General features: G+C 34.4%; 54 protein-coding genes and 4 tRNA genes (2 of these 58 cut by a window edge). 35 read left to right on the top strand and 23 right to left on the bottom strand.

Annotated features, from left to right (window positions below; all coding sequences use genetic code 11):
- Both H4V97_RS12630 and H4V97_RS12625 read right to left on the bottom strand, forming a co-directional pair.
- On the bottom strand, positions 1–20 hold the 5' end (the start) of the coding sequence (locus H4V97_RS12630) for a carboxypeptidase-like regulatory domain-containing protein (RefSeq protein ID WP_196849780.1). The gene continues 709 nt to the left of window position 1, outside the view; the window shows 20 of its 729 coding nt (coding positions 1–20); the start codon lies at positions 18–20; the stop codon falls past the left edge of the window.
- Positions 7–729 carry a carboxypeptidase-like regulatory domain-containing protein gene (locus H4V97_RS12625; RefSeq protein ID WP_231385424.1) on the bottom strand — a complete coding sequence of 241 codons (723 nt, stop codon included), beginning with the start codon at positions 727–729 and terminating at the stop codon, positions 7–9. Before H4V97_RS12625 ends, H4V97_RS12630 begins: the two co-directional genes overlap by 14 nt.
- 216 nt (positions 730–945) lie before the next feature.
- Between H4V97_RS12625 and pepE the strand changes: the two genes are divergently transcribed.
- Positions 946–1,653 carry a dipeptidase PepE gene (gene pepE / locus H4V97_RS12620; RefSeq protein ID WP_196849778.1) on the top strand — a complete coding sequence of 236 codons (708 nt, stop codon included), beginning with the start codon at positions 946–948 and terminating at the stop codon, positions 1,651–1,653.
- Between the two features lie 137 nt (positions 1,654–1,790).
- On the opposite strand, the gene H4V97_RS12615 is transcribed toward pepE, so the two are convergent.
- The 3 genes from H4V97_RS12615 to H4V97_RS12605 all read right to left on the bottom strand — a co-directional run bounded on the left by H4V97_RS12615 (position 1,791) and on the right by H4V97_RS12605 (position 3,251).
- Positions 1,791–1,866, bottom strand: a tRNA-Gly gene (locus tag H4V97_RS12615).
- 48 nt (positions 1,867–1,914) lie between these two features.
- Positions 1,915–1,987: transfer RNA gene (locus H4V97_RS12610), tRNA-Gly, on the bottom strand.
- Positions 1,988–2,528: 541 nt separating this feature from the next.
- Complete coding sequence (locus tag H4V97_RS12605; protein ID WP_196849777.1) at positions 2,529–3,251, bottom strand: murein L,D-transpeptidase catalytic domain family protein; 723 nt, start codon at positions 3,249–3,251, stop codon at positions 2,529–2,531.
- Positions 3,252–3,439: 188 nt separating this feature from the next.
- On the opposite strand from H4V97_RS12605, the gene H4V97_RS12600 reads away from it, so the two are divergent.
- The 10 genes from H4V97_RS12600 (at position 3,440) to H4V97_RS12555 (ending at position 17,598) form a co-directional block, all read left to right on the top strand.
- Positions 3,440–5,827 carry a DUF5916 domain-containing protein gene (locus tag H4V97_RS12600; RefSeq protein WP_209549883.1) on the top strand — a complete coding sequence of 796 codons (2,388 nt, stop codon included), beginning with the start codon at positions 3,440–3,442 and terminating at the stop codon, positions 5,825–5,827.
- 203 nt (positions 5,828–6,030) lie between these two features.
- The gene (locus H4V97_RS12595) at positions 6,031–8,448 is read left to right on the top strand and encodes a DUF5916 domain-containing protein (RefSeq protein WP_209550306.1); all 2,418 of its coding nucleotides are present in this window, start codon (positions 6,031–6,033) and stop codon (positions 8,446–8,448) included.
- A 141-nt stretch (positions 8,449–8,589) separates the two neighbouring features.
- On the top strand, positions 8,590–10,107 hold the full coding sequence (gpmI, locus tag H4V97_RS12590) for a 2,3-bisphosphoglycerate-independent phosphoglycerate mutase (RefSeq protein ID WP_196849775.1): 1,518 nt from the start codon (positions 8,590–8,592) through the stop codon (positions 10,105–10,107).
- Positions 10,108–10,242: 135 nt separating this feature from the next.
- Positions 10,243–10,914 (top strand): TetR/AcrR family transcriptional regulator, encoded by a 672-nt coding sequence (locus H4V97_RS12585; RefSeq protein WP_196849774.1) that lies wholly within the window; start codon positions 10,243–10,245, stop codon positions 10,912–10,914.
- A gap of 45 nt (positions 10,915–10,959) precedes the next feature.
- Positions 10,960–12,627 carry a peptidase domain-containing ABC transporter gene (locus H4V97_RS12580; protein ID WP_209549882.1) on the top strand — a complete coding sequence of 556 codons (1,668 nt, stop codon included), beginning with the start codon at positions 10,960–10,962 and terminating at the stop codon, positions 12,625–12,627.
- A 2-nt stretch (positions 12,628–12,629) separates the two neighbouring features.
- Positions 12,630–13,976, top strand: a complete 1,347-nt coding sequence (locus H4V97_RS12575) for an HlyD family secretion protein (protein ID WP_209549881.1) — start codon at positions 12,630–12,632, stop codon at positions 13,974–13,976.
- Entirely contained in the window at positions 13,976–15,364 is a 1,389-nt protein-coding gene (locus H4V97_RS12570) for a TolC family protein (protein ID WP_209549880.1), read from the top strand. The genes H4V97_RS12575 and H4V97_RS12570 overlap by 1 nt, the downstream gene beginning before the upstream one ends.
- 42 nt (positions 15,365–15,406) lie before the next feature.
- On the top strand, positions 15,407–16,225 hold the full coding sequence (map, locus tag H4V97_RS12565; RefSeq protein ID WP_209549879.1) for a type I methionyl aminopeptidase: 819 nt from the start codon (positions 15,407–15,409) through the stop codon (positions 16,223–16,225).
- 73 nt (positions 16,226–16,298) lie between these two features.
- The gene (locus tag H4V97_RS12560; protein ID WP_209549878.1) at positions 16,299–16,673 is read left to right on the top strand and encodes a GxxExxY protein; all 375 of its coding nucleotides are present in this window, start codon (positions 16,299–16,301) and stop codon (positions 16,671–16,673) included.
- Between the two features lie 91 nt (positions 16,674–16,764).
- Positions 16,765–17,598, top strand: coding sequence for a class I SAM-dependent methyltransferase (locus H4V97_RS12555; RefSeq protein ID WP_209549877.1), 834 nt, complete (start codon positions 16,765–16,767; stop codon positions 17,596–17,598).
- Between the two features lie 63 nt (positions 17,599–17,661).
- On the opposite strand, the gene H4V97_RS12550 is transcribed toward H4V97_RS12555, so the two are convergent.
- From H4V97_RS12550 to H4V97_RS12515, 8 genes are all read right to left on the bottom strand, one after another.
- Positions 17,662–20,460 (bottom strand): T9SS type A sorting domain-containing protein, encoded by a 2,799-nt coding sequence (locus tag H4V97_RS12550; protein ID WP_196849767.1) that lies wholly within the window; start codon positions 20,458–20,460, stop codon positions 17,662–17,664.
- A 180-nt stretch (positions 20,461–20,640) separates the two neighbouring features.
- Positions 20,641–20,868: a hypothetical protein gene (locus H4V97_RS12545; protein ID WP_196849766.1), complete on the bottom strand. Its 228-nt coding sequence runs from the start codon at positions 20,866–20,868 to the stop codon at positions 20,641–20,643.
- A gap of 95 nt (positions 20,869–20,963) precedes the next feature.
- Entirely contained in the window at positions 20,964–21,485 is a 522-nt protein-coding gene (locus H4V97_RS12540; RefSeq protein ID WP_091202687.1) for a DUF6252 family protein, read from the bottom strand.
- 169 nt (positions 21,486–21,654) lie between these two features.
- Positions 21,655–21,819: a hypothetical protein gene (locus tag H4V97_RS12535; protein WP_209549876.1), complete on the bottom strand. Its 165-nt coding sequence runs from the start codon at positions 21,817–21,819 to the stop codon at positions 21,655–21,657.
- A 181-nt stretch (positions 21,820–22,000) separates the two neighbouring features.
- Positions 22,001–23,086: a DDE-type integrase/transposase/recombinase gene (locus H4V97_RS12530; RefSeq protein WP_196851621.1), complete on the bottom strand. Its 1,086-nt coding sequence runs from the start codon at positions 23,084–23,086 to the stop codon at positions 22,001–22,003.
- Positions 23,083–23,397 carry a transposase gene (locus H4V97_RS12525; protein WP_196851622.1) on the bottom strand — a complete coding sequence of 105 codons (315 nt, stop codon included), beginning with the start codon at positions 23,395–23,397 and terminating at the stop codon, positions 23,083–23,085. The genes H4V97_RS12530 and H4V97_RS12525 overlap by 4 nt, the downstream gene beginning before the upstream one ends.
- Before the next feature lie 43 nt (positions 23,398–23,440).
- On the bottom strand, positions 23,441–23,620 hold the full coding sequence (locus tag H4V97_RS12520; RefSeq protein ID WP_209549875.1) for a hypothetical protein: 180 nt from the start codon (positions 23,618–23,620) through the stop codon (positions 23,441–23,443).
- A gap of 256 nt (positions 23,621–23,876) precedes the next feature.
- Positions 23,877–26,687, bottom strand: coding sequence for a M16 family metallopeptidase (locus H4V97_RS12515; protein ID WP_209549874.1), 2,811 nt, complete (start codon positions 26,685–26,687; stop codon positions 23,877–23,879).
- Positions 26,688–26,862: 175 nt separating this feature from the next.
- Between H4V97_RS12515 and H4V97_RS12510 the strand changes: the two genes are divergently transcribed.
- From H4V97_RS12510 to pruA, 3 genes are all read left to right on the top strand, one after another.
- The gene (locus tag H4V97_RS12510; RefSeq protein WP_209549873.1) at positions 26,863–28,122 is read left to right on the top strand and encodes a DUF5103 domain-containing protein; all 1,260 of its coding nucleotides are present in this window, start codon (positions 26,863–26,865) and stop codon (positions 28,120–28,122) included.
- A gap of 82 nt (positions 28,123–28,204) precedes the next feature.
- Positions 28,205–28,591: a Co2+/Mg2+ efflux protein ApaG gene (apaG, locus tag H4V97_RS12505; RefSeq protein ID WP_196849762.1), complete on the top strand. Its 387-nt coding sequence runs from the start codon at positions 28,205–28,207 to the stop codon at positions 28,589–28,591.
- A gap of 295 nt (positions 28,592–28,886) precedes the next feature.
- Complete coding sequence (pruA, locus tag H4V97_RS12500; RefSeq protein ID WP_209549872.1) at positions 28,887–30,515, top strand: L-glutamate gamma-semialdehyde dehydrogenase; 1,629 nt, start codon at positions 28,887–28,889, stop codon at positions 30,513–30,515.
- Positions 30,516–30,687: 172 nt separating this feature from the next.
- Here the strand turns inward: pruA and rsmG are convergent, their stop codons facing one another.
- Positions 30,688–31,317, bottom strand: a complete 630-nt coding sequence (gene rsmG, locus H4V97_RS12495) for a 16S rRNA (guanine(527)-N(7))-methyltransferase RsmG (protein WP_209549871.1) — start codon at positions 31,315–31,317, stop codon at positions 30,688–30,690.
- Positions 31,318–31,425: 108 nt separating this feature from the next.
- Between rsmG and H4V97_RS12490 the strand changes: the two genes are divergently transcribed.
- The 11 genes from H4V97_RS12490 to H4V97_RS12440 all read left to right on the top strand — a co-directional run bounded on the left by H4V97_RS12490 (position 31,426) and on the right by H4V97_RS12440 (position 39,478).
- Complete coding sequence (locus H4V97_RS12490) at positions 31,426–32,523, top strand: fatty acid desaturase family protein (RefSeq protein ID WP_196849759.1); 1,098 nt, start codon at positions 31,426–31,428, stop codon at positions 32,521–32,523.
- A 77-nt stretch (positions 32,524–32,600) separates the two neighbouring features.
- On the top strand, positions 32,601–33,785 hold the full coding sequence (locus H4V97_RS12485; protein ID WP_209549870.1) for a pyridoxal phosphate-dependent aminotransferase: 1,185 nt from the start codon (positions 32,601–32,603) through the stop codon (positions 33,783–33,785).
- A 276-nt stretch (positions 33,786–34,061) separates the two neighbouring features.
- Positions 34,062–35,222, top strand: coding sequence for a formate-dependent phosphoribosylglycinamide formyltransferase (gene purT, locus H4V97_RS12480; RefSeq protein WP_209549869.1), 1,161 nt, complete (start codon positions 34,062–34,064; stop codon positions 35,220–35,222).
- Between the two features lie 2 nt (positions 35,223–35,224).
- Positions 35,225–35,551 carry a DUF6370 family protein gene (locus H4V97_RS12475; protein WP_209549868.1) on the top strand — a complete coding sequence of 109 codons (327 nt, stop codon included), beginning with the start codon at positions 35,225–35,227 and terminating at the stop codon, positions 35,549–35,551.
- Between the two features lie 5 nt (positions 35,552–35,556).
- Positions 35,557–36,132 (top strand): Crp/Fnr family transcriptional regulator, encoded by a 576-nt coding sequence (locus H4V97_RS12470; protein WP_209549867.1) that lies wholly within the window; start codon positions 35,557–35,559, stop codon positions 36,130–36,132.
- A 175-nt stretch (positions 36,133–36,307) separates the two neighbouring features.
- A complete protein-coding gene (locus H4V97_RS12465) occupies positions 36,308–37,024 on the top strand; it encodes a pirin family protein (RefSeq protein WP_196849754.1) in 717 nt (238 codons plus the stop codon).
- A 21-nt stretch (positions 37,025–37,045) separates the two neighbouring features.
- The gene (locus H4V97_RS12460) at positions 37,046–37,321 is read left to right on the top strand and encodes a GNAT family N-acetyltransferase (protein WP_196849753.1); all 276 of its coding nucleotides are present in this window, start codon (positions 37,046–37,048) and stop codon (positions 37,319–37,321) included.
- 36 nt (positions 37,322–37,357) lie between these two features.
- The gene (locus H4V97_RS12455; RefSeq protein WP_196849752.1) at positions 37,358–37,765 is read left to right on the top strand and encodes an OsmC family protein; all 408 of its coding nucleotides are present in this window, start codon (positions 37,358–37,360) and stop codon (positions 37,763–37,765) included.
- A 2-nt stretch (positions 37,766–37,767) separates the two neighbouring features.
- Complete coding sequence (locus H4V97_RS12450; protein WP_196849751.1) at positions 37,768–37,995, top strand: (4Fe-4S)-binding protein; 228 nt, start codon at positions 37,768–37,770, stop codon at positions 37,993–37,995.
- Positions 37,996–38,238: 243 nt separating this feature from the next.
- Positions 38,239–39,111 (top strand): ACP S-malonyltransferase, encoded by an 873-nt coding sequence (fabD, locus tag H4V97_RS12445; RefSeq protein WP_209549866.1) that lies wholly within the window; start codon positions 38,239–38,241, stop codon positions 39,109–39,111.
- Positions 39,112–39,226: 115 nt separating this feature from the next.
- Positions 39,227–39,478, top strand: a complete 252-nt coding sequence (locus H4V97_RS12440) for a hypothetical protein (protein ID WP_196849749.1) — start codon at positions 39,227–39,229, stop codon at positions 39,476–39,478.
- 92 nt (positions 39,479–39,570) lie between these two features.
- On the opposite strand, the gene galE is transcribed toward H4V97_RS12440, so the two are convergent.
- Both galE and H4V97_RS12430 read right to left on the bottom strand, forming a co-directional pair.
- On the bottom strand, positions 39,571–40,584 hold the full coding sequence (gene galE, locus H4V97_RS12435) for a UDP-glucose 4-epimerase GalE (protein WP_209549865.1): 1,014 nt from the start codon (positions 40,582–40,584) through the stop codon (positions 39,571–39,573).
- A gap of 54 nt (positions 40,585–40,638) precedes the next feature.
- Positions 40,639–41,769: a DegT/DnrJ/EryC1/StrS family aminotransferase gene (locus H4V97_RS12430; RefSeq protein WP_209549864.1), complete on the bottom strand. Its 1,131-nt coding sequence runs from the start codon at positions 41,767–41,769 to the stop codon at positions 40,639–40,641.
- A gap of 177 nt (positions 41,770–41,946) precedes the next feature.
- Here H4V97_RS12430 and H4V97_RS12425 point away from each other — a divergent pair, with 177 nt between their 5' ends.
- Together H4V97_RS12425 and H4V97_RS12420 are read left to right on the top strand one after the other, a co-directional pair.
- Positions 41,947–43,188, top strand: a complete 1,242-nt coding sequence (locus H4V97_RS12425) for a 3-deoxy-D-manno-octulosonic acid transferase (RefSeq protein ID WP_209549863.1) — start codon at positions 41,947–41,949, stop codon at positions 43,186–43,188.
- 281 nt (positions 43,189–43,469) lie between these two features.
- Positions 43,470–43,712 carry a hypothetical protein gene (locus H4V97_RS12420; protein WP_196849745.1) on the top strand — a complete coding sequence of 81 codons (243 nt, stop codon included), beginning with the start codon at positions 43,470–43,472 and terminating at the stop codon, positions 43,710–43,712.
- A 163-nt stretch (positions 43,713–43,875) separates the two neighbouring features.
- On the opposite strand, the gene H4V97_RS12415 is transcribed toward H4V97_RS12420, so the two are convergent.
- From H4V97_RS12415 to mutS, 6 genes are all read right to left on the bottom strand, one after another.
- Complete coding sequence (locus H4V97_RS12415; protein WP_196849744.1) at positions 43,876–44,223, bottom strand: DUF1508 domain-containing protein; 348 nt, start codon at positions 44,221–44,223, stop codon at positions 43,876–43,878.
- Between the two features lie 210 nt (positions 44,224–44,433).
- A complete protein-coding gene (locus H4V97_RS12410; RefSeq protein ID WP_196849743.1) occupies positions 44,434–44,715 on the bottom strand; it encodes a GIY-YIG nuclease family protein in 282 nt (93 codons plus the stop codon).
- A 96-nt stretch (positions 44,716–44,811) separates the two neighbouring features.
- The gene (locus H4V97_RS12405) at positions 44,812–45,093 is read right to left on the bottom strand and encodes a GIY-YIG nuclease family protein (protein WP_209549862.1); all 282 of its coding nucleotides are present in this window, start codon (positions 45,091–45,093) and stop codon (positions 44,812–44,814) included.
- A 51-nt stretch (positions 45,094–45,144) separates the two neighbouring features.
- A tRNA-Leu gene (locus H4V97_RS12400) sits at positions 45,145–45,230 on the bottom strand.
- 11 nt (positions 45,231–45,241) lie between these two features.
- Positions 45,242–45,317 (bottom strand) — tRNA-Gly (locus H4V97_RS12395).
- Positions 45,318–45,466: 149 nt separating this feature from the next.
- Positions 45,467–48,073, bottom strand: coding sequence for a DNA mismatch repair protein MutS (gene mutS / locus H4V97_RS12390; protein WP_209549861.1), 2,607 nt, complete (start codon positions 48,071–48,073; stop codon positions 45,467–45,469).
- 161 nt (positions 48,074–48,234) lie between these two features.
- Here mutS and H4V97_RS12385 point away from each other — a divergent pair, with 161 nt between their 5' ends.
- The 6 genes from H4V97_RS12385 to H4V97_RS15980 all read left to right on the top strand — a co-directional run bounded on the left by H4V97_RS12385 (position 48,235) and on the right by H4V97_RS15980 (position 54,050).
- Positions 48,235–48,693: a DUF1573 domain-containing protein gene (locus tag H4V97_RS12385; protein ID WP_196849740.1), complete on the top strand. Its 459-nt coding sequence runs from the start codon at positions 48,235–48,237 to the stop codon at positions 48,691–48,693.
- A 73-nt stretch (positions 48,694–48,766) separates the two neighbouring features.
- Positions 48,767–49,303: an RNA methyltransferase gene (locus H4V97_RS12380; protein ID WP_196849739.1), complete on the top strand. Its 537-nt coding sequence runs from the start codon at positions 48,767–48,769 to the stop codon at positions 49,301–49,303.
- 102 nt (positions 49,304–49,405) lie between these two features.
- Positions 49,406–52,039 carry a hypothetical protein gene (locus tag H4V97_RS12375; protein WP_209549860.1) on the top strand — a complete coding sequence of 878 codons (2,634 nt, stop codon included), beginning with the start codon at positions 49,406–49,408 and terminating at the stop codon, positions 52,037–52,039.
- Between the two features lie 39 nt (positions 52,040–52,078).
- The gene (locus H4V97_RS12370; protein ID WP_196851622.1) at positions 52,079–52,393 is read left to right on the top strand and encodes a transposase; all 315 of its coding nucleotides are present in this window, start codon (positions 52,079–52,081) and stop codon (positions 52,391–52,393) included.
- On the top strand, positions 52,390–53,475 hold the full coding sequence (locus tag H4V97_RS12365) for a DDE-type integrase/transposase/recombinase (protein WP_196851621.1): 1,086 nt from the start codon (positions 52,390–52,392) through the stop codon (positions 53,473–53,475). The genes H4V97_RS12370 and H4V97_RS12365 overlap by 4 nt, the downstream gene beginning before the upstream one ends.
- Positions 53,476–53,627: 152 nt before the next feature.
- Positions 53,628–54,050: a T9SS type B sorting domain-containing protein gene (locus tag H4V97_RS15980; RefSeq protein WP_317196498.1), complete on the top strand. Its 423-nt coding sequence runs from the start codon at positions 53,628–53,630 to the stop codon at positions 54,048–54,050.
- Positions 54,051–54,064: 14 nt separating this feature from the next.
- Here the strand turns inward: H4V97_RS15980 and folK are convergent, their stop codons facing one another.
- Positions 54,065–55,198: a 2-amino-4-hydroxy-6-hydroxymethyldihydropteridine diphosphokinase gene (folK, locus tag H4V97_RS12355; RefSeq protein WP_196849738.1), complete on the bottom strand. Its 1,134-nt coding sequence runs from the start codon at positions 55,196–55,198 to the stop codon at positions 54,065–54,067.
- 136 nt (positions 55,199–55,334) lie between these two features.
- On the opposite strand from folK, the gene sppA reads away from it, so the two are divergent.
- Positions 55,335–57,095, top strand: coding sequence for a signal peptide peptidase SppA (sppA, locus tag H4V97_RS12350; protein WP_209549859.1), 1,761 nt, complete (start codon positions 55,335–55,337; stop codon positions 57,093–57,095).
- Positions 57,096–57,272: 177 nt separating this feature from the next.
- Positions 57,273–57,671 carry the 5' portion of an AsmA-like C-terminal region-containing protein gene (locus H4V97_RS12345; protein WP_209549858.1) on the top strand. The gene runs 2,199 nt beyond the window's last position, so the window shows 399 of its 2,598 coding nt (coding positions 1–399); it begins with the start codon at positions 57,273–57,275; its stop codon lies beyond the right edge, outside the window.

Below are 57,671 nucleotides of genomic sequence, written 5' to 3'. Positions count from 1 at the left end.
AGTGTATTATTTATTTTCACTGGCGGTAATTTCGTTAAACTTAGCCGCTAATTCTCCTAGTAAAAATTCGGTTACGGTTATATTATTTGAATTTAGAATTTTGATAAACTTTTCATTTTCTACCGCATAATACTCAAATCCCTTCACATATTCCGAAGGTATTTTTAACTTCTTCATAAAATAATCCATATCAAACATATTTTCTAATTTTCTCAAATATGATTCCTTTTTTTCGACTTCAATCTCTTTTTTTAGCATTTTAGTCCTTCCGGAAAGAAAATTTAATAAAGGATCCGCAGAAATCGAACCACCAGCCATTCCCCTCACACTTGCACTTGAAGAGGCATTAAGATCGGTAGCAGTATACAATTTACGCTCTGCCTCCGTATATGACTTTTGTCCTTTTGGAATAATTCCCAGCGATAATGCATTGATATTGCTGTGATTTTTAACGATGACTTCTTTTAATTGATTCACAATTGGCATCATCATCACAGAAAATAAATCTTGTTCAAAAAAAATTTTGGTTAAATTAACCTTTATCGCTCTAAATTGAATGGCTGAGAACATTAGTGTGTCGCCAACTGCTGCGGGAATGGAAAAATAGCCATCCTTATCAGTAATTGCAGCTTTTTCAGTTTTCAAATTGATGACGTAAACCCCCTCGAGGTTGGACAAACCCGTACTAACTTTTCCATTCAATTGTACTGGAATTGTTTCTTGCGCCATTGCCTTAGTAGCTATTAAAATAAAAAAAACACAAAGGGCTCTAGTCATCAGTTTACAGTCAAATTCCAATAATTGTAGTTCAGTAAAAGTATCTTACTATATTCTAAATTAATTACTAATGACTTGGTAAAAATATGTTAATTAAAAACTTAAGAAAGCAACTTTAAAAAGCATGATTTAATATCTTTATCCCAAAACTATCTATTACCACATAAAATGAAAAACAGCATTATCGCCAGTACCTCCACTCTTCACGGTGGAGACTATTTAGACTATATTTTACCTGAATTACAGTTACATTTCAAGGAATGCGCAACAATTCTTTTTATTCCTTATGCACGTCCCGGAGGTATTTCACATGAGGATTACACTGAAAAAGTTACTTTGGCTTTCGCCAAAATAAATATAGCCGTGAAAGGAATTCATGAATTTGAAAATGCGGCATCAGCAATCCAAAACGCGGAAGGAATTTTTACCGGTGGTGGCAATACGTTTTTATTGGTATCCCAATTGTACAAAAACAACAGCATGATCGTTCTTGCAGAAACGGTGAAAAACGGGACTCCATATTTAGGAACTAGCGCAGGAAGCAATATTTGTGGATTAACGATGCAAACCACTAATGACATGCCTATTGTTTATCCGCCAAGTTTTAAAACTTTGGGACTAATTCCTTTTAATTTGAATCCTCATTATCTAGATGCCGATGTTCAATCGAAACATATGGGGGAAACTCGCGAAACCAGAATACAAGAATTTCATGCTTTCAACTCGGTTCCTGTATTGGGACTGCGAGAAGGAAGTTGGCTAGATGTAAAAGGGTCAACAATTATTTTGAAAGGGAATTTATCAGCCCGGCTTTTTAGACAAAACCAAATTCCGGTAGAATTAGAAAGCGGAACCGATTTAAGTTTTATAAAATAAAAAAAACCGTCTTGTTGTAAAATGAGACGGTTTTTTAAAAAGAGCGAAAGACGAGGCTTCCCGTATCCCTTCGTTCAAGGGATAAACTTCTCGCACAACTTTAAAATAAAAAACCTCAAACAAAAGTTTGAGGTTTTTGGAGCGAAAGACGAGGCTCGAACTCGCGACAACCAGCTTGGAAGGCTGGAGCTCTACCAACTGAGCTACTTTCGCATTAAAACAATAAAATAAAAAACCTCAAACCAAAAATTTGAGGTTTAGAGCGAAAGACGAGGCTCGAACTCGCGACAACCAGCTTGGAAGGCTGGAGCTCTACCAACTGAGCTACTTTCGCATTAACAACGGTGCAAATATAGAGAATAAAATAGGTTCAATGCAAGTTTTTTTTTTGAAAAAAATCACAAACTCACTTCCAAAAGCCTTTTAATAAAGCATCTCTTATACATAAAGAATTTAATATGAAATTATTATACCTTTATATTGCAGAAAAATTATTTTGAAAAAAAATGTAAAACAGCTAAGAAATAGCTGCAAAAGAAACTTTTTCAGCAGACCAACTTGTAATTCAAACTGAAAAGTTGTCATTTTGATGGTTGAAATTTAGAGACCACCCTTCATTATGCTGGTTTACACAATGAGCAAGTAGCAGGAGTAATCTCGTTTTATAAGAATTTCAAAGTATTATTCGAACAAAAAATCGCTATTTAATTCGAGGAATAGCACTTTGAAAAATTATAGAACGAAAGGATTAGATAAAGCATTCATTATTCATTGTGAGCGATACTTTTTTTTTGATAAAAAAAAATGGCATACTAAAAATAGTATACCATTTTAAATCGAAAATATTCGAGAATATTTTATTATGTTCAAAAAAATCAGGAAATTAATTCCGACCTCAATTTAAAACTTCTTGAAGGATGATAGATAAACAAACATGATTTGTTTTTTATCGCATTGATGATATCCTTAGATAACTCTACCGGTATAGCAGGACAACCTTGGCTTCTTCCTAACCTATGGTTGCTCTTTACAAATGAATTAGAAACATAATCCGCAGCATGCATAACCACGCCTCTATTTCTAGCATTATCATTTACACCCTTTTCTAATCCATCAAGCTTAAGAGACATTCCATGTTTGCCGTTATAAATTTCACCTGTTGAGTAAAACCCTAAACTACTTTTAAAAGACTCTGCCGAGTTGGAAAAAGAAGAAGCAAAATCATCGCCAGTATTTCTTCCATGTGCAACAAGAGAGTTATACAATATAGTATTTGTTGTCAAATCGATTACCCAAAGTCTTTTGGTACTCGATGACAAACTAAAATCTACTAAAGTCAAAATGTCTTTTTGAACTAATCCTTTTTCTTTCAACAAATAAAAACCTTTCAGGGCTTCCGTGAAACTTTCCAATTTAGGCAAGCCAAATTGGTTGGAATGCAGACTACTGTAAACCATTTCAATCTTAGCATCTATGCTAGAGGTTGTTACTTTAGCATAAACTGCAGGTTTAATGCTCTTTGGCTCAGAAAAATTTGTTTTGCTTGGAGTAAATGAAAAAAGCAAGAATAGAATTGCAGGGAATATCTTATAAATCATTGAATAGCTTTAAGTTAAACATTAATTTGAGATGGCAAACGTACGCAAAATTATACAGTCGAAACTAAAATTAAGATAAATTTAATCTTTATAGAACGCAAAATCATCTTAATTATTGAGTTTATTGTCACAAAATAATCACTTTGTATGTTAATTTTGTTATTTTTGTTTGCTTACAATCCTAATTTATGACGAAATATCAGTATTTGCCTTTGCTTTTTTTCATTATTTGCAACATTACAACTTATAGCCAAAAAAAAGTTCTTCATGCTAAATCCATAAATGAGAACATTACTATTGACGGCAAAATCAACGAAGAGATTTGGAAAAATAGCGCCGTAGCCACTGATTTTGTCATGTACGAACCTGATAACGGAAAACCAATTAGTGCTGATAAAAAAACAGAAGTAAAAGTATTGTACGATAACAATGCCATTTATATTGCTGCTATATTATACGATAACGAGCCTGAAAAAATAAAAAAAGAAATAACCAATCGCGATGTTTTTGGTGTATCTGATGTTTTTTCGGTTTATATTAACGGATTCAATGATGGACAGCAAGATTTTAGATTTTTCGTAAGTTCAGCAGGTGTTCAAATGGATTGTTTGGCAACCGAAGACAATGAAGATTTTACTTGGGACGCCATTTGGGACAGTAAAGCAACCCTTACTGACTTTGGTTGGGTCGTAGAAATGAAAATCCCTTATGCAGCTTTACGATTTTCGAATGCTGAAAAACAAACTTGGGGCATCAATTTTATGCGTGAAATAAAACGCGATGTTCAAAAATACACTTGGAATAGAGTGGACACCAAGATTGGCGCAGTAATTCCACAAGCTGGAATCCTTGAAGGAATAGAAAATATTAACACTCCAACCCGCCTTTTTTTAATACCCTATATTTCAGCATACCATCAACAAGATGCTTTTGCTTCTGACAGAACATTCAAAGCTGGTTTAGATATAAAATACGGAATTAATGATTCCTTTACACTGGATGCCATTTTAGTTCCTGACTTTGGACAGACAAAATTTGACAATGCTATTTTAAATCTCGAGCCTTTCGAGCAAAGGCTTGATGAAAACCGCCCTTTTTTTACTGAAGGAACGGATCTATTTAATAAAGGCGGATTATTTTATTCCAGAAGAATTGGTGGGGCACCGAGTACAGAACCACAAATTGCAGATAACGAAGAAATCACAAATTATCCTAGTAGCGTAAAATTAATCAATGCTGTAAAAGTATCAGGTAGAACGGAGAAAGGTTTAGGAATTGGTTTTTTGAATGCTATTACTAAAAAAACGTTTGCTACTATTAGAAATAATGACACCAACGAAACCAGAAAAGAAGTTATTGAACCTTTAACGAATTATAATGTATTAGTTTTTGACCAGCGCTTTAATCAGAACTCATCTGTTTCGTTTGTAAATACAAATACGACACGTAATGGAGAATTTAGAGACGCAAATGTTTCCGCACTATTATTTGACTTGAATACAAAAGCAAATACTTATAGCTTATTTGGTGATTTTAAATACAGTTCCATAAACACAATCGAAGATTATACAGGCTTTAAGACGGCATTAACCTTTGCAAAAACAAGCGGAAAATATCGATATTATGTTTCCGGAAAATATCTTTCACGAGATTATGACATTAACGACTTAGGAATTATTTTTTACACCAATTATCATAGTGCTTTAGCTAACGCCAGCTACAGAATATTGAATCCCATAAAATATTTCAATACATTTAAGGTCGAACAGGAACTGAATTTAGAAATTCAAAATACCACTGGCAAATTGCAAGAAGGTTGGTATAAAACGGTTATAAAGGCAAGATCACGAGGCAACAATTATTTTGAATTGGCATTGGTAATAATCCCATCCGAAACGTTCGATTTTTACGAGCCACGTGAAAACGGAAGATATTTACAAATCCCAAGGAGAATAGCATCTTATTTTGGAACTGAATTCAATAGCAATAATGCTTTTACTTTTGACTTCACTCCAAGTTTTACGCTATTTGACCAAGACGGCAGAATTACTTATGGCCTAGCTTTAGGTCCGAAATACAGGTTTAATGACAAATTTTCACTCTCCTATATATTAGATTACACCAACAAAAAAAATGATATAGGATGGGCGGCATTTGATAAGGCGGGAATTATTTTTGGTGAACGAAATAGAGAAATATTACAAAATGACCTCACGGGAAAATATGCCCTAAACAATAAAATGACGATCAATCTTACCGCAAGATATTATTGGTCCTATTCCCAAAATCATGAATTTTTCACGCTCCAAAACGACGGTTATTTAATTCCGAATCCTAATTACATCAAAAATAAAGATCGGAATTTTAATTCATGGAATTTTGATTTATCCTATTCATGGTGGTTTGCACCCGGAAGTGAAATTTCATTCCTATATCGAAATTATTCCCTTGAACGAGCCAGCACTGTTGAGAAAAATTTATCTACAAACTTTAAAAGTGTTTTTAATGGCAATCTAACAAATGTGGTTTCCGTAAGTCTTCGCTATTTTATTGATTATAATGTGATAAAAAATTAAATTTAAATTTCAGATTACAACTTCATCTCTTCAAAATATGATCGAAAAAAAGAAAAATTTTTCAATTGTATAAATCCGACCGTAAAGTAAATATTCGTTTTTATTCAAAATAATTGTAACAAATATTTAAAAGCATAGTCTATTAGTGAAATTAGGTTTTTTTGAATCTATTTTCATCAATCATCACAATCAATCAAAAAATGATGCACAAAATACTTTATTGCTGCGTACTTCTATTTTCAATTCTTGGCTATAGCCAAAAAAAAGTATTACTAACTAAATTCATTTCGGACAACATAAACATTGACGGGAAAATAGATGAAAACATCTGGAAATCAGCTCCAATTGCTACTGATTTTATCATGTTTCAACCCGATAATGGCAAGCCAATTCCCGAAAATAAAAGAACCGAAGTAAAATTATTATATGACAATGACGCGATTTACGTTGCCGCATTAATGTATGATAATGAGCCTAAAAAAATCTTAAAAGAAATTACACAAAGGGATAATAACGGTACTTCCGACTTATTTGGGGTTTTCATAAATGGTTTTAATGATGGTCAACAAGATTTTCAATTTTACGTTTCGGCATCCGATGGCCAAGCAGATTGTATCGTAACCGATTCAAATGGCGAGGATTATTCATGGGATGCGGTATGGAAAAGCAAAGCGGTAATTACTGATTTTGGTTGGGTTGTAGAAATGCGAATTCCGTATGCAGCATTGAGATTTTCTAGTGAAAACAAACAAAAATGGGGACTCAACTTTTTTCGAGAAATAAAAAGAGACAAACATAAATACACGTGGAATTTCATTGATTCAAAATTAGGTACTTTCACGCAACAGACAGGAGTACTAGAAGGCATTGAGAATATAAAAACACCTACGCGTCTTTTTCTTTTGCCCTACTCCTCTTTTTATGTCAATGCCAGTAAGGGACAAAAAACCTACGGGACGCTAAAACGTGGTTTAGATATAAAGTACGGAATAAACGATGCTTTTACGCTCGATATGATCCTTATTCCGGATTTTGGTCAAACAAAATACGATGATAAAATTTTGAATTTAGGTCCTTTCGAACAACAATTTAATGAAAATAGGCCTTTTTTTACCGAAGGGACGGATTTGTTTAGCAAAGGAAATTTATTGTATTCCAGAAGAATTGGTGGAAGTCCATCAAATTATCCAACAGCTTCATCTACTGAAACAATTATTGATAACCCTGCAAGTGTAAATTTAATCAATGCGTTGAAAATTTCGGGAAGAACAAAAGACGGTTTGGGAATAGGAATTTTAAATGCCGTAACCGAAAAAACCTACGCAACAATACAAAATAATAATACTGGGGAAATTAGAAGAGAGGTTGTAGAACCTTATGCTAACTACAATGTATTAGTTCTGGATCAGCGCTTTCATAAAAATTCTTCGGTGTCATTTATTAATACCAATGTAACTCGAAACGGAAGTTTTCGTGATGCAAATGTATCGGCATTAGTTTGGGATTTAAATACTACAAAAAACACCTATAATCTTTCGGGGAATTTAAAATACAGTTATATCAACGATACCGAAGATAAGAAAGGGGTGTTTTACTCCTTAAACTTTGGTGAAACGAGTGGGAAATATCGATACAGTTTTGGAACCGAAGGTGTTTCGAAAGATTTTAACAGCAATGATTTAGGTATTAATTTCGAAACTAATTATTACAATTTTTACGCAAATACAAATTACAGAATTCTAAATTCAACAAAACATTTCAATTCCTTTAATGTGAATTTAAATATGTATTCGCAATTTCAAAAAGAGACCGGGAAAATACAAGGAAATAATATCAATTTTAACATTAACGCATCAAATAAAAAAAACCATTCTTATGGCTTAAATATGAGTGCCAATCCTCTTGAATCATATGACTATTATGAATCCAGAACTGCAAATAGATTTTTGATTTTTCCCAAAAGGATTGGCACTAACATGTACTTCTCGTCAAATTACAACAATAAATTCGCGATGGATGTAAGCACTTCTTTTACTAAACTAAGTGAATCCGGAAGAAGTTCTTATGGCGTATCACTCGGGCCCCGATATCGATTCAGCGACAAGTTTTCTTTGGTTTATAATTTTAACTTTTTTAGACAAAATAACAACAAAGGTTTCGTCGACAGTATTGATGAGGACCAGAATGCAGCGACGCCAAACGCTATTATCTTTGCCAATAGAAACGTACTCACTTATTCCAACACACTTTCGGGAAAATACTCACTCAACAGTAAAATGACTTTTAATATTGCTTTGCGCCAATATTGGTCTTATGCGGAAAATAAAAACTTTTTATCATTGGAACAAAACGGAAGACTGGCTGATTACATGAATTACACCCAAAACAAGAACTCCAGTTTCTATTCCTGGAATGCTGATTTATCTTATTCGTGGTGGTTTGCCCCAGGAAGTCAGGTCTCGGTTTTATACAGGAACAATGCTGCCAACTTTGAACGGGACATCAATAAGGATTTTGGTAAAAACGTAACTAATTTATTGACTAACGACCAACTAAAACATGTATTCTCCATCAGTGTTCGTTATTTTATAGATTACAATTCTGCAAAAAACATATTCTAATTTGCGTTAATTTTAAAAAAAAGCCTCTTACGCATTAAAATTGTCATTATATGTTATCGTTATGCAACGAATGAATAATAGTAGTTTTGAATCATTCGAACATTTTTAGAAATACTTTATCTTTGCTTAAAATATATTCCAATGAACAAAAAAGTAATTCTGATGATATTGGACGGATGGGGAAAATCTCCTGATCCTAAAGTATCTGCAATTGATAATGCTACTATTCCATTTATAAATAGTTTATACAAAAATTACCCAAGCGCTCAACTTCGAACCGATGGTTTGAATGTAGGATTACCAGAAGGGCAAATGGGAAATAGTGAAGTAGGACACATGAATCTGGGTGCAGGAAGGATTGTGTTCCAAGATTTGCCTAAAATAAATCTGGCAGTCGCCAATAATACGTTGGCAAAAGAACAAGTGCTAGTGGATGCATTTACTTATGCGAAAGAAAATCACAAAAAAGTACATTTTTTAGGTTTGGTTTCTGATGGCGGTGTCCATTCTCACACCTCGCATTTACGCGGATTGATTGATGCTACACAACAATACGGATTGACAGACGTGTTTGTTCATGCCTTTACCGATGGTCGCGATGTTGATCCAAAGTCAGGTGTTAATTATATACAGCTTCTTGAAAATTACATCGCAAATACTCCTGTTAAAATTGCCTCGATAATTGGTCGCTACTATTCTATGGATAGAGATAAACGTTGGGAACGTATAAAACTGGCCTATGATTTATTGGTGAACGGAACAGGAAAACATTCAAAAAATGCTGTTGCATCAATTGAAGAAAGTTATTTAAACAATGTAACTGACGAGTTTATTAATCCAACGGTTATCGTGGATGAAAATGATAAACCACTAGCCACTATCGAGGAAGATGATGTTGTAATTTTCTTCAATTTCAGGACAGATAGAGGTCGTGAACTTACCGAAGCATTGTCGCAAGAAGATTTTCATGAGCAAAACATGCATAAACTCAATTTGTATTATGTAACGCTTACAAATTATGATGAAACTTATAAGAACATAAAAGTCGTTTACAATAAAGACAACATTACCGAAACATTAGGAGAAGTTTTAGAAAAAGCCAATAAAAAACAAATTCGCATTGCCGAAACAGAGAAATATCCACACGTGACTTTCTTCTTTTCAGGTGGAAGAGAATTACCTTTTGCAGGAGAAAGCCGAATCTTAAAAAACTCTCCAAAAGTGGCCACTTATGATTTACAACCAGAAATGAGCGCTTTCGAACTTGCAGATGCATTGGTTCCTGAACTCAATAAAGGAGAAGTCGATTTTGTTTGCCTTAATTTTGCCAATGGTGACATGGTAGGTCATACCGGTATCATGAGTGCCGCAATAAAAGCGTGTGAAGCCGTTGACAAATGTGTTGAAAAAGTGATTACCGCAGCATTAGCAAATGATTACACTACAATTGTAATTGCCGATCACGGAAACTGCGAAACCATGATTAATCCTGATGGCAGTCCAAACACAGCGCACACAACAAATCCGGTGCCTATTATCTTGGTTGACAAAGAATTGAAACAAATACACGATGGTGTTTTAGGAGACATTGCTCCAACGATATTAACGTTGATGGGAATTGAAAAACCAGCCGTTATGACTTGTCATTCGTTACTATAAAAGGTATTGTAGTTCCACAACTTATATAATTTAAAATGGAAGCTGTCTCAATTGAGGCAGCTTTTTTTATAAATAAAAGTTAAAATTTCATAATTAATAGTAATACTGTTATCTTTGCGTGAAATATAATTACTTATGAATACAATCCTATCTAATCTGAAAATACAAGTCAACGAAAAAATCTACGTTAAAGACCCTGAAACTTCTGCTTTGGGCAAAAAAATCATAGAACAAAGCATCCTTTTGATAGATGAAATTGGTTTTGATAATTTTACCTTTAAAAAATTAGGAGAAAAAATAGGTTCCAATGAAAGCTCTATCTACCGTTACTTTGAAAATAAACATAAATTATTGGTTTATTTATCCTCTTGGTATTGGAGTTGGATGGAATACAAACTTGTTTTTACTACAACAAACATCAGTAATCCAAAAGAAAAACTAAGGAAAGCATTAACTATTGTAACCGAAAAAGTGGATGACGACCACAAAACGGAACACATCAATGAAGCAGTTTTGAACAAAATTATCATTGCTGAATTTACAAAAACATTACACACTAAAGAAGTAGATCAAGAAAATAAAGAAGGCTTTTTCCTTATTTATAAAAGGGTGATTAATCGAATTGTAGGTTTTGTAAATGAGGTTAATCCCGAATATCCTTTTGCCAAATCACTTGTTTCCACAATCGTTGAAGGAGCATTACATCAACATTTTTTAAAGGATCATTTAAAAACTATAACTAATTGCAGTCAAACTATTTCGCCAACTGACTTTTACATTGATCTAGTAGAGAAGGTTTTGAGCTAAATAGTAACTTTAAAATTATAAAATAAACTCATTGCACATAAACATATGACACCACTAAAAAGATTTTACAATTTACTGGAACTAGACAAAAAAGATGTTTCCCAAATATTTTTCTACGCCATTTTTGCGGGATTAATTAGTTTATCGCTTCCCTTAGGAATACAAGCTATTATCAATTTTATTCAGTCAGGAAGAGTAAGTGCTTCTTGGATTGTACTTATTGTTTTAGTTGTTTTTGGCGTGGCTTTGGTAGGGATTTTGTCTTTAATGCAATTGCGAATCACTGAAAACCTGCAGCAAAAGATATTTGTTCGGTCCTCTTTTGAATTTGCGGCACGCTTACCAAAAATAAAATTCGAGGAATTATATGATAGTTATCCTCCAGAATTAGCAAATCGTTTTTTTGACACGATGACTATTCAAAAGGGGACGTCAAAATTACTAATTGATTTTTCAGCAGCATTGCTACAAATTACTTTTGGAATTATTCTCTTGTCATTATATCATCCTTACTTTATTGTTTTTGGAATACTGCTACTGTTTTTATTGTATTTCATCTTCAAATTTTCGTATCATTCTGGATTAGAAACAAGTTTAAAAGAATCTAAATTCAAATACAAAATAGCAAGTTGGTTGCAAGAAATAGCTCGGAATAATTTTAGTTTTCGAAAGGAAATTAATTACAATTTTGCTCTACAAAAAAATGATGGTTTGGTTGCTGATTATCTTACTTATCGTGAAAAACATTTTAGTGTCATAAAAAGGCAGTTTACGCAACTTATTATTTTTAAAATTATAATAACGGCAAGTTTACTATCCATTGGAGGCTTTCTAGTTTTAAGTCAGCAAATGAATATTGGACAATTTGTCGCGGCAGAAATCATTATTTTATTAGTAATTAACTCTGTCGAAAAAATCATTATTGGTTTAGAAACTTTTTATGATGTTTTAACTTCCATCGAAAAAATTGGACAGATAACCGACATGAATTTAGAGGAAATACAAGAAACGGATCTAGAAAATCTAAATTATCTCACTGACATTACATTAGAAACTGAAAATGTAAAATTTAAATTTCCTGATTCAAATGAAACTATATTAGGTGCTATTTCTTTAAAAATTAATCAAGGAGAAAAAATATTCATTGAAGGTGAAAATGGTTCTGGAAAAACGACACTTATCCGAATATTATCCGGTTTGTTGCAGCCCACATCCGGTTCATTTTTCATAAATGACGATACTTTTAGAAAGATTGATCTAAAGCAGTATCGATCCCAAATAGGAAGTATTATTAATGATGAGACCCCATTTGAAGGAACAATTTTAGAAAACCTGACTTTCAATGATAAAAATATAAGTCAGGAAGATTTAAAGTGGGCTATCACTGGTGTTCAATTAACATCGTTAATTAAAACATTACCAAAGGGGTTGAACACGAAAATTTTTCCGGAAGGAAGGCAATTATCGTCTTCCAATGCACAGAAAATCCTGTTAGCCAGAAGTATTATCCATAAGCCAAAAATACTATTTTATGAAGATCCAACTGACACTATGGATGAAAAAGTAGCTAATGAAATAATTGATTTCATCACTTCAGAAAAAAACAAATGGACCATTATTGTTTCTTCAAAAAATCCGTATTGGATAACAAAATGCGACCGTACAATCACCATTCAAAACGGAGCTATTCAATTTGATTTAAAAAACAATTAGTCATGCTAAACATATCTGATAACAAAACAAAATTGCAGTCACTAAATCGATATGCAACGGTGAAAAATTTAGAAAACAGGCCTCATTATAAAATTTTAAATAAGATTATTGCAGGAGTTTCAATAGTGGGAATCGTTATACTTTTCTTACCATGGACACAAAATGTTTCGGGCACAGGAGCTGTAACCACTTTAAAACCCAACCAAAGGCCACAATCCATCCAAAGTGTAATATCGGGAAGAATAGAAAAATGGTATGTTCAGGAGGGGGATTTTGTCAACAAAGGAGATACAATTCTTTTTATTTCAGAAATAAAAGAAGAATACATGGATCCAAATCTAGTGAAAAACACTAAAAATCAAGTCAATGCAAAAAAACAATCCGTACAGTCATACAACTCTAAAGTAAATACCCTTTCTACTCAAATTCAATCCATTGAAAACGAAAAGGAATTAAAATTAGAACAAGCAAAAAATAAAATTAAACAATCGCTTTTAAAAATAAAAAGCGACAGTATGGATTTAGTGGCAGTAAAAACACAAATAAAAATTGCCAACACGCAGTATAATCGCTCTCTACAACTCAATAAAGAAGGATTAAAACCACTTACTGATGTGGAAGACAAAAGACTAAAACTTCAAGAAGTTGAGGCGAAAATTATAACACAGGAAAACAAATTATTGAGCAGTAAAAATGAATATATCAATTCTAAAGTAGAAACAAATAGAATTGTTGCGGAATATTCTGAAAAAGTTTCAAAAGCACAAAGTGATCAATTCACGGCTTTGAGCAATAAATTCGATACGGAAGCACAAGTGGATAAACTGGAGAATCAGTATGCAAATTACAGTATTCGTAACGGAATGTATTACATCAAAGCGGCGCAAAACGGATACATAAATAGAGCTTTACAATCCGGTATTGGAGAAACCATAAAAGAAGGAACTGCTATTGCGACCATCATGCCATCTCAATACGATATTGCTGTTGAAACCTATGTAAATCCTATTGATTTACCATTGATTCAAAAAGGCGAAAAAGTAAGGGTTTGGTTTGATGGCTGGCCTACAATTGTCTTTTCTGGCTGGCCTGATATGTCATACGGAACTTTTGGAGGTGAAGTTGTTGCCATAGAAAATTTCATCAGTGAAAACGGGAAATACAGAGTCTTAATCGCTCCAGACAAAAACGAGGACAAATGGCCTAAACAAATCAGCATAGGTTCAGGAGCACAAACGATCGCTTTACTTGATACGGTTCCAATCTGGTTTGAAATATGGAGAACATTAAACGGATTCCCTCCCAATTATTATAAACAAACAAGCAAAACCGTTAAAGAAAAAAAATAATGAAACAGCTATTTATAGTTTTCATACTGTTTGGATTTTCTGTTTTTGGACAAGAAAACAAACCAAAAGAACTCACCTACAATGAGTTTCTGGGTTATGTGAAAAAATACCATCCATTAGTAAAAAATGCCAACTTGGAAATCAACAAAGCTCAAGCTAATTTGATGATGGCCCGCGGAGGATTTGATCCAAAAATCGAAGTAGATTTCAGCAAAAAACAATTCAAAGACAAGGAATATTATTCGATTTTAAACAGCAGTTTCAAAATACCCACTTGGTATGGAATTGAGATTAAAGCGGGTTTTGACAACAATGAAGGAATTTATTTAAATCCAGAAAACACAGTTCCTAATCAAGGACTAACATCGCTAGGCATAACCATTCCGCTTGGACAGGGATTGTTTATCAATCAAAGAATGGCGGATGTTCGAAAAGCAAAAATGCAAATGCAATTAAGCCAATCCGAAAGGAAACTGCAAGCAATTGCCGTTTTGTATGACGCATCGCTAGCGTACTTTAATTGGAAGAAAAACTTCAATGAAGTGCAATTGTATGAAGAATACAATCGTAATTCACAAATTCGGTTTAAAGGAATTCAATCGTTAATCAGTCAAGGGGACAAACCGGCAATTGATAGTATTGAAGCCGGAATTATTGTGAAAAATAGAATTTTGAACTTGGAAGATGCTAATCTGAAATTGGCTAAAGCCAAATTAGAGCTTTCTAATTTTCTTTGGTTGGAAAACAACATTCCGCTCGAAATATCCGATGAACTGATTCCCGAAACGCAATTGGAATTCACGATTCAGGAAAGTTTAAAAACCAATGATTTGTTGCAACAGGATTTCTCCATCTTGAATCATCCAAAAATAAATGCGCTACAAAGTAAAATTGACATACTGAATGTGGAAAAGAAATTAAAAGCCAATATGCTTTTACCAAAAATTGATGTGGGTTACTCCTATTTGTCTGAACCCAGTTATATTGACAATTATCAATTCAAGGATTATAAAATTGGATTGGATTTTTATTTCCCTTTGTTTCTGCGAAAAGAACGCGGTAGCTTGAAATTAGCAAAATACAAAGTACAAGAAACCGAATTTTTATTAGACTTAGAAAAAGTGCAATTGACCAATAAAATCAATGCTCAGAAAATCGAAATCGAATCGCTTTTGAAACAAAAGGAGTTAATCAAAAGTTTGGCGAATGATAATCAGTTGATGTTGAATTCTGAGGAAAGATTGTTTTCTTTTGGCGAAAGTTCCTTGTTTTTAATCAATACCCGCGAAAATAATTTAATCACTGCACAACTTTCTAAAATAGCGTTGGAGAACCGATTTTATATATCCAATTCGGAACTTTTTAAAATTATGGCCAATCCAGATTAAACAATTATAAAATTGTACTTTTGCAAACTGAAAATAAGAACTATGATTATTGTAAAATCACGTGAAGAAATAGAATTAATGCGCGAAAGTGCCTTAATAGTATCGAAAACATTAGGAATGATTGCTTCTGAAATAAAAGAAGGAGTTACCACATTATATCTTGACAAATTAGCGGAAGAATTCATTCGTGACCACGGAGCCGAACCGAGTTTCCTTGGTTTATATGGATTCCCAAATTCACTTTGCATGAGTCCAAATGCTCAAGTAGTTCATGGAATTCCAAACAACAAACCATTAGAAAGTGGCGATGTAATCTCGGTAGATTGTGGTGCTTACAAAAATGGATACCACGGCGATCATGCCTATAGTTTTGAAATTGGTGAAGTGGCGCCAGAAACTAAAAAATTATTACAAATAACCAAAGAATCATTGTACGTTGGAATCCGAGAATTAAAACTTGGAAACCGCGTGGAGGACGTTGGTAATGCTATTCAAAGATACACAGAAGCGCACGGTTATGGTGTCGTTCGCGAATTAGTCGGACATGGACTGGGGCAAAAAATGCACGAAGATCCTGAAATGCCTAATTATGGCAAAAAAGGAAGAGGAAAACTTTTTGTAGAAGGAATGGTTGTAGCTATTGAACCTATGATTAACATGGGAACTAGAAACATCAAACAACACAAAGACGGTTGGACAATCACCACAGCCGATGGAAAACCAAGTGCCCATTTTGAGCATGATGTTGCTATAATTGATGGTAAACCAGAGATTTTATCGACTTTTGCATACGTGTATAAAGCGTTGGGAATTGTGAGTACTGAAGAAGATGAATTTCGAAGTATGCCTCTTAAGATATAACACGAATTTCACCAATTTCCACAAATTATTTTTTAAATGAACCCCGGTATAACAAACTAAAGTATTCAATTGTATGGACGATCTTTATTTAAAAGAAGAAGCTTTTAAGATTATTGGACTTTGCATGGAAGTGCATAAAATTCTTGGAAAAGGACATAGTGAAATTGTTTACGGCGATGCTTTAGAATACGAATTAAAGAAAAATGAAATTCCTTATAATAGAGAATCGAAATACAATATAGCATACAAAGACACCATATTACCGAGCTATTATTTTGCAGATTTCATTATTTTTGATGAAATTATTTTGGAATTAAAAGCAATTCAAAGTCTAACTAGTAGTGAAATAAAACAAACTTTAAATTATCTGGCAGCTTCACAAAATAAACTAGGATTATTGGTTAATTTTGGAGAAGACAGCCTAAAATATCGCAGAATAATTCTTTAACAACAATCAAAAATTAATAAAATCCATGTTTTTCATTTTTTATTAATTTGTGAAAATTCGTGAAATTCGTGTTTAAATTTACTTCCAAATCGTGAAAAAACTTTTCAAACTTATACTTAATACCATCCCTCGCCCACTATTAATCAGATTGAGTTATGTGGCACGTCCTATCATCGCATTTACTTTAAAAGGCGATAAATTCACTGATCCTATTGATGGGAAAAATTTCAAATCGATGTTGCCTTATGGATATGAAACACAACGGAACAACGTACTTTCACCAAGTACACTTTCTCTGGAAAGACACCGTTTATTGTGGTTGTATTTGAATGAACAAACTGATTTTTTTAAACCTGAACTCATTTCAGGTTCTCCTAATTCAAGTTCAAACCGAATTAAATTGCGAGATGCTGATATAAATTCAGTATTAAAAGTGTTGCATTTTGCGCCGGAACAAGCTTTCTATAAATTATTCAGAAACCAAAAAAATCTGGATTATACCACAACCGATTTATTTTCACCTCTTGCCGATGTAAAAGCGGATATATGTGATTTGCCTTTCGAGGACAATCAATATGACGTTATTCTTTGTAATCACGTTTTAGAACACATTCCGGATGATACCAAAGCGATGCAAGAATTATATCGAGTTTTGAAACCTGGCGGAATGGCCATTTTACAAATTCCGCAAGATTTATCCAGAGCGACTACTTTTGCTGATGATACAATCACAGATCAAAAAGAACGCGCCAAAATCTTCGGACAATATGATCATGTTCGGATTTATGGACGCGATTATTTTGATAAATTACGAAGTATTGGTTTTAAAGTAATCGAAGAAGAGTATACCACTAAAATTGCACCCGAATTAGTAGAAAAATATTGCTTGGCCAAAGGGGAAATTATCCCGGTTTGTTTTAAATAATTCACCATAAAAAAACCTGCTGAATTCAACTTTAGCAGGTTTTTAGTTTATAAATAAATTGGTTTATTTAACTCCAATTTGATGGCTTTCTATTTTACCATTTATATAAATTTTTAAAACATAAACTCCCTTATTTAAACCACTAACAAAAAATGAAGCTCTATTATCTTTAATTTGAATTTTGGCTTTTGATTTTCCCATAATATCAAATAATTCTCCTGAAATCTTAGCATTCTTTTCCGGAAGATTATTTGCATCTCTTAAGTCTATGTTTACTTTTTCATTTGAAGGATTTGGATAAACCAAAAATGTTTTTTCGTCTTCTGATAGTCTCATTAAATTATTGCTACAATCGACAACTTCAAAATACAACTCACTCCATTCGCTCCACCCACAATTATTTTTAGCTCGAACTCTAACACCTGTTTGTCCAATATAATTAGGAGCTATATAAATTTCATTTCCCCTAGTGTCTTGAGCAATTACAATGTTTGCATTAATTCTTTCCCATTCCCAATTTGTTTTTTCTCCAATTTCTAAATCAGTCATACCGATAACACTTGCCTCAACATTATTTGTTAAATCAAAAGAAGGCAACCCTAGTTCTTGCTGGCAAAAAGTGCCACTACATATTGTAGATTGATTTGGACAAATTAGTCCTGTAATTTGTGGCGCACCTACCCAAATTCTTTTAGTTATTGTAATGCCACCACAAATAGCATTACCATATATTACTTGCAGAGTTACGTAACCACTTCCATTATTAATTGTTAGGGTTACAGTCGACGTGTTGTTACCCGTTAAATTAGCAAGATACCCACCTTCGGTTATAGACCAATTATATGAATCAGCACCGCTTGGAACTGAAAAAACACTCGTCCCACAAACGGCATCGTTTCCAGTGATTTGTGATGCTGAATTTCCTGAACACATAAAGGAACAATTTGCTAATTCTGGATTAGTATACGGATTGCTCAATGCGTTTAGTTCAGATGCTAGCCATTTTCCATTTCTGGGATTAAATGAAATGTGTTGTTTGTTGTGTGCGTTTGGGTTTACTATATCAAAATCTGTGACGAAATTGGCAAACGGACTATTTTTGGGAGAAACAAGTGGTATTGCCCCAACATATGATTTTTTGTAGTCTTCATCTATTAAGGTTATGTTTCTTTTACCAATATCTAGAGCACTTGCTGTTGGAATAAAACCAAAACGATCTTTTATAATTAGATTTGGGCTATTAACAGTTCCAGCTAGAGTATTTGTATCAAAATAGCCACCTCCATAAGTATCAAAAGGTAAAATTCCCAAAGGTTGGTTTTTTGTTACATTAGTAATATCAACCGTGACATTTAAAACCCAAAGAATTTTCTTGGTATATGACATACGTCCTTTGTAAATCTCGTTACCGGAAGTATCATATAATGATTTAGCTTTAAAATCGACATTGTATTTTGAGTGCCCAGGGAATAGTCCTAAAACTGCTACCCCATAAAGATCAGAATCTACAAATGTTCCACCAATATATCCTCCTAAAGGATTGTAAATCAAACTGAATAAATCACCCCAAAAAGACAATCCTTTGTTTAATTGAATATTGACCAAGTCATCACCTGGATTAAAGTTTTGAGTTGTACCGCATTCGCTACCATTACTGATCGCGATATTCCTGCATTGTAACGGATAGCCACCACTATTTGCAAGCCCTTTTCCTTTTAATTCATCATAGAATGAGGTGTTTTCCCAATTGTCTATTGCGTAATTAGAATTTACAAAATTGCCGATTAATTGTTTAGAAGCTGGAGCGTCGAGAATAGACAAATAAGAAGAAACAGGTTGGGTATCTGTATTCATGGGAAGATAAACTTCACCACCATACAATAGTAAAGGAGATTTTACATACTGACTTTTAAGGTGACGAAACATATACTGAAAAGAAATCGGAATATTAGCCCCTTGTTGCGGTGCATCGTGTGATATAAACAGACTGGTTTGATGATTTTCGCCTCGCTGCTCCATATCTGCAAGGGCATAACGAGCAATAACACCACCCATACTTTGTCCTAAAACTACATTTTTAGTGGTACTCCCGCTCAAAACTTTACGGTCATTCACGTATTTTATGACCGCCTCAAGGGCATAAGCATTACGTTGCATATAATCTACGCCATTATTCCAATCTACATAGACAATGTCGTATTGTTTGTAGTCTTCGTAAAGTAGATTTTTTAATTCAACTCCGCTTTCAAGAAGACTTGGTTGAAATGTTCCAGAATAGGTATTATTCCCATATGCTTTTTCAGGATTCAAAACTACACCAAGATCAAATCCTTCGGCTACAATTAGCGGTCTCTTAAGTCCCTGACTAGGATCCCCAGCATAATCAATCGTCAGCTTTACAGTTCCTAATCCGCCTAGATAAGGAATTGCAGCTGTTATACTTATTGGGCTTTCTGTTGGAGAAATTCTACAGGTTTGGCAGGGTGGAGGAACTGGAGGTCCTGTTTGTCCATTTACCTGATTTTTGCCTATTTTCATCCTTGATTGGTTATACAAAGCTGTACCATTACTGAGATTCAGTTTGTATTTCCAAATTTTTGTCCCGTATGTGGTATAATTAACCGTAATGTTTTGGTTATACGTCACTGTTACGTATCCCTGTCCATTATCAAAATCTATTTGTATGCTTGTTATTAGGTTTTGATAATTAGAGATAAATATATTGGAAGGAATTTTTACTTGCATAGTCAATTCATCATATTGCTTGATGGGCGCTGCCATTGCAAAAGTTTGCAACTCTTGATATGGATTTTGCCATACTCCGTTGATTACCTTGTCATAAAATTTATTGTTGGACAACATAATCTTATTAGTCGTAAGGGCATTATCTGCAAATTGAGCGTACTTAAAATACAGCCCACTCAAGGCGATAACACCTATTGATCTATTGCCGTTCCATCTGTTGTCATATTCTGTAGGAGTTATCCAGGCCGTACTTACTTCTCGTACTCTGCTAGAAAGTAATGTGTTATAAATTTGATTTTAACTAGATTTGTCTGAATACGTACTATCTGTAAGTGTACCATTGTAAGCAGGTACATTGGTAAACTCCATACCATAATCGAGCAGAATACCGTGTGGTATTTTGGTTTTGTCCAGCGATCCAAATACAGTGTTCATTTGTGTTGCAAAAGTCGTATTGATGTCTTGTTGCGCATTTGAAAATATAGAAAATAAAAAAGCAAAAAGGAGGAATGTAATTTTTTTCATAAATTTGTTTTTTAAATTAAATAAAGATGAGATATTGTTCAATTTGATTTTGGTAAGACTGTCTTTTTGCCAATCTTACTTTTTTATAATTAGTTTTAATATTCCATATCAAAGCGACCTTCACGAACTTGAATTTTTTCTCCTTTTGAGTTTACAGCATCAAACCAAAATGTTCCCGATAGTATTGCTTTGCTAAAATTATGATTAGTGATTTTTAGTTCGCCAGTGATTGTTAAGGTTGTTCTGTAATCATCTTTACCGATACCTCCCGTAAATACAACAAACTGCCCCCATTTAGAATTATATTCCTGTAAGTCGTATATTTTACCTATTTCTAAATTTTGATTTAAAGTTGAGATATAAATTGATCTTGAAGTATCATTCATATTTTCAGTAATTCTTAATCCAAAATTCAATCCGTCTTGATATAAACAATTTAATATTATTCCAGTTCCTTTTGGTAAAAATGCTTCACCATTTATTAAACAACCAGCAGTATTTGCACCTGTTTGTGTAGCAGGAGGTAGTTGGTCTATTGGCTTTTTCGGTTTGTTGTCATCTGTAGAGCAACAACTTAATATAAGAACTGTTGCGAATAAAAATAGTAGGTTTTTCATTGGTTAAGTTTTTGTTAAAAATAAAATATATATACTTTTTACGTGTTAATTTTTAGTTAATTTTATTGCAACTATTTGATCTTAATGATTTTTTAAATTATATAAATGTGAGGTGTTGTTTAATTTGATCTTTGTAAAATTATCTTTTTGCCAATCTTACTTTTTATAATTAATTTTTAATATTCCCTATCAAATCGACCATCGCGTACTTGTATTTTTCCCCTTCAGAGTTTATTGCATCAAACCAGAAAGTACCAGACGGTATTGCTTTATTAAAATTATGATTGGTTATTTTTAGTTCGCCTGTGATTGTTGAAGTTGTTTTATATCGCAAATCTCCAATATTTTGATATATATTATATTCCCCAAATTGAGAATTTGCTCCATATTCTTTTAAAATGTACGTTTGACCAATGGTTTAGCCCCCTAATAATCGGACTTTAACATTTTAAGTTTTACAAACATACGCAATTAGTCAATATCTTTGTCTTGCAAGGAACAAACGAAGGCGAGTTTTACACCGATGTTTGTAGAAATGTTTCAGGCCTGGTCATTTCGATTTCACTAAAATTTAGTTCACCCACAAAAAAAGGCGGAATCTCTAAATTTTGCAAGGAACTGCACTTCAGACTCGTATTGCCCGATATTTGTTGGTATGGGATTTTGAGTTTGAATGTTATTTTTCGTTTTATTTCATCTCTTTTTTGTTCGATTAGCCCTTTATTCCAGCATTCTAAAAAGATATTTGGAGGTAAATTACAAACTGAGGAATGTAGACGTTCATTATTGTATTTCTCATAAAAAATGGTCAAAACACCTTCCAATTCATCGATTGTCCAAAAATGAAAAGGTCTTAGTTTTTTTGCTAAAATAGCATGAAAACTCTCAATATGTCCATTTTCCTGTGGGGTATATGGATGTGTAAAGACTTGATTCAGGTAGTTATCTTTGAAGAAATTTTGAATCATTTTTGCCGAAAATCGACTGTCATTATCATTGCGAACCTCAATATGAATCCCTTTTTCTAGGCAATTATTTGGTTGTAAATGATTTATTATAATATGTTCCCATGCCCTTTTAACATCTTCTTTTTTGATGGAATAGGCAACCGTCCAATGCAAAACAAGTCTGGTAAAAGTGTCAATAGTTGTTAGCACATAGCTATGCATTTTATACTCCTCGACCCACACAAATTTAATGTCCATTTCCAAAACTTCAAAGGGCTGACTTGGAAAAACCTTACGGTATTTTACCCTGGTTTTACTAGGCTTTTGATGTTGTTCCTTCAATAATTGTGCGCCTTTCATCAATCGATATACTTTCTTATGATTAATATCGTAACCCATCAGTTGTAATCTAGTTTCCATTTTCCGATGACCATAATCTGTGTCGAGATCTTGATGAGCTTGCTTTATTTCTTCAATAATCACATCATTTGAAACTTCAAATTTTTGCCCGTACTTGTCAGTGTAAAAAGTCGTCGTAGAAGGACTTCTTCCTTGATTAGTCCGCTTGTTTTGATAATAATACTGGTGCTTGGTTATTGCTGAAATTTGAAATGCTACTTCTTTCTTCAAGCCCTGAAAAATGTAGCCTCTCACGAGTTCCTTTTTTTCTCCAAGGCGAATTTCTTTTTTAGCAATTCGTCTTTTAACTTGCCTTCAAGCTCTTTTTGAATAACAATTTCTTTGAGTAGCTTGTTTTCTTTTTCCAGTTCTCTGATTCGTTTAAGCTGCGCGGGGGTCATTCCATGTGCGAAGCCCTCTTCGCCCATAGTATCCATCTTCTTCTTCCATGAGTAATAACTCGCAGGAAATACCGAATATTTCTCTAATGTAGGTTTAACACCTTGTTCTGAAGCTTCCTTTATGATCTTTAGCTTCTCTTCTTTGGTAAATTTTCTCTTTTCCATCGTACAAAATTATAGATTTCTATTTATAATTGTGTCCGATTATTTAAGGGGCTGAAACACCAACAACTAAACTTTGATTATTGCTTATAATGCCTATTAATATTGTTTGATTATTTAGTTTTTGAGCGAGGTTAACAGTGAAATCTTTTCCATCAATATAATTACAAACTAAATTACCTGTAGGTAAATAGCCCTTTGGTAAAAAGGCTTTTCCATCTAACAAGCATCCAGCAGTATTTGCGCCAATTTGTGTAGCAGGAGGTAATTGGTCTATTGGGTTTTGTGGTTTGCTGTCGTCTTTCTTGCAACAAGTTAATGTAAGTGCGGTGTTAATTAATAATTACTTTAACTCCAATGTGTTTGTATTTAAAGTCTGTTATTGTTAATAATTACAGCGAATCGTCCTACTATAATTTCTACCATAAAAAAAACCTGCTAAAGTTAATTTTAGCAGGTTTTTAGTTTATAATTAAATTGATTTATTTTTTTTCCGGCATTAGTATTCCAATTACTTTATCTTTTGTAAGGTATTTTTTTGCAATATCTTGCATATCCTTAGCCGTTACCGAATTGACCGTTTCTTCAAATTTCAAAACTTCTTCAGCGCTGCTTCCATTCGTATAGGATTTAGTAAAATTAGACAACCAATATCTATTTTCTTTACTATCTTTTCTGAAATCAGCCAGCTCCCCTTCTTTAAATTTAGCCACATCTTTTTCATCTGGTCCCTTATCAATAATGTTTTGAAGTTCTTTTAAAGCAGAAGCTGTCAATTTTTCAGCATTATCTGGTCCACATGGAAACCCAATTGAAAAGTTGTAGGATCCATTTGGAATTTTATTTAAACTTCCTCGTGCCGAAACACCATAAACGCCACTTTCATTTTCACGTAATTGTTCAATTAGTTTTATTGTCAAAACTTCACCTAAAGCTTGCATACTCATGGCATCTTTAGCAGAATATTTTGCATCTCCATAATACATAATAGTTACATTACTTTTAGGATCTGTTCCTTTATTAACCACTTTTTTCAAATCTCCTTTCAACATTCTATATCCTAAATCTACTGCTTTCTCTTTTTTATTAGTAGTAGCCAAAGATGCTAAATATTTTACGGCATATGCTTCCATAATTTTATCGTCAATGTTTCCAACGAAATAAAACTCAAAATCAGCAGCGTTGGCAAAACGCTCTTTGTATTTAGTGTAGGCTAACTTGTAATCTGTTGCAGCCCACGACTGATCCGTCGGCATAATTCCGTTGAATCTTGGATTTTCTTTATTCAGATAAGTATAAAACTCTTGTTGAAAATAGTTTTGTGGTTGCGAAGCCATATTCTTAAAGAAACTAGACTGCTTTTGTTTAAAGCCTTCAAAAGCTTCAGGATCATAGTTTAAATCCGTGAAGTACGCATACGTCATTTGGAACAAATACTCTAAATCCTTGGGAGTGGCATTCCCTCTTAAACCTTCGGTAGCACTACCAATATATGGACTTACTCGTGCAATTTTACCCGTCATAAATTTATTGATATCATTCAATTTTAATCCTGAGAATCCGGCTTCTGCCAAGGCTCCATTAGCAAATTGAACTTTTTTCATTTCATCATTTGAATACAAATTGCTTCCACCGAAACTTACTGCTTCAAAAAGAATCTCATCATTTTTAAAGTCGGTATTTTTATAAGTAACTTTTGCTCCATTAGATAAAAATAACGTTTTTGTCCCAATTTTATCATTGTTCTCACGTTTAACGATAGTTCCAGAAACAATATCTTGTCTTATAAGACCCTTGGCCACAGCCACATCTTCATAAGGTTTAATTTCATCAACATTCACTTTCAATGCATTCAAAACGTCTTGCTCTGAAGGTTTTTTAAGTCCCGCTTTTTCCGGCCCTGTTAAAACAATAACGCGATTATCATCTTTGATATATTCCTTAATATAGCCATTAACATCATTTAACCCAATTGTAGGCAAAAGTTGTTTCATGGTAGCAAATGTCCATTCAATTCCTGGAGTAGGCTGTTTTTCTAAGAAATTAGCCTGATATTCCGCTACAAAATTTTCAGAATTTGTTTTGCTTCTATCATTGAACGATTTTTCGATAGTGGCGATAAACTCTGCTTTTGATCGATCTAATTCTCCTTGGGTAAATCCAAATTTTTTCGCTCTTTCATTCTCAGTAACTAACACCTTCAAAGCACTTATTTGCTTGTCTTCTTGTGACATTGCAATAGATTGATACGCTTTTTTATTTCTAGCATAAGTTCCCCCATGATAGGAATATCCATAAATAAAAGGAGGTATTGCAGCATTTGTCAATTCATTCAATCTATTGTTTAACATGGTGGTGAACAATCCTTCAACCAAATCATCTTTAAAATCTTTCAAAGTAACTACCGGTTTTGGCAAGCCAGAATCTTTATACACTAACTGTACTTGTGCGCTTGTCGCCTCTTTATCGCTTTCAATTGCTACGAAAGTCTCTTTATGATTGGGTACCTCAAAAGTTTTTCTGGGTTTTTCATTTTTCGGATTTTGATAGTTTGAAAAGTGAGCAATCACTTTTTTCTCCATTTCGGCCACATCAATATCGCCAACAACAATAACACTCATTAAATCTGGTCGGTACCAGTCTTTATAAAAACTTACAATTTTGTCGTATTTAAAGTTCTCTAAGATTTCTTTTTTACCAATTGGCAAACGATCTGCGTAATGTGAATTGTACATCATTTTTGGCAAATAACGTCCCATCATTCTTTTTTGAGCCCCTAAACCCAAACGGTATTCTTCAAGAACAACACCTCTTTCTTTATCAATTTCTTCAGGAGTCAAGTTGGCATTAAAAGCCCAATCTTCAATGATATTAAAACCATTTTCTAATTTTTCCGGACTGTCTGACGGTATTGGAAGAAAATAAACCGTTTCATCAAAACTTGTGTAAGCATTTAAATGTTGCCCGAATTTCACACCAATACTTTGTAAATAATCAACCAATTTGTTTTTTGGAAAACGCTTCGTCCCATTAAAACTCATGTGCTCCATAAAGTGAGCCAATCCTTGTTGATCGTCATTTTCTAGAATTGAACCGGCATTGATAATAAGTCTCAAATCGACTTTATTCTCAGGTTTGGCATTTTTCTTGATGTAATAGGTTAATCCATTTTTAAGTTTTCCGGTTTTTACACTGGAATCAAAAGGAATTGTTTTTGAGTAATCAATTTCCTGTGCGAAAATCGCTGCGGGAATGAGCAACATCCCTAAAGCTAACTTACTAAGTTGTTTCATAAAGTTTGGTTTATTTTTATTCAAAACTAAACAGATAACTTTGCATACAATCGATTATTATGAAATATTTAACAGAAATTACTCACAAATAAAAATTTTTATTTCGCGTAGAAAGTCGGTCTAATTAAAATGAATCCTAATCACTATATTTACATTATTTAAGTGCTATAATAAGATGACAAAAACCGCTCTCAAAATATTTTCGTTATTCCTGCTTTTTTCATTCTATTGCACTTTCGCGCAAGTAGAAAAAGAAATAGCGTCACCTTATAATATAAAAACAGTTTCTTTTACGCAAAGCAATCAAAATGTAATTCCGATTTTTAAACTAGGAGAAGGATTTCAATTACAATTTGATGATCTTTTTGGTAACGAGGCCAACTATTATTATGAAATTACCCATTGCGATTATAACTGGAAGCATTCGGAAATTCCTAAAAGCGAATACTTAAAAGGTTTTGACAATCAAAGAATTTCAGATTACACTAATTCATTCAACACTTTACAAATCTATTCGCATTACAAACTGTCAATTCCTAATCAAGTTACTCAATTATTAATTAGCGGAAATTATATACTGAAAGTTTTAAATGAAGAAAAAGAAGTTGTTTTCTCTAGAAAATTCATCTTTTATGAAGATGTGGCAACCGTTCCTATTCAGGTAAAAAGAGCGCGCACGGTCAGCAATTTAGATTTTAAACACAACTTGGAATTTGCGGTAAAATCAAATACGATTACATTTCAAAATCCGTTGAAAAACATAAAAGTAGTCTTACTTCAAAACGGACAATTCAATAATGCTATTAAAAATATCGTTCCGCAATACACCATTGCCAACGATTTAATTTACAAATATGATGCTGAAACCCAATTTTGGGCAGGAAATGAGTTCTGGTATTTTGAAAACAAAGATATTAGAGCTGCCAATAATAATGTTGCCCGAGTAAATTCAAATAATGAAATCTACAGTTCGTATTTATACACCAATAATGCCCGAACTAATTTCCCTTATTCCGTAACAGAAGATATCAACGGAAATTTTGTTGTTAAGAATCTAAATGCCGCCAATAATGAAATTGAGGCTGACTATGCTTGGGTTTATTTTAGTCTTTCGGCACCAACTTTCAGGCTGAGCAAAGACATATATATTACCGGCATGTTCAACAATTACAACCTGACACCCGAATATAAAATGGATTACAATGCCCAAAAAGGAATCTATGAAAAAGCCATTTTAATAAAACAAGGATTTACAAATTTCAAATATACAGTTGCAGACAACAAAGGAATTATTGACGATGAAAATGCAATTGACGGAAATTTCTATCAAACAGAAAATGAATATTCCATAATCGTTTATTACCGCAAAAACAATGATCGCTATGATCGAGTAATTGGGAAAGGAGTCGCTAATTCGTTAAACATCATCAACTAAAAAAAACTTTTCTAAAATTGACAATACGAAATCAAATTTTTGTAAATTTGTCAGTATTAAGCACCTAAATCATTTATTTATTATGGTTTCTCAAATAACAAGAGGCATAAAAATATCAGTATTGACTAGTTTTGAAGGCACCTACTTCAAGAACTATAAGATTCATTTTGCCTTTAGTTATCAAATTACAATCGAAAACCACAGTAAAGATTCCGTTCAATTAATTTCTCGTCATTGGGAAATTTTCGACTCCCTAAATGATTCAGAAATCGTAGATGGCGAAGGTATAATTGGTAAAAAACCAGTGCTAAAACCTGGCGAATTTCACACTTACAGTTCAGGTTGTTTGCTGTCATCGCCTTATGGCGCGATGAAAGGTTATTTCAACATGATCAATTTTACCACCACAAAAAACTTCAAAGTGATCGTGCCTACTTTTAGACTGTGCGCTCCTTTCGCTTTAAATTAGGATTTTTTCAGTTTCTTTAGAAGCTAATCCAGCTATCCATTTCAAGTTTTCGTCGCCTCATTTATTTTTTTCTAAGTAAAATAAGGAGCTTCTAAAGTCGCTCTTATTTCACAAGAAAAAATATAACGAGACCACAAAAAGCTTTCCATTTCTATCTTGGCTAAAACACTACCATCTAAATCTAGTGCTTTTAGTTTACAGCATTAAATGTCATTTCTTTAAACAATCCTTCGTACTTTTGTGCATTATTTAAAAAACACACTACAAGGATTTCTAATTTTATAATTTTACAAATATGTTAAAAGGATTTTTTCATGTACCAAAAGCGGTAAACGAACCAGTAAAAGGATACGCGCCAAATTCACCAGAAAAAGCAGCTGTTCAAGCAGCTTACACAAAAATGTGGAATTCTAAAATCGATGTGCCATTATATATTGGAAGCGAAGAAATTAGAACTGGAAACACTAAAAACATGACCGCTCCTCACGATCACAAGCACATCGTAGGAACCTATCATTTAGCCGAAAAAGCTCATGTTGAAAAAGCAATTGCAAATGCATTAGAATCAAAAACGGCGTGGGCAAATATGGCTTGGGAACAACGTGCCGCTATTTTCCTAAAAGCAGCTGAATTGATTGCAGGTCCATACAGAGCAAGAATAAATGCTGCAACAATGATTGCGCAATCAAAAAATATCCATCAAGCCGAAATTGATGCTTCCTGTGAATTGATCGATTTTTTACGTTTCAACGTAGAATTTATGACGCAAATTTACAATGACCAGCCAAAATCCAATTCGGATATGTGGAACCGTTTAGAGTACAGACCTCTTGAAGGTTTTGTATACGCGATTACTCCATTTAACTTTACCGCTATTGCCGGAAATCTTCCTGCAAGTGCTGCAATGATGGGGAATGTTGTAATCTGGAAACCAAGTGACAGTCAAGTTTTCTCTGCACAAATCATTATTGAAGTATTTAAAGAAGCAGGAGTTCCTGATGGCGTTATCAACGTAGTTTTTGGAGATGCTTTAATGATTACTGACACTGTTTTGGCCAGTCGTGACTTTGCAGGAATTCACTTTACAGGTTCAACTCATGTGTTTAAAGATATCTGGGCAAAAATTGGAACCAACATCCACCATTACAAAACCTACCCAAGAATTGTTGGAGAAACGGGAGGAAAAGATTTTATCATCGCGCATCCAAGTTCGAATCCAAAACAAGTGGCAACAGGGATTGTTCGTGGTGCTTTTGAATATCAAGGTCAAAAATGTTCTGCAGCTTCAAGATCGTATGTTCCTAAAAGTTTGTGGCCAGCAATAAAAGAACAATTAATCACCGATACCAAATCGATGAAAATGGGTTCTCCGGAAGATTTTGGAAACTTTATCACGGCAGTTATTCACGAAGGTTCTTTCGATAAATTGGCTAGTTTTATTGACCAAGCCAAAAAAGATGCTGATGCTGAAATTATCGTTGGAGGAAATTATGACAAATCTGTTGGTTACTTTGTTGAACCAACCATTATCGTTACGACAAATCCACATTATTCTACGATGGAAACCGAATTATTCGGACCTGTAATGACGATTTTCGTTTACGAAGACGACAAATGGGAAGAAACCTTGGAATTAGTAGACACCACTTCAGAATATGCTTTAACCGGTGCCGTTTTTAGTACAGACCGTTATGCTATTGAACAAGCGACTACCAAATTGCAAAATGCAGCTGGAAACTTCTACATCAATGATAAACCTACAGGAGCCATAGTTGGAATGCAGCCTTTTGGTGGCGCAAGAGCCTCAGGAACGAATGACAAAGCAGGTTCTGCATTGAACTTATTGCGTTGGGCTTCGCCAAGAACTATTAAAGAAACTTTCATTACGCCAACTGATTATAGATATCCGTATTTAGGAGAGTAAAATTAGTCTTAAAGTTAGAAAGTCAAAAGTCGAAAGCCTTAAAAACTTTATAAATAACAAACCCCACTAGAACTCGATTCTTGTGGGGTTTGTTTTTTTATTTTCATTGCGATGAACGAAGCAATCGCATGATGAGAGTAACAAATGCGATTGCTTCGTTCATCGTAATGACCTAACTCGTAAACTTCAGCGGTACATGCACGACTTTCTTAGTTTCAAAGAATTCATCTTCAAAAAAGTCAGATAAATTATATTCTGTCGCTTTCGGGAAATCTTTCAATTCTTCGGTTAAATCACCGCCTTTTAGATACAGAATACCATTTTTCAGTTCGTGCTTATTTTTCTTTTTGATTTTGTCTTTCACCCAAGAAACAAAATCAGGCATATTTGTTACCGCGCGACTCACGATAAAATCGAAATCGCCTTTCACCAATTCGGCGCGTAATTGTTCCGCTTTTACATTTTTCAACTCTAACCCTTCGGCAACAGCCTGAACCACTTTAATTTTTTTGGCTATAATATCAATCAAATGAAAACGTGTTTCAGGGAAAAGAATCGCCAAAGGAATTCCAGGAAATCCTCCGCCTGTTCCCACATCAAGAACGTACGTTCCAGGTTCGAATTTTATAATTTTGGCAATTCCCAAAGAATGTAAAATATGTTTGGTGTACAAAGAGTCAATATCTTTTCTAGAAATGACATTGATTTTTTCGTTCCAATCGTGGTAAAGAACATTCAATTTTTCGAATTGCTCTTTTTGAATATCAGTTAAATTAGGAAAATACTTAAGAATCTCGTCCATCGTTCAATTTTTTTAACAAAAGTACTATTTTTAAGTCTGAAATATTTAACTCAATTTTGCAGAGTTGAAATTTATAATATTTATCTTTGGGAATTATTTAAAATTTATATGAACCAGACCGCTCCTACTTTTGCAAAGCAAGACAATCTAAAGTTTTTTAGAACACTTAACTCACGGGTTAACAACTACTTTAAGGAAAACAACATCTCAAAAACAGGGAATTGGAAACTTCATTTGAAAACCATTATTCTGATCACTGTTTTTTTAGCACCCTATTTTCTTATCCTAACCCTTGATATGCCTTTTTGGGCGCACTTATTATTGACAATTGTCATGGGTATAGGTATGGCTGGAGTGGGAATGAATGTGATGCATGATGGTAATCATGGTTCCTATTCTAACAAAAACTGGGTTAATAAATTCATGGGCGGAACTATCTATGTTTTGGCAGGAAATGTTCACAACTGGCAAGTACAACATAACGTTTTGCACCATACCTATACCAACATTCCGGGTCACGATGAGGACTTAGACGCAGGACGTGTTATTCGTTTTACAAAAGACGCAAAATGGCATAACTTCCACCGTTTCCAACAATATTACTCTGTATTTTTATATGGATTGCTAACTTTCAATTGGGCTATCACCACCGATTTTAAACAGATGCGTAATTATATAAAAAGGAAATTATCGTACGGAGAATTAAAAAGTCCGAAAGTACTTTGGACCACATTAATCATTACTAAAATAATTTACATTTCTATTTGGATTGTTTTACCAATAGTTATTGGAATTACATGGTGGAAAGTTCTTATTGGATTTTTTATCATGCATTACACCGCTGGTTTAATTTTAAGCATTGTATTCCAATTAGCGCACGTTGTGGACGAAACAACTAATCCGTCTCCAAATGAATTAGGCGAAATGGATAATACTTGGGCTATTCACCAATTGTTCACCACAACAAATTTTGCTCCAAAAAACGCAATCGTAAACTGGTACACCGGCGGATTAAATCACCAAATAGAACATCATATTTTTCCAAATATAAGTCATGTTCACTACGGTAAAATTGCAAAAATTGTAAAGGAAACTGCTCAAGAATGCAACTTGCCTTATTACGAATATAAAACAATGCGAAGCGCCGTTGTTGCTCATTTCAAACATTTGAAAGAGTTAGGACAAAAACCAGCTATAAGCGCGTAATTGTTCGGTAAAAACGCATTGCAGTACCTCTCTACAATAGAATAAATAAAATAAAAAACTAACTACAACCTATTACAATGAATCCACTTTCAGATAGAATTAACAACTTATCGACATCGCAAACATTAGCAATGGCTGCTTTGGCCAGAGAATTAAAAGCACAAGGAAAAGACATTATCAGTTTAAGTTTAGGTGAGCCGGATTTTAATACGCCTGATTTCATTAAAGAAGCGGCTAAACGCGCCATCGATGAAAACTATAGCACGTATTCTCCAGTGGAAGGTTATGCCGAATTAAAAGAAGCAATCTGTAGAAAATTCAAAAGAGACAATGATTTAGAATACAAACCATCCCAAATTGTAGTTTCAACTGGAGCAAAACAATCCTTATACAACATTGCACAAGTAATGCTAAACGATGGTGACGAAGTAATTTTACCGGCTCCTTACTGGGTTAGTTATTTCGAAATTGTAAAATTATCAGGTGGAGTTCCCGTAGAAGTTCCTACATCTATAGAAAGTGATTTCAAAATCACACCAGAACAATTAGAAGCTGCCATCACTCCAAAAACAAAAATGATGTGGTTCAGCACGCCTTGTAATCCAAGTGGTTCTGTGTACAATAGAGAAGAATTGACCGCTTTAGCTAAAGTATTGGAGAAATATCCAAATGTTTACGTGGTTGCCGATGAAATCTATGAGCATATCAATTTCTCTGGAAATTTTTGCAGTATCGCTTCAATTCCAGGAATGTTGGAAAGAACTATTACTGTAAACGGTGTTGCAAAAGCATTTGCCATGACAGGATGGAGAATTGGATACATTGGCGCACCGGAATTTATCGCTAAAGCTTGTACCAAAATTCAAGGCCAAGTAACTAGCGGAGCTAACAGTATTGCACAACGTGCTACCATTACGGCTGTAGATGCTGATCCAAGTGTTTTAAAATATATGGTTGACGCTTTTCATAGCCGTAGAGATTTAGTGGTTGGTTTATTGAAAGATATTCCCGGTATAAAAATCAATGTTCCTGAAGGTGCTTTTTACGTATTTCCAGACGTATCTTCTTTCTTCGGAAAAACATTAAAAGGAACTTTCATCAAAGATGCCAATGACTTCTCGATGTACCTCTTGGGCGAAGCTAACGTAGCAACCGTAACAGGTGACGCATTTGGAAACCCAGATTGCATCCGTTTTTCTTATGCCACGAGCGAAGAATTACTAAAAGAAGCATTAAGAAGAATTAAAGAAGCAGTAGCATAAAAATATTTAGTTTAAAGTTTAAAATAGTTTAAAGTTTAAAGTTTCACACTTTAGATTTTAAACTATTTTTGTTTATAAAATGATTTGGGCGTAACCATGCTTTCACTATCGTTACAGCATAGGTCGGGCTTTCGGCTTTATCTCTCCGTTTCACTACGAGGATATCGCCTCTATCCCTTACGCTGAAAAAAGATTCCGTGCACGAACAATTGATTGTACGGACAGGTCGCGTGTACGGATAGGTCGCGACCTGTCCCTACAAAAAAAACAAAAAACATGAAAATACTCTTACTAGGCTCAGGCGAATTAGGAAAAGAATTTGTAATCGCCGCACAACGCATCGGACAAATAGTAATCGCGGTCGATAGTTACGAAAATGCGCCTGCCATGCAAGTGGCTCATGATTTTGAAGTCATCAACATGCTTGATGGAGAAGCTTTAGATCGTATTGTAGCCAAACACAAACCTGATTTTATTGTCCCTGAAATAGAAGCCATTCGCACCGAACGTTTTTATGATTACGAAAAGCAAGGCATTACCGTGGTTCCCTCTGCAAAAGCGGCAAACTTTACGATGAATAGAAAAGCAATCCGTGATTTGGCTGCCAAAGAATTGGGTCTAAAAACGGCCGTTTATCGATACGCCACCACTGCCGATGAATTACGAAAAGGAGTTGAAGCCGTGGGAATGCCATGTGTTGTAAAACCCTTAATGAGTTCCTCAGGAAAAGGACAATCTACGATAAAAACCGAAGCCGATATTGAAAAAGCATGGAAGTATGCCGTGGAAGGTTCCCGTGGCGATGTGGTGGAAGTAATTGTAGAAGCCTTTGTCAAATTCAATTCGGAAATCACCTTATTGACCGTTGTTCAAAACAACAACCCAACTTTATTTTGCGCTCCTATTGGTCATAGACAAGAACGTGGCGATTACCAGGAAAGCTGGCAACCCGCCAGAATTTCAGATGCCGATTTATACGAAGCACAAGACATGGCCGAAAAAGTAACTGAAGCTCTGGGTGGCGCAGGACTTTTTGGCGTAGAATTTTTCTTGACGGATGACGGCGTTTATTTCTCGGAATTATCGCCTCGTCCGCACGATACAGGAATGGTAACATTAGCCGGGACACAAAATTTCAATGAATTCGAATTGCATTTACGAGCCATTTTGAGTTTACCAATCTTCGAAATTACATTAGAAAAAGCCGGAGCGAGTGCTGTAATTTTAGCCTCGGAAAACTCCACAAATCCTAGTTATACTGGAATAGAAAACATTGCCGCTTTACCAAAAACGGACTTCAGAATCTTTGGCAAACCAACAGCTAGACCATTTAGAAGAATGGGCGTAGTTTTAGTCAATGATACTTTAGAAACGCCAATTGAAGAAATAGTCGAAAAAGCAAAAAAAACAGCTACCTTAGTAAAAGTAAATCCATAATCATGAAAAAATTAATAGTAGCCACATTTTTATTTGTTACAGCAATAATAAGTGCGCAAGACAAAAAAGACCAATCTAAAACCCAAATTGTCGACGCTGCTTGCGGACAATGTCAATTTGGAATGGAAGGAAAAGGATGTGAATTAGCAGTTCGTATTGATGGAAAAAGTTATTTTGTAGACGGTACTTCCATCGATTCTCATGGTGATGCCCATGCGAACGACGGCTTTTGTGCAGCTGTTAGAAAAGCAGCAGTGGTCGGTGAAATAAAAGACAACCGTTTTGTAGTTTCAGAATTTAAATTACTTCCTGAGGAAAAGAAAAAATAACAAAGTTGTCTTTGATTCTTCAAAATATTACCAAGCATGTAACTCTTACTCCAGCAGAAGAGCAGCTTTTTTTGTCTAAAATTGAAAAGCATCATTTTAAAGCTAAAAGTCTTTTGTTAAATTCAGGACAAGTTTGCAAACATTCTTATTTTGTAAACTCTGGAATTTTGAGAAGTTTCAATATTAATGACAACATTGTAGAGCATGTTTTAAACTTTGCCTGCGGAGGTTGGTGGATTGGTGATATGTACAGCTTAATTTCGCAAAAACCCGGCAATCTTTTTATTGAAGTTTTAGAAGATGCCGAAGTCGTTATGCTTTCAAAAGAAAATCAAGAACAACTTTATATAGAAATTCCAAAACTAGAACGCTTTTTTAGAATTCTAACCGAAAATTCATTGGTAGCCAACCAAGAACGATTGATGGATAATTTAAGTTTATCAGCAGAAGAGCGCTTTGAAAAATTTTGCAAAAGATATCCTAGCCTAATTCAAAAAGTACCGCAAAAACAAATTGCTTCTTATATTGGCGTAACACCCGAATTCTTTAGCAAGATGAAAAGTCGGTTACTTAAGAAGTAGTATTCAGTCGCAGTTTTCAGTAGCAGTGTGAAAATGAATAAGTACAGTTGCAGTTTGCAGGATGACTGAATACTGCGACTGAAAACTGAAAACTAACTTCTTAATCTACATTAAGTGCCAACTCCGTTCAATGATTGTAAATTTGTATCATAATAATTACTAAATTTATTACATTATGGAAAATACAATCATACATAAAGCAAATACACGTGGTCATGCTGATCACGGTTGGTTGAATGCTTATCATAGTTTTAGTTTCGCCAATTGGTACAACCCTGAAAGAGTTCAGTTTGGCGCACTTCGTGTTCTAAATGATGACACTATTGCAGCCGGAATGGGTTTTGGAACACATCCGCACGATAACATGGAAATTATCACCATTCCTCTTGAGGGCGATTTAGCGCACAAAGACAGCATGGGCAATACCGAGACCATTAAAAGTGGCGATATTCAAGTCATGAGCGCCGGGACTGGAGTAAAACATTCTGAGTTCAATCCGAATGCGGATCAAAGAACAAAATTATTGCAAATTTGGGTTTATCCAAACCAACAAAATGTGGAACCCCGTTACCAGCAAATCACTTTAAACCCTGAAGACCGAAAAAACAAATTGCAACAAATTCTTTCACCAAATGCAGACGATGCCGGTGTTTGGATTCATCAGGATGCTTGGTTTCATTTGGGTAAATTTGACAAAGACTTTTCAGTACCTTACAATTTTAAAAAAGAAGGAAATGGCGTTTATGCCTTTATCCTTTCAGGTACTATAACTATAAACGGACAAGAATTAGAGACTCGAGATGGTTTTGGGATTTGGGACACGAATTCTTTGGATATTAAAGCGACTTCAGATGCGGAATTTTTATTGATGGAAATCCCAATGCAACAATAACAAAATATAATTACCACTGAAATGGTTGAATTAGAATACAACGATAAAAAAGGATACTTTTATGTAATGATTGAGGATAAAATCGAAGCAAAAATGACGTTTGTTTTTGCTGGCGAAAATAAAATCATCATTGATCATACCGAAGTAAACCCGGGCAATAACGGAAAGGGTTTTGGAAAAAAGATGGTAGAAAAAGCAGTCGAATTTGCTCGAGAAAAAGGCATCTCCATTCTTCCTTTATGTCCGTTTGCCAAAAGTGTGTTTGATAAAACACCCGAATTCAGAGACGTCTTGTAATCAGCGCGGAACCGACTAATTATTTAAAATTAAATTATGACAAATTTATTAGAACAAGACATCACCGGTCATATTGGATTACAAAAATATTTATGTACCATTTCATGGAGAAACGGTTCGCTTATTATGGATGAACCGAAAAGTATAGATGGAAATGATCTTGGTCCAGATCCATACTCAATGTTCCTCGCCTCTCTTGCAGGCTGCACTTTGTCGACCTTGCGCATGTATATTGACCGGAAAGGCTGGGTGATCCCCGAAATCAATATTACATTAAATGCTACACAAGAAACTGGGGATGAATTGACAACTACCATCTCCAGAAGTATTACTTTCTCAACAGAAATTACTACAGAACAAAAAGAACGATTACTGATAATTGCAAATAAATGCCCCGTTTCTAAAATTTTGAAAGGAAATATAACCATTAACACCAAATTATAATTATGGATCCTAAAGACATTAAAAAAGAATATACCAATGGTGAAGTTACCGTGGTATGGCAATCAGGAAAATGCATTCACTCAGGCAACTGCGTACGCAATAATCCGGAAGTGTTTCAGCCTAGAGAAAAACCTTGGATTAAAATTGAAGGTTCTTCGACAGAGAAAATTATTGATACGGTAAAAAAATGTCCATCGGGAGCCTTATCATATTACGAGAATAAAAAATAAATATTATTTTGAAAAGAAAAGCGTTGTGGAAATACAGCGCTTTTTTTGTTTGTTGAAATCCCAATCAGTTTCTTTTTAGCCCTGATGGAAGCGGAAATCCTCGCAGAGATTGCAGCGTACAGCAGGAGGAATGCTCATAAGACCAACAAAAGTTGGTGCTCCTAAAAAAAATACTATTTTTGCAGTCGGTTTAATTTCTCTTCATATTGAGAACTTGAAACCTTAAACTTTAAACAAAATTTTATGAAAGCATACGTATTTCCAGGTCAAGGCGCACAATTCACAGGAATGGGCAAAGACTTATATGAAAACTCCCCATTAGCAAAGGAATTATTCGAGAAAGCCAATGACATATTAGGTTTTCGCATCACAGATATCATGTTTGAAGGTACGGCCGAGGAATTGAAAGAAACCAAAGTCACACAGCCGGCGGTTTTTTTACATTCGGTGATTTTAGCTAAAACTTTGGAAGATTTCAAACCAGAAATGGTGGCGGGGCATTCTTTGGGAGAATTTTCAGCATTGGTGGCGAATGGTGCTTTATCATTTGAAGATGGATTGCGATTGGTTTCCCAACGTGCTTTGGCGATGCAAAAAGCCTGCGAAATAAAACCTTCGACTATGGCGGCGGTTTTAGGATTAGCAGACAACATCGTGGAAGAAGTTTGCGCTTCGATTGACGGAATCGTGGTCGCTGCCAATTATAACTGCCCGGGACAATTAGTGATTTCAGGAGAAACCACCGCAGTAGAAAAAGCCTGTGAAGCGATGAAAGCCGCTGGCGCAAAAAGAGCTTTGTTATTACCTGTTGGTGGCGCATTTCATTCCCCAATGATGGAGCCGGCAAGAGAAGAACTGGCCGCAGCTATTGAAGCAACTACCTTCTCTACTCCTATTTGCCCAGTGTATCAAAACGTAACGGCAACTGCTGTTTCTGACCCCGCTGAGATTAAGAAAAACCTGATTACACAATTGACAGCTCCAGTAAAATGGACACAATCCGTACAACAAATGATTGTTGATGGCGCCACTTTTTTTACAGAAGTTGGTCCCGGAAAAGTATTAGCTGGATTGATAGGAAAAATTAACAAAGAAGCAGTGACTGCAAACGCATAATTACAGTTTTAATAAATATATGATCCTCATAAGCGAAAGTTGATGGGGATTTTTTTTATATTTGGAAAACATCAGGATAAAACGTTATATTTATTAATCCTCAAACAAAACAAAAATGAAAAAAACAATTTTAGCATTAGCTTTTATGGCTGTTGCAATGATTTCTTGCCAAGACAAAACAAAAGATAAAATTGAAGATGCTTCACAAGCCGTAGGAGATGAAGTAGAACAAAAAATGGATACTGTTTCCACAAAAGTTGAAACGGCAATTGATTCCACTCAATCAAAAACAGCTAAAGTTCTTGAAAAAAGTGCCGAAAAACTTGATAATGCGGCGGAAAAATTAAAAGAAGCTGCTAAGAAGTAATTCAAAAAATCCCAAACTATCATCTCGATAATTTGGGATTTTTTTTTATTTTTAAATCTGGAATCTGCCTTCCGCAATTTGAAACCTGAAATCTAACTTCTAATTTTCTGTTCCCACTTCCAGGCGCTTTCCATCGCTTGCTCTAATGTCGATTGCGCTTTCCAGCCCAGTACGGTATTCGCTTTATCCGTATTGGCATAAGCCGAAGTAATATCTCCTTCTCTGCGAGCAACGATTTTGTAAGGCAATTTTTTACCGCTAACTTTTTCGAATGTTTGAATAACTTCCAGTACAGAACTTCCTGTTCCTGTTCCTAAGTTAAAAGTCTCCACTTTGTCAAGATTCTTTTTGTTCAATAGTCTTTGCAAAGCTATAACATGGGCTTTCGCCAAATCTACAACGTGGATATAATCTCTTATACAAGTTCCATCAGGCGTTGGATAATCATCGCCATAAACAGATAATTCTTTTCGCAAACCAAAACCGGTTTGCGTAATAAACGGCACTAAATTTTGAGGAACTCCAATAGGCAATTCGCCAATTTCAGCTGAAGGATGCGCGCCTATTGGGTTAAAATAACGCAATAAAACGGCACTAATATTTGACACTTTAGCAACATCAGTGATTATTTCTTCTCCTATTTGTTTTGTATTTCCATACGGAGACATCGCGGTTTGAATCGATGCATCCTCAGTAATAGGCATTTTTTCAGCTTGACCGTAAACGGTACAAGAGGAGCTAAAAATAAAGCTTGCTTCGGGTTTTTTTTGTAATTCCTGCAAAACATACACCAATGCATTGATATTATTTTCATAATACAATAACGGATTTTCAACACTTTCACCAACCGCTTTTGAAGCAGCAAAATGTATTACGCCCGAAATATCGTGATGACGCATGAAAAAATCCTGCACTTTATCCTTCTCGCGTAAATCCAGCTTTTCGAATGCGGGAATTTTTCCGGTAATCGACTCAATTCCGTCTAATACACTCAAGGAAGTATTAGAAAGATTATCTACAACCAGTACTTCAAACCCTTCGTTTTGTAATTCGACAACGGTATGAGATCCTATAAATCCTAAACCACCTGTTACTACTATTTTCATCTTAATTCTTTGTTGTATATCATAAAAATAGACGCGTTAAATCGCGTCTCTGGGTTATTTCAAAAATTCCAAAACGCTATCGGTAATGAATTTAATTTGTTCGTCATCCAGTTCGGTATGCATAGGTAAAGAGATTACCTCTTTGACCAATTGATTAGTAACCGGAAAATCTTCTTCTTTATATCTTGCGTCCAAGTATGCTTTTTGCGCATGTAACGGAATCGGGTAATAAATGGCGCATGGAATACCTTTGTCTAGCAAATGTTGCATTAAACCATCTCTATCCGCGTTGATAATTCTCAACGTATATTGGTGAAAAACATGACAGTCACAAATGTCGCAAATACTTGGTGCAACAATATTTTTATGTCCTTCAAAAGCACCAGAATATTTTCTGGCAGCATCTTGTCTTGCTTTGTTATATTCATCCAGTAAAGGTAATTTAGCGTTTAAAACTGCTGCTTGAATACTATCTAAACGCGAATTAACCCCCACAACATCATGATGATAACGCTCGTACATTCCGTGATTTACAATTCCGCGAAGTTTGTGTGCCAAGGCATCGTCATTGGTGAAAATTGCTCCACCATCACCATAACATCCTAAATTTTTAGACGGGAAAAAGGAGGTAGATCCTACATGTCCTATCGTTCCTGCTTTCTTTTTAGGTCCATTCGAAAAATTACAGTTGGCTCCAATAGCTTGTGCATTATCTTCAATAACATAAAGATTGTGTGCTGCAGCCAAAGCCATAATTGCCTCCATATTTGAAGCACGTCCAAACAAATGAACTGGTACAATCGCTTTGGTTTTTGGAGTAATTGCTCGTTTTATTCCTTCGATAGAAATATTCATATTGATTAGATCCACATCTACCAAAACTGGAGTCAATTGCAACAACGCAATAACTTCGACAGTTGCGGCAAAAGTAAAATCGGCAGTGATTACCTCATCTCCCGGCTTTAAATCTAATCCCATCATCGCTATTTGCAAAGCATCAGTTCCATTTGCACAAGGAATTACATGCTTTACATCTAGATATTCTTCTAAAGATTTTTGGAACTGATGAACTTGAGGTCCGTTAATGTAGGTATTGGTATCTAAAACTTCTTGAATAGAGGTATTTACGTTATCTTTTATTTTATCATATTGACTTTTTAAGTCAACCATTTGAATTTTTTTCATTGAGATTTTCTTTAAAATTTATCCTTAAACGGATCAAAGGATGACTTTCTTTTACGGCTTGAAGTTCTAGAACACAACAAACGCTTTCTTGAAACGAAGAACAAAAATAGTTATTTAATGACTTATTACAATGAAAATTATTTAAAGTGATGTAATTTAGCACACAAATTTTTAACGATGCTTTTCCTTTATAATCTATTTGTGATTTTTGTTTCACAAGCCTTAAAATTAGTCGCTCTTTTCAGTCCAAAAATTAAACTTTTTGTGGAAGGCCGAAAAGATGTTTTTGCTACTTTGGAACAAAAAATAAAACCTACCGATAAAACCATTTGGTTTCATACTGCATCTCTTGGCGAATATGAACAGGGCCTTCCGGTGATTGAAAAAATCAAAGAAAAATATCCTTCCCACAAAATTGTAGTGACATTTTTTTCGCCTTCGGGATATGAAGTTCGGAAAAACAATACCGTTGCTGATGCCACGGTTTATTTACCTTTGGATACCAAAAAAAATGCACAACATTTTTTGGAAATAGTCCATCCTGATCTGGTTTTCTTTATTAAATATGAATATTGGCTGAATTACTTGAATGAACTTAAGGAACTAAACACACCCACTTTTCTGATTTCTGGCATTTTTAGAGAAAATCAAATGTTCTTTAAATGGTACGGGGGATTTTACAGAAAAGCATTAGACGCGTTCACTTATTTTTTTGTACAAAATGAAGGTTCAAAAAAATTATTACTGCAATTATGCAAGACTAACGTAGCCGTTTCTGGCGATACCCGTTTTGACAGAGTTGCGGCAATTCTGAAAAAAGACAATTCTTTGGATTTTATTTCTGAATTTAAAAACAACACACTCACGGTCGTAGTTGGGAGTTCATGGCCAAAAGACGAAAATTTATTGGTCGATTATATCAATTCGACGAATCATGCGATTAAATTTATTATTGCGCCACACAACATTAAATCCGAACAAATTCAGCAACTGAAAAACGGCATTTCCAAAAAAACCGTTTTGTTCTCAGAAATGGAAGGCAAAAACCTTGCTGATTACGATGTTTTTATAATTGATACGGTTGGGATTCTGACCAAAATTTACAGTTATGCCGATATCGCTTATGTGGGTGGCGGTTTCGGGAACCCAGGCGTTCATAATATACTTGAACCTGCCACTTATGGAGTTCCGATAATTATGGGACCAAACTACTCCCATTTTGCCGAAGCAACGGCGCTAGTGAACCTTGAAGGCTGTATATCCATTTCCAACAAAAAAGAATTAGAAACCGCTTTTAGGGACTTAATTCTTATTGAAGTAGAAAGACAAGAAAAAGGTCATATCTGTAGCACTTTTGTACAAATGAACAAAGGAGCCACCGCTATTATTATGAATACTCTTGCAAATTTTGAATTGTAGTAATTTTTTAAGCACATTAAATCATTAAATATCTATTGTATTTCGTTACACTATGCGCCATAATTGGATAAAAATAGATTATAAAAAAAGCCTGACAAGTATGATTCATTGAAATAACCATGAATATTAAGCAAAATTATCCCGTGGCATAATAGTTGTTAGTAATGAGAATGTTGGGGTTAAATATTATTTTTTAAAAAAAAAATAAAAAAATATTTTACATATTAAAAAATTTATATCTTTGCCCCGAATTAATAATTAACCTTTTATAATAAAGTAAGATGAAAAAAGTATTTTTAAGTTTAGCTGTTGTTGCTGTTTTAACTGTTGTATCATGTAAAAAAGCTGAAGCTCCTGCTTCTGACGCTGCTGTAGTTGATTCTGCTGCTGTTGTTGTTGACTCTGCTGCTGCTGTAGTTGATTCTGCTGCTGCTGTAGTTGATTCTGCTTCAACTGTTGCTACTGATGCTGCTGCAACTGCTACTAAAGCTGCTGCAACTGCTACTGAAGCTGCAAAAAAATAATTAGAATTCAATTCTAAAAATTTTAAAGCCATCCGCCTAGCGAGATGGCTTTTTTAATTATTTATACTGACGTTTTTAAAGCGCCATATAGATAGAAAAAAGAGAGCAATGGTAAAAATCCCATTGCTCTCTTTTTTATTAATACATCACTTCGGAAGTAAGCCTAATCATCGAAAATAAAATCATTTACCGAAAAATCTAAAATTTCGGCTATTGATCCATAGCGAACAATTTCATCTATTCCTTTTTGAAGCCTCAATGAAGTGGTATATTTTCTACTGATAGCAAGATGACATCCCTTAAGCATCAATTTAAAATAATACTTGCCATTGGAAGATTTAAACTTTAAAAAATCTGCTGAGTCGACATTCTCTTTTAACTTCTCAATATCTTCCTCACACTCAAACTTAAGTTCGTAACTCAAACTAGTAAAAATAATCTTTCCCTTTCTGGAAGTAAAAACAAATTTATACTCGTCATTAAATCTTTTACTAATTACAAAGGCTCCCATAGGCTTATTTAAAATGAATTACGCCATCAAATTCTAAATGACAACAATTGTTTCCAAACCACATCAAAAAAACGACACAGGCCGCATTTTATTAAGAACTATAAAATCTAAATGGAATTACTATAAAATAAAAAAAGCTCCAAACGTAGTTTGAAGCTTTTCTAGTACTCAGAGCGGCTCCGAAGCTTCGGAGTTGAACCCCTATAAACATTATAATTTATTTTGAATATCTAACAAAATATCCGGATCAACGATCACTTTCTCTAAAAAAACTCTAGACTTCATTCTTTTTAAAAATTTCTCTAATCTATAAGCCTTCTCACTTGATTCGCATTCAAAACTTAAATTCAATTCCCAAGGAATCCCTTTTACGGTATATGAATCATTATAAAACCCCGAATTATGCTCAAGCAATCTTACTTCAACTTTATCTGTTGTTCCAATGTAATACCTATCTAATTTTTTAGAATAAATTATATATATGAAATACATTTAAAATTGTTTTATAAAAAAAGCTCCAAACGTAGTTTGAAGCTTTTCTAGTACTCAGAGCGGCTCCGAAGCTTCGGAGTTGAACCCCTGTAAACATTATAATTTATTTTGAATATCTAACAAAATATCCGGATCAATTATTACTTTTTCCAAAAAAACCCTAGACTTCATTCTTTTTAAAAACTTCTCTAATTTATAGGCATTTTCACTTGATTCACATTCAAAACTTAAATTCAATACCCAAGGAATTCCTTTGGCAGTATACGAATCACTATAAAACCTCGAATTATGCTCATGTAACCTTACTTCAACTTTATCTGTTGTTCCAATGTAATACCTATCTAATTTTTTAGAATAAATTATATATATGAAATACATTTAAAATTGTTTTATAAAAAAAGCTCCAAACGTAGTTTGAAGCTTTTTTAGTACTCAGAGCGGGACTTGAACCCGCACGAACATTGCTGTTCACTGGATTTTAAGTCCAGCGTGTCTACCAATTTCACCATCCGAGCATTATGTGGTGTGGAGCGAAAAACGGGGCTCGAACCCGCGACCTCGACCTTGGCAAGGTCGCGCTCTACCAACTGAGCTATTTTCGCATTTTCAATTCGCCTTGGCGAACCGCGATACTTGTTCTGTATTGCGGATGCAAATTTAGGACATTTATTGAATTACACAAGCCTTTTTTACAAAAAATTCACAGATTAAAGGTAACATTCTGATAACGTAAACTTTAAAACGAAAGAAATTATTTTCGAGTCAACATTCTTTTAATTTCATTGAGTTTCATCAATGCTTCCATGGGAGTTATCGTATTTATATCCAAATTTAAAATCTCTTCTTTGATTTCTTCCAATAAAGGATCGTCCAGATTAAAGAAACTCATTTGCATTTCGTCCTTTGCTGATTTAATTCCGTTTAAGGCATCGCTTGAATGATTCTTCTCCAGCTTTTTTAATAGTTTTTGAGCCTTCAAAATCACTATCTGTGGCATACCGGCCATTTTCGCAACATGTATTCCAAAACTATGCGCACTACCTCCTTTTACCAATTTTCGAATAAAAAGAACCGTATCTTTTAATTCTTTGACAGAAACATTATAATTTTGGATTCTCGGCAACGACTCACTCATTTCATTTAACTCATGGTAATGTGTCGCGAATAAGGTTTTTGGCTTTGAAGGATGCTCATGCAAGAACTCCGCAATCGCCCAGGCAATGGAAATCCCATCATAAGTACTGGTTCCCCTGCCTATTTCATCTAATAGCACCAAACTTCTGTCTGAAATATTATTCAAGATGGAAGCTGTTTCGTTCATTTCGACCATAAAAGTGGATTCGCCCATAGAAATATTATCGCTGGCTCCTACTCTGGTGAATATTTTATCGATAATTCCCATTCTCAAGCTATCCGCGGGAACAAAGCTTCCCATCTGAGCCAAAAGTACAATCAAAGCAGTTTGACGCAAAATAGCCGACTTACCAGACATATTGGGACCCGTAATCATTATCAATTGCTGCGTTTCTCTATCTAAGAAAACATCATTGGCGATATATGGCATTCCAACAGGCAATTGTTTCTCGATAACGGGATGTCTTCCGTTTTTGATTTCAAGTTCGAATGATTCGTCTAATTCCGGACAAACATATTTATTTTCGATTGCCAATTGGGTGAAAGAACACAAACAATCCAGTTGTGCAACTAAATTGGCATTCATTTGCACCGGTTTTATGTATGTAGCGATCCAAGCGACTAATTGTTCGAATAACTCTACTTCAATTTTATGGATTTTCTCTTCGGCACCAAGAATCTTGGTTTCGTATTCTTTTAATTCTTCGGTGATATAACGTTCTGCATTGACCAAGGTTTGTTTTCGAATCCATTCCGCGGGAACTTTATCTTTGTGTAAATTCCTGACTTCGATATAATATCCGAAAACATTATTAAAAGAAATTTTCAAAGAAGAGATTCCGGTTAATTGTGATTCTCGTTTTTCGATTCCTTCTAAGAATTCTTTTCCAGAGGTTGATATCGCTCTCAAATCGTCTAATTCGGCACTAATTCCTTTCGCAATTGCATTTCCTTTGGCAACAGCCACCGGAGCATCTTGATTCAGTGTCGTTTTTATTTTTTCGCGTAATAAATCACAACTGTGAAAACTGTCACCTATTACTTTTACGGCCTCTTGCGGACTTTGCAACGCCAAAGTCTTTATAGGAATAATAGCATCCAACGATTCTTTTAAATAGACGACTTCGCGTGGCGATACTTTCCCAGCAGCAATTTTGGAAATCAAGCGCTCCAAATCTGAAATCTGCTTGATTTGCTGCTGAATATTTTTTAAAACGTCCTGATTTTCTTTTAAATAAGAAACCACCTGATGACGACTTCGTATTTTATGACTGTCTTTCAAAGGCAAAGCCAACCATCGTTTTAACAGACGACCGCCCATTGGCGAAAGCGTTTTATCAATAACATCGAGCAGGGTAACCGCATTTGGATTATAACTATGATACAATTCAAGATTGCGAATGGTGAATCGGTCCATCCAGACATAAGCATCTTCAGCAATACGTTGAATAGCAGTGATATGTTGTACTCTATTGTGTTGTGTTTCGGACAAATAATACAAAATAGCACCCGAAGCAATAATTCCTTCTTTCAATTCTTCGATTCCAAAACCTTTTAGAGATACCGTTTGAAAATGTTTAGTTAAGATTTCAAAAGCATAATCTTCCTTATAAATCCAATCTTCCAGATAAAAACTATGATAATCCTCCCCAAAAATTTCGCGGAAATCATTTTTGTTGTTTTTTGGAATCAGAACCTCACTTGGATTAAAATTCTGCAAGAGTTTATCGATATATTCTGCATTTCCTTGGGCAGTAAGAAATTCACCCGTGGACACATCCAAAAAGGAAATTCCAATAGATTTATTGGCAAAAAAAATGGATGCCAAAAAATTATTTGTTTTTGACTGCAAAACCTCATCATTCATGGAAACTCCTGGAGTTACCAGTTCGGTCACGCCACGTTTCACAATGGTTTTAGTCATTTTTGGATCTTCGAGCTGATCACAAATTGCTACACGGAGTCCTGCTTTGACTAATTTTGGCAAATATGTATTTATAGAATGATGCGGAAATCCTGCCAAAGCTGTTTCCGTTTCAGAACCTGCGCCGCGCTTTGTTAAGGTTATACCAAGAATCTTAGACGCGCGTACCGCATCTTCCCCAAAAGTCTCATAAAAATCTCCTACTCGAAACAACAAACACGCATCAGGATATTTCCTTTTGATCTCGTTGTATTGCTTCATTAATGGCGTTTCTTTAACCGGTTTATCTTTAGATGCCAACTTATTTTATATTTAAAAAATGAAAAAAAATCTATCAGCGAATTTATATATTTAAAGCCAATTATTAAGACTCCAAAAAAATTAAATATTTTTAAGCAAAAATTAAGTCATTGGCATGATTTTTTCTTTAAATTTGTTTAACTAATTAAAAAATAAAGAAAATGAAAAAAATAGTTACACTAGCATTATTACTAGTATTAGGAGTTACAGCTTCTAACGCGCAAGAGACATCAAAAGTTTCTAAGAAGATGAAAGTTAAAACAACTAAGGTTTCCACTCCAAAAGTTGACGGAGCAGGAATGGTTTTTGTAACTGAAACTATCGATTATGGTACAGTAGCACATAATGCTGACGGGAAACGTGAATTTGTTTTTACTAATAACGGAAACAAACCATTAATCATCACTAATACTCAAGGTTCATGTGGATGTACAGTTCCGACAACGCCAAAAGAACCGATTGCTCCTGGCGCAAAAGGTGTTATTGGTGTGAAATATGCAACTGACAGAGTAGGGCCATTCACTAAAACAGTGACAGTAACCTCAAATGCGACTGGGCAAGCAAATAAAACACTTACCATTAAAGGGACCGTTTTAGGAGATGATGCACCGAAAAGCTAATTTTTAAAAACAATAAAAAAAAAGCTCCCGCCAAGACGGGAGCTTTTTTTTGGACACAAATCCCAAAAAAAATATGAGAAAGCTTGAAAACAGCGAATTGGAAAGAAAATCAATTGAGGCGTTTAAAGAATCTAAAAAGACACCTATTATCTTAGTGCTGGATGACATTAGAAGTCTACATAATATTGGCTCGGTTTTTAGAACAGCCGATGCCTTTTTGATAGAAAAAATATATCTCTGTGGTATTACTGCTACTCCACCAAACAAAGAAATCCATAAAACAGCACTTGGAGCCACTGAAACTGTTTCATGGGAACATAATGACAATGTAATTGAAGTCATTGAAAAATTAAAAAAAGAAAATGTAACGACACTTGCTATAGAACAAGTGGAAAGTGCCGTTTTTCTCCAAGATTTTAAAGTCGAAAAAGACAAAAAATACGCCTTAGTTTTTGGAAACGAAGTGTATGGAGTATCTCAAGAAGCAGTTGCTGTTTGTGATGGTTCAATTGAAATTCCACAATTAGGAACCAAACATTCTTTGAACATTTCAGTAAGCGCAGGCATTGTCGTTTGGGATTTATTTTCTAAAATAAATTGGAATCGATAAACTTGACCATTTAGTTTTTTACAAAAAAGAATTAACCATCGTCATTTATTTCGCATATTTCTTAACTATTTTTACAAAATCGTTTTGAGAAATCGATTTTGTATGAAAAAAATATATTTTATTCTTTTATTATTTTTTAGTTTTTGCGGGTTTGCTCAATATACTGTAATTCCAGATGTGAATTTCGAAAAAGCACTTATCGATATGGGAATTGACAGTGGCACGCCTGACGGAAAGGTGACTACAGCTACTATTAGCATCCTTACTAGTTTAGATGTTTCTAATAAAAATATTTCTAATTTAACTGGAATTCAGGATTTTTTGGCATTAAGTAAATTGAATTGTTTTAATAATCAGCTAACTAGTTTGGATATTACGAACAACACTTCTTTGACCTATTTATCTTGTTGGAATAATCAATTAACCAGTTTAGACGTCACTAAAAATACTTTTTTGACTTATCTAGATTGTAATAATAATAAATTTACAAGCATTAATGTTACGCTAAATACTGGTTTGACAACTCTATATTGTAATGATAATAAATTAACCAGTTTTAATGTTACGCTAAATACTGCTTTAACTAATTTAGGTTGTAATTCAAATCAATTAACCAGTTTAGATGTTACTAAAAATATTTCTTTAACTTCTTTAGTTTGTACTAATAATCAATTAACTAGTTTGAATGTTATTAAAAATACGTCTTTGACTTATTTAGCTTGTTCTTTTAATGAACTAACTAGTTTAGATGTTACTAAAAATACGTATTTAAAGGAATTATATTGTACTAAAAACCAATTAACTGCTTTGGATATTACAAAGAATACTTCTTTAACAGCTTTAACTTGTTGGAACAATCAATTAAATAGTTTAGATGTTTCTAAAAACATTTCTTTAATTCTTTTGTATTGTGATAATAATCAGATAACTAGTTTAGATGTCTCAAAAAACACTTCGTTGACTAATTTTGCTTGTACTAATAATCAATTAACCAGCCTTAATTTAAAAAACGGAAACAATACAAATATTAATACTCTCTCTTTTAACTTAATCTCTAACCCCAACCTAACCTGCATATTAGTAGATAGTACGCCTTATTCCAACACGAACTGGTTATCATACAAAGATGCCACAGCTAGTTATTCTGATTCCTGTAGCGCTATAACAATTCCAACCAGTAATTCCGCCCCAAAAATTACAGCTAGCGGTAATCAAATTTATTGCTCTGGAACCTCATTAAAAATCGTGACGGACGTAACGATAACTGATTCTGATGACACTAGTACTGATGCCATTTACATTCAAATCTCTTCGGGTTATGTAAACGGGCAAGATATTTTATCACTTACAGGATTGCACCCTACCATTACTTCGAGTTGGGATCCTACAACAGCAAAGCTAAAATTATACAGCCCAATTAATATTCAAGTATCCTATGCGGACTTTGTCGCTGCCATAAAAGATGTTGAATTTAAAAATTCTTCTGCCACTCCATCTGGAACACGAAATTTTTCGATTAGCATTGACCAGGCTAATTATTTACCATCAAATGGACATTACTACGAATATGTTTCCAGTCCGGGGATATCTTGGACAAATGCAAAAAACGCTGCCGCTCTAAAAAATTATTATGGTTTCCAAGGTTATTTAGCCACAATTACCGCTGCCGATGAAGCGCAACTTTGCGGAGCACAAGCGTCCGGAAATGGTTGGATTGGAGGAAGCGATATACAAACTCAAGGAGTATGGAAATGGATGACTGGTCCGGAAATCGGGACTGTTTTCTGGAATGGAGGAGTAAATGGTTCGTCACCAACATATGCAAATTGGAATACCGGCGAACCTAATAATAGTAATAACATTGAACATTATGCTCATGTTAAGGCTTCAGGAGTTCCTGGAAAACCCGGTTCGTGGAATGATCTTCAATTAAATGGAGATGCAACAGGAAATTACCAATCTAAAGGTTATATCGTGGAGTATGGTGGGATGCCCGGAGATCCTATTCTTAATATTTCAGCAAGTACCACCATCACCATACCTAAAATAACGAGTACAACTCCCGCACAAAGGTGCGGTTCAGGAAGCGTGACGCTTACAGCCACAGCTTCCGATGGGATTGTTAACTGGTATGCAAATGCAAGTGGAGGAACTTCTCTTGCAACTGCAAATAATTACACAACGCCAATTTTAACGACAACTACAACCTATTATGTTGATTTGGGATGCTCCAGTCGGACACCAGTCACTGCAACAATTAACGCTCCTCCTTCAATAACTTCAACCAATACACCCGTATCAAGATGCGGTTCAGGACCGGTAACCATCCAAGCAACTGCTGATGCAGGAATCATCAATTGGTATTTGACACCAATAGGTGGAACCATTGAAGGAACTGGAACAAGTTTTACAATTGCAAATATCACAACAAACTCCACTTATTATGCCGAAGCCAATAATAATGGCTGTATTTCTGCTAACCGAAAACCTGTGGAGATAAAAGTCTATACTTCTCCTATTGTAAAGGATGAAGAAGTGACAAAATGTAAATCAAGCGATTTAACATTAGACGCTTTACTTCCAAATATGTCCTATTTATGGTCGACTGGAGAAACAACTCAACAAATTGTTGTTAAGACTCTGGGAACTTACACTGTCGACATAACAAGTCCATCTCCTGAAAAATGCACAAGCCGAAAAAAAATCACCGTTATAGTGTTTCAGCCCCTTAAATAATCGGACACAATTATAAATAGAAATCTATAATTTTGTACGATGGAAAAGAGAAAATTTACCAAAGAAGAGAAGCTAAAGATCATAAAGGAAGCTTCAGAACAAGGTGTTAAACCTACATTAGAGAAATATTCGGTATTTCCTGCGAGTTATTACTCATGGAAGAAGAAGATGGATACTATGGGCGAAGAGGGCTTCGCACATGGAATGACCCCCGCGCAGCTTAAACGAATCAGAGAACTGGAAAAAGAAAACAAGCTACTCAAAGAAATTGTTATTCAAAAAGAGCTTGAAGGCAAGTTAAAAGACGAATTGCTAAAAAAGAAATTCGCCTTGGAGAAAAAAAGGAACTCGTGAGAGGCTACATTTTTCAGGGCTTGAAGAAAGAAGTAGCATTTCAAATTTCAGCAATAACCAAGCACCAGTATTATTATCAAAACAAGCGGACTAATCAAGGAAGAAGTCCTTCTACGACGACTTTTTACACTGACAAGTACGGGCAAAAATTTGAAGTTTCAAATGATGTGATTATTGAAGAAATAAAGCAAGCTCATCAAGATCTCGACACAGATTATGGTCATCGGAAAATGGAAACTAGATTACAACTGATGGGTTACGATATTAATCATAAGAAAGTATATCGATTGATGAAAGGCGCACAATTATTGAAGGAACAACATCAAAAGCCTAGTAAAACCAGGGTAAAATACCGTAAGGTTTTTCCAAGTCAGCCCTTTGAAGTTTTGGAAATGGACATTAAATTTGTGTGGGTCGAGGAGTATAAAATGCATAGCTATGTGCTAACAACTATTGACACTTTTACCAGACTTGTTTTGCATTGGACGGTTGCCTATTCCATCAAAAAAGAAGATGTTAAAAGGGCATGGGAACATATTATAATAAATCATTTACAACCAAATAATTGCCTAGAAAAAGGGATTCATATTGAGGTTCGCAATGATAATGACAGTCGATTTTCGGCAAAAATGATTCAAAATTTCTTCAAAGATAACTACCTGAATCAAGTCTTTACACATCCATATACCCCACAGGAAAATGGACATATTGAGAGTTTTCATGCTATTTTAGCAAAAAAACTAAGACCTTTTCATTTTTGGACAATCGATGAATTGGAAGGTGTTTTGACCATTTTTTATGAGAAATACAATAATGAACGTCTACATTCCTCAGTTTGTAATTTACCTCCAAATATCTTTTTAGAATGCTGGAATAAAGGGCTAATCGAACAAAAAAGAGATGAAATAAAACGAAAAATAACATTCAAACTCAAAATCCCATACCAACAAATATCGGGCAATACGAGTCTGAAGTGCAGTTCCTTGCAAAATTTAGAGATTCCGCCTTTTTTTGTGGGTGAACTAAATTTTAGTGAAATCGAAATGACCAGGCCTGAAACATTTCTACAAACATCGGTGTAAAACTCGCCTTCGTTTGTTCCTTGCAAGACAAAGATATTGACTAATTGCGTATGTTTGTAAAACTTAAAATGTTAAAGTCCGATTATTAGGGGGCTAAACCAATAGAACATGACATTCCAGCGATAAATTATGTAGACGTAAATGAAACAACAGTGGCGATTTATTTAAAGAATCCACAAAATTATTTTGAATACTCAGTCGATGGAATTAATTACCAAAGTTCAAATGTATTTTTTAATGTACCAGGTGGACTGCAAACCGCTTATGTGAGAGAAACGAGTTTCTGTAGTTATGACACCCGGAATTTTATTGTTCTGATAACTCCAAAGTTTTTCACCCCTAACAATGACACTTATAATGATGTATGGGAAGTAAAAGGATTAACTAATTATCCCGAAGCCGAAGTATCTATTTTTGATCGATATGGAAATTTAATTACAAGACTGAATGCTTCCAAACTGACTTGGGACGGAACATATAATGGTAGTCCACTACCGGCAACTGATTATTGGTACATATTGAAAATTGATGCTTCAAGTCTTGAAAAGAGTGGGCATTTTTCGCTAAAACGATAATTGTAAAAAAAATATTAGCTGATTTTCTTTTGGATTTCATCTAAAATAAAAAGATAATCTTCTTGGTTTTTTACAAAATCCCGATCCGAAACATCAATTATTAATACATTTAAATCGGTTTGCGATTTGATGTAATCTAAATAGCCATTATTGATTTTATCTAAATAATCTGCCGGGATTTTTTGCTCGTAGCTTCTGCCTCTTTTCTTAATATTTTGCAACAATCGTTCTGAATTTTGGTACAAATAAACATATAAATCCGGTTTAGGCATTTCTCTGTAAATGATATCGAATAAATTTCGGTATAAACGATATTCATCATCAGCAAGTGTGATTTTGGCAAAAATCAAAGACTTAAAAATATGATAATCGGCCACAATAAAATCTTTAAACAAATCAAATTGCGCTAAATCATCTGATAATTGCTGGTATCTGTCGGCGAGGAATGACATTTCCAACGGAAACGCATATCGATTTTGGTCTTTATAAAATTTAGGTAAAAAAGGATTGTCAGCAAAACGCTCCAAAACTGTTTTTGCATTAAAATCTTCGGAAATTTTAGTCGCCAATGTCGTTTTTCCTGCTCCAATATTTCCTTCAAAGGCAACATAATTAAATTGTTCCAAAGCAATACTTTGCAAAGGATTTTTTAACTTTTGAATCACTTTACAAACACTTGGATCTGGACAGAATTCTAATAGCTCCGAAATTGTCTTTTTGAGAACAGGATGTTTCCAATCCAAATTTAAATCCTGAATAGGCAACAAAACAAATTTCCTGTTTTGCATTAACGGATGCGGAATCTGAAGTTTTTCTGACTCAATAATTTCTTCATCAAAAGCAATTAAATCTATATCAATGATTCGCGATTGATAACCTAAATCAGAAGTGCGAACCCGTCCCAATTTCTTTTCCACTTTTAAAACCTGAGTCAAAATTTTCTGGGCGGAGCTCGTGGTATGAATAACTAAAACGCAATTATAAAAAGCATCACTATCAAAACCCCAAGAAGGAGTCTCATACAACCTGGAAACTTTAATTACCGTTCCTATTTCCCGATGTATTAATTCTAGGCAATTTTCGATGTTTTCCAATCGATTGCCTTGATTACTTCCTAGCGATAAAATGACCTGATGTTGTGATTTCATATTACCCGCAAATTAACTAAAAGAATTTTAGAATAGAAGTATCTTTGCAAAGAGTGTTGATAACTAATTTTAGAATTTAAAACCTTAAATCTGTAACAAATTAACCTCATTTGAGACTTATTAAAAAAATATAACTATGAAATTTTTAGGAAATGTATTGGCTACCATCATCGGTATCTTCGTTTTTTTTATGTTGTTCTTTTTTGGGATACTAATCATTGGAGCCATTTTTGGTGGCGAATCTGAGGGAGTAACCGTAAAAAGCAACTCGGTAATTGAATTAAATTTAGAAAATATAAAAAATGACTATGCCGGGAAATACAAAGATCCCTGGGTAACTATTTTTTCAGATGGTAAAAAAATAGGAGTATCTGACATCATTAATGCTGTTGCCGAAGCAAAAACTGATGATGACATCAAAGGGATATCTATTTTGAATGACAATTCTTCTTTAGGAATGGCGCAAAGCAAAGCATTGAGAGACGCATTGGAAGATTTTAAAAAATCTGGGAAGTTTGTAATGGCTTATGCCAATTCTTATTCTCAAAAAGAATATTATTTAAATTCAGTTGCCAACACTATATATTTGAACCCTGTTGGGGACATGGATTTCAAAGGACTTTCGGCTGAAATCATGTTTTTTAAGGATTTCCAAGAAAAATCAGGTGTGAAAATGGAAGTGATACGCCACGGAAAATATAAAAGTGCAGTTGAACCTTTTCTTGAAAATAAGATGAGTGATGCCAATAGAGAACAAACTACCGCTTTATTAAATTCAGTTTGGAATTCTATAACTGCTGATATTTCCAAAAGCAGAAATGTATCGGTGGCTAAATTAAATGAAATTGCAAATGGACTTCTTGCCAGAACTCCTGAAATGGCAAAAGCTGCGAAACTAGTGGACATCATTGCTTACGAAGATGTTTATCACAACGCCATTAAAAACATTTTGAAAGTAGATAAAGACAAAGATTACAATAAAGTTGCCATTCTGGATTATGCGAAAAAAGTAGCTACTACTTCAAAAATGAGTGAAAGCAATAACGAAATCGCAATCATTTATGCACAAGGAGAAATTGGAAGTGGAGAAGGTGATGTAAATACCATCGGAGAAGGCTCTATGCGTCGCTCATTGCAAGAAGCAAGAAAAAACAAAGATGTAAAAGCGATTGTACTACGTATTGATAGCCCAGGAGGAAGTGCTTTAACTTCTGATTTGATTTGGAGAGAAATTGAACTGACGAAAAAAGTAAAACCTGTAGTTGTTTCTATGGGGAATTACGCAGCTTCAGGAGGATATTATATCGCTTGTAATGCCAACACTATTTTTGCAGAAAAAAATACAATAACCGGTTCAATTGGAGTATTTGGTATATTACCTAATTTCACGACTTTGGCGACTAAAATCGGTATCCATACTGAACAGGTAAAAACTCATGAAAATGCCGCAAATTATAGCCCTTTCGTCCCATTAGACGCGAAATTTAAAGCAGTCACACTTGAAGAGATTGAACATATTTACAGAACTTTTGTATCTCATGTTGCTCAAGGACGGAAAATGACATTTGCGCAAGTTGATGCCATTGCACAAGGAAGAGTTTGGTCTGGTTCTGAAGCCTTGAAAGAAGGTCTTGTAGATAAAATTGGAGGGTTGGATGACGCCATTCGTGAAGCGGCCAGATTATCAAAAATAAAAGACTACAGCACACAAAACTACCCTGAATATGAAAAAAACCTAAATGATCTTTTAGAAAATTTGCCTTTTGCAAAATCTAAAGCATCTTTTATCAAAGAAGAAATCGGAGAAGAAAACTATAAAATCATGCAACAAATAAAAAGAATGCAAACGCAAAAAGGAGTTCAAGCCATGATGCCTTTTGAAATTAACATTCAATAATTATTTCATTGAAATTCTAAAAACGAATCCGTTTGAGTGCTTACTTAAACGGATTTTTTTTTGCAACAAACTATTATTTAGCATAATATTAGAAACTACTAAATCTTTAAAGGTTATTTTTGCAAGTAGTAAGGTAGGATTTTTACTAAACTTATTTAATTTAAAAGAAAGAAAAGCATGTTAAAAACAATTTTAAAAGTCATTTTAATTATAGTTCTCCTATTTGCAGTTGCTCTATTTGCGGTTCCCTATTTTTTTAAAGACCAAATAAAAGCCAAAATTACCCAAGCTATCAATGAGAAAGTAGATGCCAAAGTTTCCTTCGAAGATGCAAATTTGAGTTTATTCAAAAATTTTCCAAATGCTAATGTCACTGTTGATAAATTGGTTATCATCAATAAAGCCCCTTTCCTTGGCGATACTTTAATTTCTTTGGGCGAATTAAATTTAAAAATGTCTATCAAGGAACTTTTTAAAAGCAAAGAAGAAGCAATGAACATTGAAGGAGTAACTTCTAAAAATGGTTTAATCAACATTATTTTCAATAAAGATGGCATTGGAAATTATGATATCGCT

It is taken from the genome of Flavobacterium sp. CG_23.5 (assembly GCF_017875765.1).
In the GTDB taxonomy this organism is placed as follows: Bacteria; Bacteroidota; Bacteroidia; order Flavobacteriales; family Flavobacteriaceae; genus Flavobacterium.
Note: the sequence above shows the minus strand (reverse complement) of the source record. Positions and strands in the feature narration are given on the sequence as shown.

Coding starts and splice junctions, on each gene's coding strand:
- H4V97_RS12625 (WP_231385424.1), bottom strand. CDS start 729: ATGGCGCAAGAAACAATTCCAGTACAATTGAATGGAAAAGTTAGTACG.
- pepE (WP_196849778.1), top strand. CDS start 946: ATGAAAAACAGCATTATCGCCAGTACCTCCACTCTTCACGGTGGAGAC.
- H4V97_RS12605 (WP_196849777.1), bottom strand. CDS start 3,251: ATGATTTATAAGATATTCCCTGCAATTCTATTCTTGCTTTTTTCATTT.
- H4V97_RS12600 (WP_209549883.1), top strand. CDS start 3,440: ATGACGAAATATCAGTATTTGCCTTTGCTTTTTTTCATTATTTGCAAC.
- H4V97_RS12595 (WP_209550306.1), top strand. CDS start 6,031: ATGCACAAAATACTTTATTGCTGCGTACTTCTATTTTCAATTCTTGGC.
- gpmI (WP_196849775.1), top strand. CDS start 8,590: ATGAACAAAAAAGTAATTCTGATGATATTGGACGGATGGGGAAAATCT.
- H4V97_RS12585 (WP_196849774.1), top strand. CDS start 10,243: ATGAATACAATCCTATCTAATCTGAAAATACAAGTCAACGAAAAAATC.
- H4V97_RS12580 (WP_209549882.1), top strand. CDS start 10,960: ATGACACCACTAAAAAGATTTTACAATTTACTGGAACTAGACAAAAAA.
- H4V97_RS12575 (WP_209549881.1), top strand. CDS start 12,630: ATGCTAAACATATCTGATAACAAAACAAAATTGCAGTCACTAAATCGA.
- H4V97_RS12570 (WP_209549880.1), top strand. CDS start 13,976: ATGAAACAGCTATTTATAGTTTTCATACTGTTTGGATTTTCTGTTTTT.
- map (WP_209549879.1), top strand. CDS start 15,407: ATGATTATTGTAAAATCACGTGAAGAAATAGAATTAATGCGCGAAAGT.
- H4V97_RS12560 (WP_209549878.1), top strand. CDS start 16,299: ATGGACGATCTTTATTTAAAAGAAGAAGCTTTTAAGATTATTGGACTT.
- H4V97_RS12550 (WP_196849767.1), bottom strand. CDS start 20,460: ATGTTGTCCAACAATAAATTTTATGACAAGGTAATCAACGGAGTATGG.
- H4V97_RS12545 (WP_196849766.1), bottom strand. CDS start 20,868: ATGAAAAAAATTACATTCCTCCTTTTTGCTTTTTTATTTTCTATATTT.
- H4V97_RS12540 (WP_091202687.1), bottom strand. CDS start 21,485: ATGAAAAACCTACTATTTTTATTCGCAACAGTTCTTATATTAAGTTGT.
- H4V97_RS12525 (WP_196851622.1), bottom strand. CDS start 23,397: ATGGAAAAGAGAAAATTTACCAAAGAAGAGAAGCTAAAGATCATAAAG.
- H4V97_RS12515 (WP_209549874.1), bottom strand. CDS start 26,687: ATGAAACAACTTAGTAAGTTAGCTTTAGGGATGTTGCTCATTCCCGCA.
- H4V97_RS12510 (WP_209549873.1), top strand. CDS start 26,863: ATGACAAAAACCGCTCTCAAAATATTTTCGTTATTCCTGCTTTTTTCA.
- apaG (WP_196849762.1), top strand. CDS start 28,205: ATGGTTTCTCAAATAACAAGAGGCATAAAAATATCAGTATTGACTAGT.
- pruA (WP_209549872.1), top strand. CDS start 28,887: ATGTTAAAAGGATTTTTTCATGTACCAAAAGCGGTAAACGAACCAGTA.
- rsmG (WP_209549871.1), bottom strand. CDS start 31,317: ATGGACGAGATTCTTAAGTATTTTCCTAATTTAACTGATATTCAAAAA.
- H4V97_RS12490 (WP_196849759.1), top strand. CDS start 31,426: ATGAACCAGACCGCTCCTACTTTTGCAAAGCAAGACAATCTAAAGTTT.
- H4V97_RS12485 (WP_209549870.1), top strand. CDS start 32,601: ATGAATCCACTTTCAGATAGAATTAACAACTTATCGACATCGCAAACA.
- purT (WP_209549869.1), top strand. CDS start 34,062: ATGAAAATACTCTTACTAGGCTCAGGCGAATTAGGAAAAGAATTTGTA.
- H4V97_RS12475 (WP_209549868.1), top strand. CDS start 35,225: ATGAAAAAATTAATAGTAGCCACATTTTTATTTGTTACAGCAATAATA.
- H4V97_RS12465 (WP_196849754.1), top strand. CDS start 36,308: ATGGAAAATACAATCATACATAAAGCAAATACACGTGGTCATGCTGAT.
- H4V97_RS12460 (WP_196849753.1), top strand. CDS start 37,046: ATGGTTGAATTAGAATACAACGATAAAAAAGGATACTTTTATGTAATG.
- H4V97_RS12455 (WP_196849752.1), top strand. CDS start 37,358: ATGACAAATTTATTAGAACAAGACATCACCGGTCATATTGGATTACAA.
- H4V97_RS12450 (WP_196849751.1), top strand. CDS start 37,768: ATGGATCCTAAAGACATTAAAAAAGAATATACCAATGGTGAAGTTACC.
- fabD (WP_209549866.1), top strand. CDS start 38,239: ATGAAAGCATACGTATTTCCAGGTCAAGGCGCACAATTCACAGGAATG.
- H4V97_RS12440 (WP_196849749.1), top strand. CDS start 39,227: ATGAAAAAAACAATTTTAGCATTAGCTTTTATGGCTGTTGCAATGATT.
- galE (WP_209549865.1), bottom strand. CDS start 40,584: ATGAAAATAGTAGTAACAGGTGGTTTAGGATTTATAGGATCTCATACC.
- H4V97_RS12430 (WP_209549864.1), bottom strand. CDS start 41,769: ATGAAAAAAATTCAAATGGTTGACTTAAAAAGTCAATATGATAAAATA.
- H4V97_RS12425 (WP_209549863.1), top strand. CDS start 41,947: ATGCTTTTCCTTTATAATCTATTTGTGATTTTTGTTTCACAAGCCTTA.
- H4V97_RS12420 (WP_196849745.1), top strand. CDS start 43,470: ATGAAAAAAGTATTTTTAAGTTTAGCTGTTGTTGCTGTTTTAACTGTT.
- H4V97_RS12415 (WP_196849744.1), bottom strand. CDS start 44,223: ATGGGAGCCTTTGTAATTAGTAAAAGATTTAATGACGAGTATAAATTT.
- H4V97_RS12410 (WP_196849743.1), bottom strand. CDS start 44,715: ATGTATTTCATATATATAATTTATTCTAAAAAATTAGATAGGTATTAC.
- H4V97_RS12405 (WP_209549862.1), bottom strand. CDS start 45,093: ATGTATTTCATATATATAATTTATTCTAAAAAATTAGATAGGTATTAC.
- H4V97_RS12385 (WP_196849740.1), top strand. CDS start 48,235: ATGAAAAAAATAGTTACACTAGCATTATTACTAGTATTAGGAGTTACA.
- H4V97_RS12380 (WP_196849739.1), top strand. CDS start 48,767: ATGAGAAAGCTTGAAAACAGCGAATTGGAAAGAAAATCAATTGAGGCG.
- H4V97_RS12375 (WP_209549860.1), top strand. CDS start 49,406: ATGAAAAAAATATATTTTATTCTTTTATTATTTTTTAGTTTTTGCGGG.
- H4V97_RS12370 (WP_196851622.1), top strand. CDS start 52,079: ATGGAAAAGAGAAAATTTACCAAAGAAGAGAAGCTAAAGATCATAAAG.
- folK (WP_196849738.1), bottom strand. CDS start 55,198: ATGAAATCACAACATCAGGTCATTTTATCGCTAGGAAGTAATCAAGGC.
- sppA (WP_209549859.1), top strand. CDS start 55,335: ATGAAATTTTTAGGAAATGTATTGGCTACCATCATCGGTATCTTCGTT.